Annotated in this window: 50 protein-coding genes (1 of these 50 running past the window's edge); 30 read left to right on the top strand and 20 right to left on the bottom strand. The window is 61.9% G+C overall.

The genetic code is table 11. The features are described from left to right. Positions 1-300: 300 nt before the first annotated feature. The 5 genes from AC1D1Z_RS10320 (at position 301) to AC1D1Z_RS10340 (ending at position 6,063) form a co-directional block, all read left to right on the top strand. The gene (locus tag AC1D1Z_RS10320; protein WP_018446931.1) at positions 301-1,038 is read left to right on the top strand and encodes a Crp/Fnr family transcriptional regulator; all 738 of its coding nucleotides are present in this window, start codon (positions 301-303) and stop codon (positions 1,036-1,038) included. Further along, entirely contained in the window at positions 1,035-2,384 is a 1,350-nt protein-coding gene (locus tag AC1D1Z_RS10325) for a glycosyltransferase family 4 protein (protein ID WP_182565937.1), read from the top strand. The genes AC1D1Z_RS10320 and AC1D1Z_RS10325 overlap by 4 nt, the downstream gene beginning before the upstream one ends. Beyond that, positions 2,381-3,625: a glycosyltransferase family 4 protein gene (locus tag AC1D1Z_RS10330; RefSeq protein ID WP_026230751.1), complete on the top strand. Its 1,245-nt coding sequence runs from the start codon at positions 2,381-2,383 to the stop codon at positions 3,623-3,625. Before AC1D1Z_RS10325 ends, AC1D1Z_RS10330 begins: the two co-directional genes overlap by 4 nt. A 78-nt stretch (positions 3,626-3,703) precedes the next feature. Continuing rightward, entirely contained in the window at positions 3,704-5,185 is a 1,482-nt protein-coding gene (locus tag AC1D1Z_RS10335; protein WP_018446928.1) for a lipopolysaccharide biosynthesis protein, read from the top strand. Positions 5,186-5,235: 50 nt separating this feature from the next. Next, positions 5,236-6,063, top strand: coding sequence for a glycoside hydrolase family 16 protein (locus tag AC1D1Z_RS10340; RefSeq protein WP_026188509.1), 828 nt, complete (start codon positions 5,236-5,238; stop codon positions 6,061-6,063). A gap of 25 nt (positions 6,064-6,088) precedes the next feature. Here the strand turns inward: AC1D1Z_RS10340 and AC1D1Z_RS10345 are convergent, their stop codons facing one another. From AC1D1Z_RS10345 to AC1D1Z_RS10370, 6 genes are all read right to left on the bottom strand, one after another. Next, positions 6,089-7,162, bottom strand: a complete 1,074-nt coding sequence (locus AC1D1Z_RS10345; RefSeq protein WP_018446926.1) for an ABC transporter ATP-binding protein — start codon at positions 7,160-7,162, stop codon at positions 6,089-6,091. Then, positions 7,159-8,088, bottom strand: coding sequence for a PfkB family carbohydrate kinase (locus AC1D1Z_RS10350; protein ID WP_477850410.1), 930 nt, complete (start codon positions 8,086-8,088; stop codon positions 7,159-7,161). Before AC1D1Z_RS10350 ends, AC1D1Z_RS10345 begins: the two co-directional genes overlap by 4 nt. Next, entirely contained in the window at positions 8,089-9,111 is a 1,023-nt protein-coding gene (locus AC1D1Z_RS10355) for an SIS domain-containing protein (RefSeq protein WP_477850412.1), read from the bottom strand. It abuts the gene before it with no gap. Further along, positions 9,108-9,953 carry a carbohydrate ABC transporter permease gene (locus tag AC1D1Z_RS10360; RefSeq protein ID WP_130652964.1) on the bottom strand — a complete coding sequence of 282 codons (846 nt, stop codon included), beginning with the start codon at positions 9,951-9,953 and terminating at the stop codon, positions 9,108-9,110. The genes AC1D1Z_RS10355 and AC1D1Z_RS10360 overlap by 4 nt, the downstream gene beginning before the upstream one ends. After that, entirely contained in the window at positions 9,953-10,837 is an 885-nt protein-coding gene (locus AC1D1Z_RS10365) for a carbohydrate ABC transporter permease (RefSeq protein ID WP_018073658.1), read from the bottom strand. Before AC1D1Z_RS10365 ends, AC1D1Z_RS10360 begins: the two co-directional genes overlap by 1 nt. An 80-nt stretch (positions 10,838-10,917) precedes the next feature. Beyond that, a complete protein-coding gene (locus AC1D1Z_RS10370) occupies positions 10,918-12,156 on the bottom strand; it encodes an extracellular solute-binding protein (protein ID WP_018243352.1) in 1,239 nt (412 codons plus the stop codon). 221 nt (positions 12,157-12,377) lie between these two features. Between AC1D1Z_RS10370 and AC1D1Z_RS10375 the strand changes: the two genes are divergently transcribed. The 5 genes from AC1D1Z_RS10375 (at position 12,378) to AC1D1Z_RS10395 (ending at position 18,445) form a co-directional block, all read left to right on the top strand. Continuing rightward, positions 12,378-13,589, top strand: coding sequence for an ROK family transcriptional regulator (locus AC1D1Z_RS10375; RefSeq protein ID WP_018446923.1), 1,212 nt, complete (start codon positions 12,378-12,380; stop codon positions 13,587-13,589). A 357-nt stretch (positions 13,590-13,946) separates the two neighbouring features. Then, positions 13,947-15,302, top strand: a complete 1,356-nt coding sequence (locus tag AC1D1Z_RS10380) for an extracellular solute-binding protein (protein WP_065276082.1) — start codon at positions 13,947-13,949, stop codon at positions 15,300-15,302. Between the two features lie 211 nt (positions 15,303-15,513). Continuing rightward, positions 15,514-16,398 (top strand): carbohydrate ABC transporter permease, encoded by an 885-nt coding sequence (locus AC1D1Z_RS10385; protein WP_018446921.1) that lies wholly within the window; start codon positions 15,514-15,516, stop codon positions 16,396-16,398. 10 nt (positions 16,399-16,408) lie between these two features. Beyond that, positions 16,409-17,323 carry an ABC transporter permease subunit gene (locus AC1D1Z_RS10390; protein WP_130652963.1) on the top strand — a complete coding sequence of 305 codons (915 nt, stop codon included), beginning with the start codon at positions 16,409-16,411 and terminating at the stop codon, positions 17,321-17,323. Between the two features lie 12 nt (positions 17,324-17,335). Next, the gene (locus AC1D1Z_RS10395; protein ID WP_018446919.1) at positions 17,336-18,445 is read left to right on the top strand and encodes a sn-glycerol-3-phosphate import ATP-binding protein UgpC; all 1,110 of its coding nucleotides are present in this window, start codon (positions 17,336-17,338) and stop codon (positions 18,443-18,445) included. 72 nt (positions 18,446-18,517) lie between these two features. Here AC1D1Z_RS10395 and AC1D1Z_RS10400 read toward each other — a convergent pair whose 3' ends face one another. Then, complete coding sequence (locus tag AC1D1Z_RS10400) at positions 18,518-18,991, bottom strand: cupin domain-containing protein (RefSeq protein ID WP_018446918.1); 474 nt, start codon at positions 18,989-18,991, stop codon at positions 18,518-18,520. Positions 18,992-19,123: 132 nt separating this feature from the next. Here AC1D1Z_RS10400 and AC1D1Z_RS10405 point away from each other — a divergent pair, with 132 nt between their 5' ends. Beyond that, positions 19,124-19,660 carry a carboxymuconolactone decarboxylase family protein gene (locus AC1D1Z_RS10405; RefSeq protein WP_018446917.1) on the top strand — a complete coding sequence of 179 codons (537 nt, stop codon included), beginning with the start codon at positions 19,124-19,126 and terminating at the stop codon, positions 19,658-19,660. Here the strand turns inward: AC1D1Z_RS10405 and AC1D1Z_RS10410 are convergent. Then, complete coding sequence (locus AC1D1Z_RS10410) at positions 19,657-20,427, bottom strand: TIM barrel protein (protein ID WP_018446916.1); 771 nt, start codon at positions 20,425-20,427, stop codon at positions 19,657-19,659. The two genes, AC1D1Z_RS10405 and AC1D1Z_RS10410, sit on opposite strands and share 4 nt — an antisense overlap. 143 nt (positions 20,428-20,570) lie before the next feature. Here AC1D1Z_RS10410 and AC1D1Z_RS10415 point away from each other — a divergent pair, with 143 nt between their 5' ends. Both AC1D1Z_RS10415 and AC1D1Z_RS10420 read left to right on the top strand, forming a co-directional pair. Next, on the top strand, positions 20,571-21,359 hold the full coding sequence (locus AC1D1Z_RS10415; protein ID WP_018446915.1) for an SDR family NAD(P)-dependent oxidoreductase: 789 nt from the start codon (positions 20,571-20,573) through the stop codon (positions 21,357-21,359). Between the two features lie 176 nt (positions 21,360-21,535). Continuing rightward, positions 21,536-22,000 carry an RrF2 family transcriptional regulator gene (locus tag AC1D1Z_RS10420; RefSeq protein ID WP_026188508.1) on the top strand — a complete coding sequence of 155 codons (465 nt, stop codon included), beginning with the start codon at positions 21,536-21,538 and terminating at the stop codon, positions 21,998-22,000. Here the strand turns inward: AC1D1Z_RS10420 and AC1D1Z_RS10425 are convergent, their stop codons facing one another. Then, the gene (locus AC1D1Z_RS10425; RefSeq protein WP_130652962.1) at positions 22,001-23,128 is read right to left on the bottom strand and encodes a monooxygenase; all 1,128 of its coding nucleotides are present in this window, start codon (positions 23,126-23,128) and stop codon (positions 22,001-22,003) included. A gap of 164 nt (positions 23,129-23,292) precedes the next feature. Here AC1D1Z_RS10425 and AC1D1Z_RS10430 point away from each other — a divergent pair, with 164 nt between their 5' ends. After that, positions 23,293-24,069: a metallophosphoesterase family protein gene (locus AC1D1Z_RS10430; protein WP_197728263.1), complete on the top strand. Its 777-nt coding sequence runs from the start codon at positions 23,293-23,295 to the stop codon at positions 24,067-24,069. A gap of 30 nt (positions 24,070-24,099) precedes the next feature. Here the strand turns inward: AC1D1Z_RS10430 and AC1D1Z_RS10435 are convergent, their stop codons facing one another. Next, entirely contained in the window at positions 24,100-27,288 is a 3,189-nt protein-coding gene (locus AC1D1Z_RS10435) for an efflux RND transporter permease subunit (RefSeq protein WP_130652961.1), read from the bottom strand. Then, on the bottom strand, positions 27,285-28,454 hold the full coding sequence (locus tag AC1D1Z_RS10440; protein WP_447011000.1) for an efflux RND transporter periplasmic adaptor subunit: 1,170 nt from the start codon (positions 28,452-28,454) through the stop codon (positions 27,285-27,287). Before AC1D1Z_RS10440 ends, AC1D1Z_RS10435 begins: the two co-directional genes overlap by 4 nt. Positions 28,455-28,976: 522 nt before the next feature. Between AC1D1Z_RS10440 and AC1D1Z_RS10445 the strand changes: the two genes are divergently transcribed. From AC1D1Z_RS10445 to AC1D1Z_RS10455, 3 genes are read left to right on the top strand one after another with little or no spacing between them, the layout of a single operon-like run. Further along, a complete protein-coding gene (locus AC1D1Z_RS10445; protein ID WP_003542422.1) occupies positions 28,977-29,441 on the top strand; it encodes a MarR family winged helix-turn-helix transcriptional regulator in 465 nt (154 codons plus the stop codon). Next, the gene (locus AC1D1Z_RS10450) at positions 29,434-30,657 is read left to right on the top strand and encodes an HlyD family secretion protein (RefSeq protein ID WP_130652960.1); all 1,224 of its coding nucleotides are present in this window, start codon (positions 29,434-29,436) and stop codon (positions 30,655-30,657) included. Before AC1D1Z_RS10445 ends, AC1D1Z_RS10450 begins: the two co-directional genes overlap by 8 nt. After that, complete coding sequence (locus tag AC1D1Z_RS10455; protein WP_018243336.1) at positions 30,650-32,191, top strand: DHA2 family efflux MFS transporter permease subunit; 1,542 nt, start codon at positions 30,650-30,652, stop codon at positions 32,189-32,191. The genes AC1D1Z_RS10450 and AC1D1Z_RS10455 overlap by 8 nt, the downstream gene beginning before the upstream one ends. Before the next feature lie 60 nt (positions 32,192-32,251). Here AC1D1Z_RS10455 and AC1D1Z_RS10460 read toward each other — a convergent pair whose 3' ends face one another. The 3 genes from AC1D1Z_RS10460 to AC1D1Z_RS10470 are packed head-to-tail and all read right to left on the bottom strand — an operon-like array spanning position 32,252 to position 34,185. After that, positions 32,252-32,869 (bottom strand): DNA-3-methyladenine glycosylase, encoded by a 618-nt coding sequence (locus tag AC1D1Z_RS10460; protein ID WP_130652959.1) that lies wholly within the window; start codon positions 32,867-32,869, stop codon positions 32,252-32,254. 53 nt (positions 32,870-32,922) lie between these two features. Continuing rightward, the gene (locus tag AC1D1Z_RS10465) at positions 32,923-33,237 is read right to left on the bottom strand and encodes a hypothetical protein (RefSeq protein WP_012758722.1); all 315 of its coding nucleotides are present in this window, start codon (positions 33,235-33,237) and stop codon (positions 32,923-32,925) included. 39 nt (positions 33,238-33,276) lie between these two features. Next, entirely contained in the window at positions 33,277-34,185 is a 909-nt protein-coding gene (locus AC1D1Z_RS10470; RefSeq protein WP_130652958.1) for a LysR family transcriptional regulator, read from the bottom strand. Positions 34,186-34,304: 119 nt separating this feature from the next. On the opposite strand from AC1D1Z_RS10470, the gene AC1D1Z_RS10475 reads away from it, so the two are divergent. Together AC1D1Z_RS10475 and AC1D1Z_RS10480 are read left to right on the top strand one after the other, a co-directional pair. Then, entirely contained in the window at positions 34,305-35,048 is a 744-nt protein-coding gene (locus tag AC1D1Z_RS10475; RefSeq protein ID WP_477850425.1) for an SDR family oxidoreductase, read from the top strand. An 87-nt stretch (positions 35,049-35,135) separates the two neighbouring features. Then, the gene (locus AC1D1Z_RS10480; protein ID WP_130652956.1) at positions 35,136-36,038 is read left to right on the top strand and encodes an SDR family oxidoreductase; all 903 of its coding nucleotides are present in this window, start codon (positions 35,136-35,138) and stop codon (positions 36,036-36,038) included. A gap of 265 nt (positions 36,039-36,303) precedes the next feature. Here the strand turns inward: AC1D1Z_RS10480 and AC1D1Z_RS10485 are convergent, their stop codons facing one another. Beyond that, positions 36,304-37,215, bottom strand: coding sequence for a LysR family transcriptional regulator (locus AC1D1Z_RS10485; RefSeq protein WP_018243330.1), 912 nt, complete (start codon positions 37,213-37,215; stop codon positions 36,304-36,306). A gap of 164 nt (positions 37,216-37,379) precedes the next feature. On the opposite strand from AC1D1Z_RS10485, the gene AC1D1Z_RS10490 reads away from it, so the two are divergent. From AC1D1Z_RS10490 to AC1D1Z_RS10515, 6 genes are all read left to right on the top strand, one after another. Beyond that, on the top strand, positions 37,380-38,192 hold the full coding sequence (locus AC1D1Z_RS10490) for an alpha/beta hydrolase fold domain-containing protein (RefSeq protein WP_130652955.1): 813 nt from the start codon (positions 37,380-37,382) through the stop codon (positions 38,190-38,192). A gap of 46 nt (positions 38,193-38,238) precedes the next feature. After that, complete coding sequence (locus AC1D1Z_RS10495) at positions 38,239-39,429, top strand: efflux RND transporter periplasmic adaptor subunit (protein ID WP_018446904.1); 1,191 nt, start codon at positions 38,239-38,241, stop codon at positions 39,427-39,429. A gap of 118 nt (positions 39,430-39,547) precedes the next feature. Beyond that, entirely contained in the window at positions 39,548-42,748 is a 3,201-nt protein-coding gene (locus tag AC1D1Z_RS10500; RefSeq protein WP_018446903.1) for an efflux RND transporter permease subunit, read from the top strand. A gap of 215 nt (positions 42,749-42,963) precedes the next feature. Next, a complete protein-coding gene (locus AC1D1Z_RS10505; RefSeq protein WP_130652954.1) occupies positions 42,964-43,875 on the top strand; it encodes an NAD(P)-dependent oxidoreductase in 912 nt (303 codons plus the stop codon). Further along, entirely contained in the window at positions 43,872-45,656 is a 1,785-nt protein-coding gene (locus AC1D1Z_RS10510) for an IlvD/Edd family dehydratase (protein ID WP_477850430.1), read from the top strand. Before AC1D1Z_RS10505 ends, AC1D1Z_RS10510 begins: the two co-directional genes overlap by 4 nt. 129 nt (positions 45,657-45,785) lie before the next feature. After that, positions 45,786-47,603: a putative bifunctional diguanylate cyclase/phosphodiesterase gene (locus AC1D1Z_RS10515; protein ID WP_130652952.1), complete on the top strand. Its 1,818-nt coding sequence runs from the start codon at positions 45,786-45,788 to the stop codon at positions 47,601-47,603. Here AC1D1Z_RS10515 and AC1D1Z_RS10520 read toward each other — a convergent pair. Further along, the gene (locus AC1D1Z_RS10520; protein ID WP_446951132.1) at positions 47,553-47,828 is read right to left on the bottom strand and encodes a hypothetical protein; all 276 of its coding nucleotides are present in this window, start codon (positions 47,826-47,828) and stop codon (positions 47,553-47,555) included. The genes AC1D1Z_RS10515 and AC1D1Z_RS10520 overlap by 51 nt on opposite strands. Before the next feature lie 144 nt (positions 47,829-47,972). Here AC1D1Z_RS10520 and AC1D1Z_RS10525 point away from each other — a divergent pair, with 144 nt between their 5' ends. After that, a complete protein-coding gene (locus tag AC1D1Z_RS10525; RefSeq protein ID WP_477850433.1) occupies positions 47,973-48,821 on the top strand; it encodes a GNAT family N-acetyltransferase in 849 nt (282 codons plus the stop codon). A 3-nt stretch (positions 48,822-48,824) separates the two neighbouring features. Here AC1D1Z_RS10525 and AC1D1Z_RS10530 read toward each other — a convergent pair whose 3' ends face one another. Beyond that, a complete protein-coding gene (locus AC1D1Z_RS10530) occupies positions 48,825-49,742 on the bottom strand; it encodes a DMT family transporter (protein WP_018243321.1) in 918 nt (305 codons plus the stop codon). A 191-nt stretch (positions 49,743-49,933) separates the two neighbouring features. On the opposite strand from AC1D1Z_RS10530, the gene AC1D1Z_RS10535 reads away from it, so the two are divergent. After that, positions 49,934-51,232, top strand: coding sequence for an adenylosuccinate synthase (locus tag AC1D1Z_RS10535; protein WP_018243320.1), 1,299 nt, complete (start codon positions 49,934-49,936; stop codon positions 51,230-51,232). A gap of 60 nt (positions 51,233-51,292) precedes the next feature. After that, entirely contained in the window at positions 51,293-53,800 is a 2,508-nt protein-coding gene (locus tag AC1D1Z_RS10540; RefSeq protein ID WP_130652949.1) for a hypothetical protein, read from the top strand. Positions 53,801-53,928: 128 nt separating this feature from the next. Here the strand turns inward: AC1D1Z_RS10540 and rpoH are convergent, their stop codons facing one another. After that, entirely contained in the window at positions 53,929-54,837 is a 909-nt protein-coding gene (gene rpoH, locus AC1D1Z_RS10545) for an RNA polymerase sigma factor RpoH (RefSeq protein WP_018243318.1), read from the bottom strand. A 188-nt stretch (positions 54,838-55,025) separates the two neighbouring features. Next, complete coding sequence (locus AC1D1Z_RS10550) at positions 55,026-56,051, bottom strand: RluA family pseudouridine synthase (protein WP_018446896.1); 1,026 nt, start codon at positions 56,049-56,051, stop codon at positions 55,026-55,028. Between the two features lie 42 nt (positions 56,052-56,093). Between AC1D1Z_RS10550 and AC1D1Z_RS10555 the strand changes: the two genes are divergently transcribed. Continuing rightward, entirely contained in the window at positions 56,094-56,480 is a 387-nt protein-coding gene (locus tag AC1D1Z_RS10555) for a hypothetical protein (protein WP_018243316.1), read from the top strand. 7 nt (positions 56,481-56,487) lie between these two features. Then, entirely contained in the window at positions 56,488-57,312 is an 825-nt protein-coding gene (locus AC1D1Z_RS10560; protein WP_130652948.1) for a TrmH family RNA methyltransferase, read from the top strand. A 100-nt stretch (positions 57,313-57,412) separates the two neighbouring features. Here AC1D1Z_RS10560 and AC1D1Z_RS10565 read toward each other — a convergent pair whose 3' ends face one another. Beyond that, a protein-coding gene (locus tag AC1D1Z_RS10565; protein ID WP_130652947.1) for a coiled-coil domain-containing protein crosses the window boundary here: on the bottom strand, positions 57,413-57,671 show its 3' portion. Its footprint extends 902 nt past the window's final position; the window shows 259 of its 1,161 coding nt (coding positions 903-1,161); its start codon lies beyond the right edge, outside the window; its stop codon occupies positions 57,413-57,415.

Raw genomic sequence — 57,671 nt, forward strand, 5'->3', positions numbered from 1 at the left:
ACCTACTTCGAGGTGACAATCCGCAGGTATTCATTTATATTTTTGATATCCACAATTCTATTATTGCTTATTTTTAACTCATTAAGACTGCTTAATAAGCACCTGTCTTCAATCGTACAATCTATGTTCGATTCCGTCGAGATTTTGATTTCGATTGCTGATGTATTTTTGTTTTCAACTAAATGTAGACTTGATCTTTACGCTATCTCTCTGGGATGTTATTTGACACCCACATTAAGACAATATAAATGATGCAGTGCAGCATTTCCTATGGTTATTCGAGTACTCGGAGTTATGCTCATGGATGGGGCGACACACGCATCAGCTCGCAGGGCCGGCATCGGCAAGACGGCGATATCGGCTAACGGCAGCATTCATCTCAACAGCCGCATCGTCATCGACGACGAATTTCTTTCCTGCCGGTCGAGCGTCCGGCGTTTCCGGCGCGGCGAGGTCATCGCCGGGGCCGGCGTCCTCGTCGATACCTTCGCTCGCGTGCATTCGGGGGTGGTCAGCGCCAGCACGATGCTGCCCGACGGCAGGGAATTCATCGTCGAGATCATTCCGAAATCCGGCCTCATCGGCGAGCTCGAGGTTCTGCGCAGGCAGACGTTGAGTCTCGAATACCGAGCCGGTTCCAACTGCGAACTGCATTTCTTCGAAGGCCGGCTGCTGCGCGACATGTACGCCAGCGATCCCTGCTTTCGCGAAAAGGTCTTCTCCAGGGCGCTGGCGCGTATTTCAGAGCTCGAACTCCGGATCATTGCAAATGCGGCGTCGAGCCTGCAATCGAGGCTGGCCAGCACGCTGCTGCGGCTTTCGGCTGTTTACGGAAAAGATGCGGCAAACAGCGGGGACGAACTGATCATCTCGCAAAATGACCTGGCCGCAACGCTGCCGGCGTCTCGCGAGAAGGTCAATCAATGCCTGCGGCGCCTGCGGGAAAGCAAGATCATCGACGGGGGGCAGGGCAAGATCCGCATTCTCAACCGCAAGGCGTTGGAGGCCTGTGCCAACGGCGCGGTTTCGGTGAAGTGATGCGCCCATCGCTTCCCGGGGTTCTCCGATCTGCCACAAGCGTCGGCCGCTTTCCCGGCCCCGGCACGACAAAGATCGATCGCGTGGTCATCATCGACGACTATTCGGTGGCCAGAGGCGGTGCGACGGCGCTGGCGGTGCTGTCCGCCAAGCTTTTTCGGGGGCTCGACATCCCCGTGACCTATATTTGCGGGGATGACGCCGCCAATGCGGAGCTTGTCGCCCTCGGAGTCTCAATGGTCGGGCTGAACAGCCGCGACCTGCTCAGCGCCGAGCGTGCGAAGGCTTTCGTGACCGGCATTCACAATGGCGCCGCCGTTCGTATGGTCGCGAACTGGATTGCTGCAAAGGACACCGCCAATACCGTCTACCATGTCCATGGCTGGCACCAGATCCTGTCTCCCGCGATTTTCAAGGCGCTGGTGCCGGTCGCCAGACGATGCGTGGTTCACGCGCATGATTTCTTCACGGCCTGCCCCAACGGCGCCTTCTTCGACTATCAGGCGCAGGAAATCTGCCTTCGACGCCCGCTCGGCGGAAGCTGCATTGCGACGGCCTGCGACAAGAGAAGTTATTCGCACAAATTGTGGCGGGTTGCCCGTGGCTCCAATATCCTCCGGCTGCTGAAGGATCAGGCCGATTTCGGCCGGATCGTCCTTCTGCACGAGAAGATGGCCGGCTTTCTCGTCGGCGCCGGATATCGGCCCGAACGGCTGACGACGATCCGCAATCCCGTCGCTCCGCTATCCATCAAACGCATCGAGGCGGAGGCTAATGAGGAGTTCGTCTTCATCGGGCGGTTGGATGAGGAGAAGGGCATTGAGGACGCCGTGGCCGCCACGCGCAAAGCCGGCGTCAAGCTCTGCGTGATCGGGGACGGGCCGCTGATGCCGCTGGTCGCAGCTTCGGGAGATCACGTCAGGGCCGTGGGCTGGCAGTCGCATGCGGAGATCGGCCCGACCATCCGCAAGGCGCGCGCCCTGTTGATGCCGTCGCGCTATCCCGAGCCGTTCGGCCTCGTCGCTATCGAAGCGGCCAGGAGCGGTCTGCCCGTCATCATGTCGCGCAGCGCCTTTCTCGCCGAAGAAATGCAAAGAGCCGGCATGGCGCTTGCCTGCGATACGGCTGACGAAAGCGCCTTTGCCGATACTTTGACGAGATTTAGCCAAATGCCGGGGCATGAGGTCCGCGCTATGAGCGAGCGAGCTTTCCGGCTGTCGCCGGATCTCGCCTCGACACACGAGGAATGGCGCGACGCGCTTCTTGCCGAATACCAAAGCCTGATTTCGACGAATGCGGTTCCCGAGCTGACAGACGGTGTGGCGATACAAGGAGTATTGAGTTGACTCTTAAAGCAACTACCTCTCTTCCCGACGCGAGAGCATTTCTGGGCGATGCGCCGGTGATGGCGAAAAGACGTGTCACTGAGGCTGGAGGCGTGAGCGATACCAAGCAGCTTCGTGTCGCCATCGTGCATTATTGGCTGGTTTCGATGCGCGGCGGCGAGAAAGTMGTCGAAGAGCTGTGCCGCATGTTTCCGCAGGCCGACATCTTCACCCTCGTCTGCAACCGGGATCGCATCAGCGATTTTCTGAAGACGCGGAACATCCGCACGTCCTTCCTGCAGAAGATCCCCGGCGCGCAACGGCATTATACCAAGATGCTGCCGCTGATGCCCTTCGCGCTCGAGCAGTTCGATCTGCAGGACTACGATCTCGTGCTGTCGAGCGAATCCGGACCCGCCAAGGGCATCATCACGCGCGCCGACGCCCTGCATGTCTGCTACTGCCACTCGCCGATGCGCTATATCTGGGATCAGTTCCATGTCTACCGTCATGGCCTGCCCTGGGTGGGTCGCGCCATGATGTCGATCACGGCACCCATGCTGCGCGCCTGGGACGTGACGACGTCCTCGCGGGTCGATGTGTTCGTCGCCAATTCCGATTATGTCGCAAGCCGCATCCGCCGCTTCTACGATCGGGAATCCATCGTCATCCATCCGCCCGTTGCGACTGACGATTTTGCAGTGGGGAAGGGAAAAGGCGAATTCTATCTCTATGCGGGACAGCTGACCACTTACAAGCGGCCGGATATTGCCGTTCGCGCCTGCACCGAGGCCGGGCGGAAGCTGGTCGTGATCGGCGAGGGAGAGCAATTGGCTTATCTGAAGTCGATCGCCGGACCGACCGTTGAGTTTCTCGGCCATCAGCCCTTCAACGTTCTGCGCGACCACCTGTCTCGATGCCGCGCCCTGTTGTTTCCGGGCACGGAGGATTTCGGCATCCTACCGGTGGAAGCCATGGCGTCAGGGCGGCCGGTCCTGGCTTTCGACGCCGGCGGCGCCAGAGAAACCGTTTCCTCGCCGCAGGTCGGGTTTCGCTTCGGGCAGCAGACCACGGAAGCTCTGTTGGAAACGATGGCGGCGTTCGAAGAGGTGGAGGACGATATCGATCCGCATGCAATCCGTGCGCACTCGCTGAAATTTTCTTCCGCCGTGTTCCGCGACCGTCTGTCCGGTCTCATTGAGCAACAACTGTCCACCCATGGCGACCGATCCGCCGACGTCTTCAGAAGACGGCCGGGCTGATGGGAAGGACGAAGCTGCCTGTCTTGCCGCTGCGACCGAAACCGTCTCAATCCGCCGACGAGGAATAGAAGATAGATCATGTCAAGCGTATCTCAGAGGACGGCGACGGCGAGTATCTGGACCATCAGCGGAAAATTCCTGGCGCGACTGCTCGATTTCGTCAGCCTCCTGATCCTCGCAAGGCTTTTGAGCCCAGCGGATTTCGGCCTGGTCGCCATCGCGACCTCGGTTCTGGTCATCGTCGAGACAATCCTGGACCTGCCGCTGACGCAGGCCCTGATGCGCCAGCCGTCGCCTTCGGACGATATGTTTGCCACGGCCCTTACCCTCAGCCTGCTTCGAGGCGTGGCCATCAGCACGCTGATGATGATCATCTCCTGGCCGATGGCTTTGATCTATGACGATTCCCGGCTTTTCTCTCTTGTCGCCGTGCTCTCCATCGCGCCTGCCATGCGCAGTGTGATCAGCCCGCGCATGGTTCTCTTCATGCAGCGGTTCGATTTCAAACGCGAGTTCGCACTCGATCTCATCACCAAGGGATCGACGCTGCTATTCGGTGTCGGGGTGGCGGTCGCGACCGGCAGCTATTGGGGGCTGGCGATCGGCGCGGTTGCGGGCCCGACCGCTGCGGCGGTCACCTCCTATGTCTTTGCGCCGATGCGACCGAGGTTCAGCCTTTCCGAGTGGAAGCACTTTCAGGACATGATCAGCTGGAACACCGTCTCGCAGGTGCTGAGTTCGATCAACTGGCAACTGGACCGGCTGCTTTTGCCGCGCTTTACCGGCTTGTCGACGTTCGGCGCCTTCAGCGTCGCCGACAATATCGCCGGTATTCCGTACCAGACCTTCGTCGGGCCATTGTTGCGTCCGCTGATGGCGGCATTTTCGACCGTCGATGACCGTCGTAATCTGATCGCTGCCTATCTGAAGGCGACGAACGCGATCACCTTCGTGGCGGCGCCCATCCTCATCGCGCTCGCCCTGCTTGCCGAGCCGGCCGTGCGGATCATCGTCGGCGAGAAATGGGCATCTGCGGCGCCGATTCTGCAATGGCTGTGCATCGTCAGTTTGCTCGGTCTTCCCACGAACATGATGCCGCCATTGGCTATGGTCCTGAACAAAACCCGCTATCTCGCTCTCCGGATGTTTGCCGAGTTCGCTGTCAGGGTTCCGGTCACCATCCTGGGCATTGCCTATTTTCAGGTGGCGGGAGCACTGGGCGCGCGGATCGTGGCGGTGCTTGTCGCCTATGCCGCATCGCTCATCATCACGCGACGGCTGATCGGCGCGACGGTTGCCGCTCAGTTGCACGCCTTTTTACGGCCTCTGGCCGCAAGCTTGCCGATGATCGCTTTCCTGCTGTGGATCGAGCCGATGCTCTCCGCCATGCCTGTCGGCCTCAACCTTGTCGTCAGCCTGGCGCTTTGCGGCGGGGCGGCAGTAGCGATCTTCTGGGCCTTCGCGTTGCTGCTGTGGCAGATTCTGGGAAGGCCCGACGGCATCGAGACCATTGTCGTCCAAAGGCTCATGCCGCGACGAAACGGGGTTCTCACCTTTTGATCGAGACAAGTGTAGTCCAACGATTGGTTTGGCGTTTTCGGAGGAGCAGAATGCGTTACGGAATATCTTCTAAGGCTCTGGGTTTGCTCATCGTTCTCGGTCTGGGGGCGTTGCCCGGCCAGCCCAGCGTGGCTCAGCAACCACTCAATATCAATGCGTATCAGCTAACGTTCGAGGAGAGTTTCGACAGTCTCGACGTCTCGGCCTGGGGAGAGAGAAGCTCCCGCTGGATCGCCCATACGCCCTGGAACGGCGATTTCGGTGACGCCCGTTTCACTGATCCAGCCCCCGGCTTTCCGTTTACCACCGATCAGGGAATTCTGAAGATCGAAGCGCGCAAGGAGGCCGATGGAACCTGGCGCTCGGGCCTGTTGTCGTCGGTGAACCCGAAAGGCGAAGGATTCTCGCAGCAATTCGGTTATTTCGAAGCCCGGATGAAGCTGCCGCCGGGCAAGGGCGTCTGGCCAGCCTTCTGGCTCATCGGGCTCGACCGGTCGAAATACACCTCCGAGATCGACGTGCTGGAATATTATGGGCGCGCGCCCTACGAATTCAGCATGGGCTTCCATATCTGGCGTCAGAGCCAGGGCGGCCAGAACAGCACCGGTGGCCATTGGCAAACCGTCCAGGACGGAATTCTGAACAGCGAATATCACACCTACGGCGTCGATATCCAAGCTGACAAGACGAGCTTTTATCTCGACCGTCAGTTCATCTGGAGCTTCGACACGCCGAAGGAGTTCCACATGCCGTTCTATCCGCTGGTGAACCTGGCACTCGGCTCGGGTTGGCCGATCGATGAAACGCCGAATCCTTCCATTCTGCTTGTCGACTATATTCACGTCTACCAGCGCAAGCCCACCGACGCGGCAAATTGAACAGCCGGGGATAGCCGTTCCGTCGCTAACGGCCGCAGCTGAGGCCGGTTTGCGGGTCGAAGAGATGCATTGCTTCCTCGTCGAAAAAGAGGGTGAGCTTTTCGTTGTCGCGGATTGGCGTGCGGGGCGGCAGGCAGGCCATCAGGCGCTGATTTCCGGCCAGGGCGGTGACGACGAGTTCCGGGCCGGTCAGCTCTGCGACTTCAAGGGTTGCCTCGATCGACGGGCCGGTGCCGTCTGTGCGAAGCGCCTCGGGACGAATGCCGAGGATAAGGTCGCGGCCATTGCCGGCCGTCTCGCGGAAGCGGGCGGGCAGGGGCAGGCTGGCATCGGAGCCTGAAAGCGCCAGGCGGCCGTCACGCACCGTTGCCTTCAGCAGGTTCATCGGCGGCGCGCCGACGAAGGTCGCGACATAGAGCGTTGCCGGATGGTTGTAGATCTCCTCCGGCGTGCCCAGCTGCTCGATGCGGCCGTCGCGCATGACGGCGATGCGGCTTGCAAGCGTCATGGCCTCGATCTGGTCATGGGTGACATAGACGACCGTGGTCTTCAGCATCTGATGCAGCCGCTTGATCTCGGTGCGCATCTCCATGCGCAGCTTGGCGTCAAGGTTGGAGAGCGGCTCGTCGAAGAGGAATACCTCAGGCTTGCGCACCAGCGCACGGCCGATCGCGACGCGCTGGCGCTGGCCGCCGGAAAGCTGGCTCGGCTTGCGGTCGAGGAGGTTTTCGATCTGCAGGAGCCTTGCGGCATCGCGCACGGCATTGTCGCGCTCCGGCGCCGGCACCTTGCGCATTTCCAGGCCGAAGCCGATATTCCGGTGCACCGTCAGATTGGGATAGAGCGCGTAGGATTGAAAGACCATGGCGATATCGCGGTCCTTTGGATGCACGCTGAGCACCGAGCGGCCGCCGATCCTGACATCGCCGCTCGTGGCCTCGGCAAGGCCGGCGATGATGTTCAGGAGGGTGGACTTGCCGCAGCCGGAGGAGCCGAGCAGCACCAGGAACTCGCCGCTTTCCAACGAGATGTCGATACCTTTCAGCGTGTCGACATCGCCATAGGTCTTGCGGATGTTCTGAATTTCGAGCGCGCTCATCGCACAGGCTCCTCGGGAGATGATGGGCCGCCATAGTTGCGGGGAAGGGTGGATATGGCGCGCGAGGCGACTGCGGTTCCCGCCTGCAGGCAAGAAATCAGCGGCTCATCGCTTGCGAGCGCGGCGAGAAAGGCGGCGTTGAAGACATCGCYGGCGCCGATCGTATCGACGACCTCGACAACGGGTGCAGCCACCGAAACCAGCAGGCCGTCCGGCCCGATCGCGAGAGCGCCGTCCGGGCCGCGCTTGACGACGATGATCGCACCCTCCGGCATATGCGACCTGATGTGACGGGCCGCCTCGACCGGATCGGCAATGTCGGCAAGTGTCGTCGATTCGACCTCGTTCAGAAGCGCGATACCGCTGCGAGAGAGCCATGCGCGTGTCGCTGCGCAATTCTCGTCTGTCCAGCCGTCGAGCGGCCAGCCGGTATCGAGCGCGACGGTGATGCCATGGCTGTCGGCCCAGTCGAAGAAGGCGTCATAATCCGCTGTCAGGTCATCGGTCAGGAACGAGCCGCAGAGAAGGGCGTAGCCGCCCTGCAGCCTRGCGCCGTCGATGACCGCGAAGACATCCGCCAGGCTGAAGCGCGGCAGGTGGCCTTTTGTCGTGAAGAAGGTGCGTTCGCCGTCCGGATGGGTGATGCCGACGGAGAGCGTCGTTTTCTCAGGATGTACCGGCCACTTGTCGGAACGGTGGCCGAAGGCTTCGCTCAGCCAGCGGCCAAACTGGTCACTGCCGATATTGGCGGCGATCTCGAATTCGACGCCAAGCGCTTGCCAGGCGAGCGCGCTGTTGCCGGCGGCGCCGCCGACCCGTAATTCATCATGATCGACGATGATTTCCGTCCCGGCCTTTGGCCAGGGGGCGACCGGTCCAAGGATCAGGTCGATGTTGACGTTGCCGATGACTGYAAGCGGCCGCATTCATTCGCTCCGGGTGATCTTGGTGGAGCGGACCGGCGTTCCGGCATTCTCCACGCGGGCGTCGGCAAAGGCGACCATCAGCCGCTGGGCGACCGACAGCATGGCGAAGATCGCAGCAAGACCGGTTGCCCGGGCGAATCGGATCGTCACCGCGCCGGCGACCGACGCTTCGCCCGAGGCGTCGAAAAGGATGACGGGGGCGCCGGTCTCGACAGCGGATGTCGCCATTGCCGTCACCAGGCCGGCCGTCTCGTCGAAGCCGCGAAACAGCACGACGCCGATCTCCGGCCCCAGCATCTCCATCGGTCCGTGGCGCAGCTGGCCGCCTTCGAGCGAGAAGCAGGGACGACGCGACAGTTCCGTCAATCCGAGCGCCAGCGCCTCGGCGATACCCTGCAGCCGGCGGCCTGACGTGACGATGGTCGCGACATTTTCGAGCGCGGTGAGCGCGGCGGCGATGTCATGGTCTTCCGGCGCCTTGAGGGCGGCAATCGCGGCGTCTGGATCTTCGCCGAGGGCGGCGAGGATTGCCAGATGCAGGGCGAAGGTCACCGTCAGGCTCCGGGTCGCGGCAAAGGCAAGCTCGGTGCCGCCGGYGCCAATGAGTGACGGGGCGGTTCTTGCGAGGAAGGAGTTGCCTTCGAGCGTCAGGCCGAAGGTCTCCTCGGTGCCGCCGGTTTCGTTAAACCATCGCAGAACCTCGGCGCTTTCGCCGGATTGCGAGGTGACGAAGATCGTCCTGCCGGCGATCGGCAACGGCTGGCCGAGCTGCTCGGACAGCGGCAAGGCGAGGGCATCGATGCCGCATGCACGATAGAGCGGCTCGACGGCGCGGTTGACGGCATGCGAACCGCCCATGCCGATGAGCAGCAGCCTGCCGGTCTTCTTCAGCGAGGTGGCGGCCTTCGCCGCCATCGGCTGGGCCGCTTCATAGGAAGCGATCGCATCGGCATGTTGGCGGGCCATTTCGCGATCAATCGCGGCAAGCCCGGCCGGCCGGGTTCTTTCTGCTGTCATGTTCATCCCTTGACGCCGCCGCTGGTGAGCCCCGAAATCAGGGCGCGTTGCATGACGAGACCGATCAGCACCGGGGGCAGGGCGGCGAGCACGCCTGCCGTCGCGATCAGTCCATAATCGGAAACGCGGCCGCCGGCGAGATCGGCGATGGCGACGGTCAGCGTTTTGGCGCGCTGGTCCGAGGTGAAGAGCAGCGCATAGAAGAATTCATCCCAGGCAAGCAGGAAGGCAAAGAGGCTTGACGTCGCCATCACGGGGGCGGCGAGCGGCAGCGTGATGATCCGCAGCGTCTGGAACAGGCCGGCGCCGTCGATCATCGCGGCAGATTCGATCTCGCGCGGGATGGAATCGAAACCCGATTTCATCAGCCAGGTGGTAAAGGGCGCGAGAATTGTCAGATAGACGAGGGCGAGGCCGAAGACGTTGTTCAGCATGCCGAGATGGGAGAGGCCCATATAGAGCGGCACGGCGAGCGCGACCGGCGGCAACATGTAGGTGGCGATCACCATCGACAGCGACCAGCCGACCGAAGGTGTGCGCGACACAGCCCAGCCGGCCGGAATGGCGAGCGCGATGGCGGCGATCGTCGCCATGCCCGCCACTTCGATGCTGTTGCGCAGCGACGAGGTGAAGGCGGCGCCGGCGCTGTTTTCGATCGTCGAAAGCAGTACGCTGTAGCGAGAGAAATCCACCGTCTGCGGCCACCAGCGCAGCGGCTTTGCGGCAAGGTCGGCGGCCGGCGAGATGCTCATGATGAACAGCCACAGGATCGGCGCCAGGATGACGGCGGCAAGCAGCAGCGCACAGAGATGAATGAAAACAGAAAAGAGTGGGCTCTGGCGTTCCATCAGGCCGCACTCCCGGCGGTCTTGCGCACCAGAGCGGCGTAGCCGGCAGCAAGCAGCGTGACCAGCAGCGTGACGATCAATGCCAGTGATGCCCCCGAGCCTGCCCGCTGGAAGGAGAAGGCTTCCTGGTAGACCAGGATCGACAGCGTGCGCGTGCTGTTGGCCGGGCCACCGCGGGTCATGACCCAGATGATATCGAAGACCTTGAAGGCTTCGATCGTGCGCAGCACCAGGGCCACCATCAGCGGGCCGGCGAGATAGGGCAGGATGACGAAGCGGAAGCGGGCGAAAGCGCCGGCGCCGTCGACCAGCGAGGCGGCGGTGATGTCGCGCGGCACGGCCTGGAGTGCGGCCAGTGCGATCAGCGCCACCAGCGGAAAATTCTTCCAGCAGTCGGCGACGATGAGGGCCGCCAGCGCCGTGCCCGGTTCTCCGAGCCAGGARCGGTAGGCCTCCAGCAGGCCGAGTTGGGTCAGCGCGGCGTTCAGTGCGCCGTATTCCGGATTGTAGATCAATCGCCAGAGCGTGGCGTTGACGACGGTCGGCAGTGCCCAGGGTAGGATCATCAGGGCGCGCAGCGCGGTGCGGCCGCGAAACTGCTGGTTCAGCAGCAGGGCAGCAAGCACGCCGATCACCATTTCGGCGGCGACCGAGACGATCGCGAACCATGCGGTGGTGATCAGGGTGCGCTGGAAATTCGAGCCTGAGATCATCTTCGCGTAATTGTCGATGCCGACGAAGTTTCCTTCCGTGCCGACGAGCTTGGCGTCGGTGAAGGAGAGGCCGACGGTATCGATCAGAGGCCAGCCGATGACTGATATCATGACCACGAGAAGCGGCAGCATCAAAAGCCACGCGCGGGTTGTCAGCCAAGTGCCCGACATCAAGGCGACCCTTCTTCATTCACAGGTTATCGAGATCGAACCGGGCGACGGCGGGCGCCGCCCGGGGTTTCGTGCTTTGCTCAGAGGCCGCTATTGTCGGCGGCTGACTTCAGCGCATCCTCGGGAGAGGACTGGCCGAGCAGCGATTCCTGGATCGCCTGCTGCAGCGCGGTCGAGAGCTCCTGATATTTCGGCGTCGTCGGACGCGGATACATGGCCGCAAGGCCGATCTTGGCGGCGGAGATCAGCTCTTCCTGGCCCTTGGTGACCGCCGGGTCCTCATAGGAGGACGCCCAGATCGGCAGGCTGAGCTTGGCATAGGCATTCTGCGTCGCCTGCGACGTCATGAAGGTGATGTATTTCCAGGCCTCATCCGGATGCTTGCTGGCCGAGGTGATGCCGAGGCCCATCGAGCCGTTGACGGCCGAAGCCTCGCTCTTGCCGGCAACACCCGGCGCCGGCACGACGCCGACCTTGCCTGCGACCTTGCTGTCTTTCGGATCGTTGGCCATGTTGTACATGTAGGTCCAGTTCAGCGCGAAGGCGGCATCGCCGTTTTCGAAGACCTTGCGGACGTCCTCTTCCAGGAATTCCTTGGAATTCGGATTGGTGAGGCCCGAGGAATAGCTGGAGACCATGTATTTCAACGCATCGAGGCCGCCGCCGGTCTGGAAGGCCGGCTTGCCGTCCTTCAGGAAATCGCCGCCAAAGGCGCTGACGAGCGTGGTGTAGTCGCAGATCGCGGCTTCGGCTTGCGACCAGCTCCAGGCGATCGGCGTGGCGAGCAGGCCCTTGTCCTTGATCGTCTTTGCCTGTTCGGTCAGTTCGTCCCAGGTCTTGGGCGGGGTCTTGATGCCGGCCTTTTCGAGGATTTCCTTGTTGTAGAACAGGTATTTGGTGTCGAGGATCCACGGCATGCCGTAATATTTGCTATCATATTGCACTGTGGTCCAGGCGCCCGGCAGCACGCCTTTCTTCATCTCGTCGGTGACGCGCGAGGAGACGTCGACCAGCACCTTGTTGGTGGCGTATTCGGCCGGCCAGATGACGTCGAAAAGGACGACGTCGTAGCCGCCGCCGGAACCTTGCGCCAGCACCGTCTTGTCGTGCAGGCCTTCATAGGGAACGAATTCGAGATTGACCTTGATGTCGGGGTTCGCCTTGGCGAAGGCGTCGGTCATGGCGCGCACATCGGCCTCGCTATAGGCGGCCTGCGCCATGAAAAGCGCGTTCAGCGTGGTTTCGGCGAAAGCGTGCGGCGCAAGGGATGCGCCGATCAAGGCCGCACCCAGAAGCGTCTTGTTAAAGGATTTCAGCATTGCAGCCTCCAGTTTTTGACATTTACGCATTGCCGAGGGCGGTCCTCCRCCATCGGTGTTCGAGAAGGCACGCGCGAAACGTGCCGGTTCGTCGTCTCGGAGCGTCGTCGGAGCGCCTTGCGGGCTCCTGCGTTCCCTGGAACTCTCCGGTTCCTTATTAAGTCAAGTGTCTTGACTTATTACTTCTTCAACATTCTATTGGAGTCAAGAGGGAATTGCACATGAATGACAGCCGCCCGATCCGGGCCAAGAGCGGCACCAATCACGAAGGCACCAGCGCGCATAATCGGCGCGTGATGATCGATGCCCTGAGGATCAACGGTGCGCTTTCACGCGCCGATCTGGCGCGGGCGACGCGGCTGACCAAACAGACGGTGTCGAATATCATCGAGGAACTCGAGCGCGACGGTCTGGTCAGTTCGCAGGAGGCGGTGAGAAGGGGCAGGGGCCAGCCGTCGACACCCTACGGCCTGGTGCCCGAGGGCGCCTTTGCGATCGGCCTGCAGATCGACCGGCATGTGACGCGGGCGGTCGCCGTCGATCTTGTCGGCAGCGTTCTCGTGCGTGATGAGGCCGGCCTCCCACCAGGCGGTCCGTCGAACGGGACGAAGGTCATCCTCGATCTCGTCGCCAGCGTGCGGTCAAAACTTGCCGGGATCGTCCAGCAGTCGGAAAAGCGGCTGGTCGGTCTCGGCGCCGCCATGCCAGGGCCCTTCGGGGTCGCCGGCAGCGGCGACGATCCGTGGATGATGGAGACCTGGCAGAAATTTCCGTTGTTGGAAACGCTGACTGCCGGCACCGGGCTTGATGTCGGCCTGCAAAATGATGCGGCGGCGGCGGCGACCGCCGAGCGCATGGTGGGAGCCGCCCATGGCCTCGACCATGCCGTCTGCCTTTTCGTCGGTTATGGCATCGGCGCCGGCCTCATTCTGAACGGCGAGCTCTACCGCGGCACCAACGGCAATGCCGGCGAGATCGGCATGGCACTGCTGTTTGCCGACGGAAAATCGACGCCGCTCGAACATCGCGCCTCGCTCGCCTCGCTCTACCAGCATCTGTCGATCGATCCCGCCGATCCGGGCCTTTATGCACGGATCAACGATCTCGCCTTGAGGGGCGATCAAAGCATCCACGCCTGGGTCGAGGCGGCAGCAGTGGATCTGCGCTGGAGCATCCATCTCCTTGAGACGCTGTTCGATCCGCAGACGGTGATCCTCTGCGGCAGCGCGCCGGAAGCGTTGGTGAACAGGTTGATTGCGGCAATCGGCCCGTTGCTGCCCTCGATCGCCGAGCGTCGCGGCCGGACGCTGCCGCGCCTGCAGCCGGGCATGGCCGATCCTTGGTCGGTGGCGCTTGGTGCTGCCGCCGGACCGATCAGCCGTGCATTCGATCCCCGTTTTGCGGCGATCCTGAAGGATTCCCTTCAATCCTGAGGTCTATATCCTGAGGTTGCACACCAGTGCAACAGCAAAAATGTCAGCGTTTTGCAAGTTTCGTTGCGGTGGAGCAGGTGAATAACGGCACTCCGGCGTAATATAAATAAATATTAAATATCCCATAAGAATCCATTGTTTCGAATATAAGTGTAATTTATTGACTGCATGTTGAAGCAATCGGCGAAATTTCTCTAAATATTTCCCCGAGATCGGCGAATAACGACTGTATGAAGGTTTTGTGACAACTGGATTTCGATCACTTCATGTCATGTAATATTCATTGGCCGCGGCAATTTGAACCAGCTAATAGGGCGTGCGCTGAAAGCGCGCGTCCCTTTTACGTTCGAGGTTCTCATGCAAGCCAAGCTTCTCGGCGCCGTTGGCGCCCTTCTCGCTACAGCGTTTCTTGCTGGTCCCGCTGCCGCCGCCGATAAGACCAAGATTGACTTCTGGTTCGGTAATTCCGGTGACATTGCAAAGCGTGTCCAGGAGCAGTGCGATCGCTTCAACCAGTCGCAGGCCGACTACGAAGTCGTCTGCACCAGCCAGGGCAGCTACGACGCGTCCCTGCAGAACACCATCGCTGCCTTCCGCGCCGGCAAGCAGCCGACCATCGCCCAGGTCTCCGACGCCGGCACGCTCGACATCATGCTCTCCGGCGCCTACTACCCGGCCAACAAGCTGATGGCCGACATGGGCTACACGGTCGACTGGAATGACTATTTCTCCGGTATCTCCGGTTACTACGCGACCTCGAAGGGCGAGATGTACTCCTTCCCCTTCAACTCCTCGACCGCTCTGCTCTACTGGAACAAGGACGCCTTCGCCAAGATCGGCAAGGATCATGCTCCGGCAACCTGGAAGGAAGCAGGCGAAGACCTCAAGGCTCTGAAGGATGCAGGCTATGCTTGCCCGCTCGGCTTTGACATCTCCAACAACGAAGTCTGGCAGTATATCGAGCAGTTCGAAGCCGTAAACGGCGAAGCGATCGCCACGAAGAAGAACGGCTTTGAAGGTCTCGACGGCGAGCTGGTGTTCAACAAGAACCCGCTTCTCGTCAGCTACGTCAAGGACCTCAAGTCCTGGTACGACAACAAGCTTGCCGTCATCAAGAACAAGGCTGTCGGCCAGACCTTCGTCGAAGCTTTTGCCGCTGGCGATTGCCAGGTCATCCTGACCTCGGTCGGCGACCACGGTAATGTTGGCCGCACCGCCAAGCAGGGCATGAACTGGGGCGTTGCTATGCTCCCGACCTACGGCGACGCAACCCGCCACAGCTCTTATGTCGGCGGCGCTTCGCTCTGGGTTCTGAAGGGTCACTCGGACGCCGAATACAAGGCTGCCGCTGCCTTCTTCAACTTCATCGCAAAGCCGGAAGAAGCTCTTACCTGGTCGACCGTTACCGGCTACATCCCGGTTCGTAACTCCGGCTTCGAATATCTGAAGAAGCAGGGCTTCTACGACAAGGCTCCTTATGCCGGCCGCGAACTCGCCATTCAGAGCCTGACCGCTTCCCCGGCTGGCGACGCGGCTCCGCACGGCATCCGTCTCGGTGGCCTGCTGCAGGTCCGCACCGAAATCGCCAATGGTCTGCAGGCAATCTTCGTCAACAATGCCGATGTCCAGGCTTCGCTCGACGGCGCTGCCGAACGCGGCAATACGCTGCTGCGTCGCTTCCAGCAGACCTACAAGAACGTTCAGCTCCCCTGATCGCTTGATATGAGCCGCACCCGGCCCGCGTTTCGCGCGCCGGGTGCGTCTTTGTAAGTTCTAGTCGGCCGCGGATGCGAACTCCCCGCCCGCGCCTAAAGCGCGCCGCTCGCGCTTTAGATCATTATTTCGACGCATGTCGTTACCGCAAAACCGCTGCACACTTTTGCTCGACATGCTTTAAACCAAACCAGGACGAAAACGACCACTCATGGAAAAGCGCGTCACTTTCTCCTCAACGACGATCGGACTGCTCTTTGCATTTCCGATGCTGTTGCTGATCTTCGTCTTCTTCTATTGGCCGAGCGCACAGGCGCTCTATTGGGCGTTCACGCTCGAGCAGCCATGGGGCGGCGGCAATGCCTGGGTCGGTTTCGACAATTTTAGACAGCTGCTCACCGATCCGATCTATTGGGACTCGATCACCCGCAGCATGATCTTTGGCTTCAGCTCGACGGCCATTGCCATGGGGCTGGCGCTCATCCTGGCGCTTTTGACAGATCGTGAACTGCGCGGCCACAAGGTCTACCGGTCCGTCTTCATCTGGCCTTACGCAATTGCCGCTCCCGCTCTTGGCCTCGCCTTCCGCTTCATCCTGGCTCCGGAAGCCGGCCTTCTGTCGGTTATCAACCACGTCTGGCCCGGCCTCTGGAACCCCGCACTCGACGGCAAGGATGCGATGATCGCCGTCATCGTCGCCTTCTCCTGGAAATATATCGGCTACAACTTCATCTTCTTCCTCTCGGCGCTGCAAGGCATTCCGCGCTCGCTGATCGAGGCCGCCGCAATGGATGGTTCGGGGCCGATGCGCCGGATCTGGGATATCCAGCTGCCCCTGCTGACGCCGACGCTGTTCTTCCTGCTCGTCATCAACATCACCGAGAGTTTCCAGGATTCCTTCGGTATCGTCGACGTCATGACGCAGGGCGGCCCGGCGCGCGCCACCGAGCTCATGGTCTACAAGATCTATTTCGACGGCTTCAGAGGTCTCGACTATTCGGGCGCCGCAGCGCAATCCATCATCCTGATGGTGCTCGTTGTCCTTCTCACCATCTTCCAGTTCCGCTTCATCGAGCGGCGCGTGCACTACAAGTGAGGTCGCGGACATGATCGAACGCACGCCGATATTCAACTTCATCTGCTATACGCTTCTCGCGCTCGGCATGGTGATCGCGCTTCTGCCTTTCGCCATCGTCATCATCGCGTCGACGCTGGATCTGGAGACGGTCAATCGCGTGCCGCTGCCGCTCTCTCCGGGCTCGCATTTCTGGGAAAACGCTGAGACGGCCTGGGTTCGCGCCGATCTCGGCAACAAGCTGTTCCACAGCATCATCTTCGCCGCAACGGTCGGCGCCGGCAAAGTCATGCTGTCTTCCATGGCAGCCTTCTCCATCGTCTACTTCCGCTTCCGTGGCCGGTACGTGATTTTCTGGATCATCTTCATCACGCTGATGCTGCCGCTGGAAGTCCGCATCGTGCCGACCTATTCGATTGCGGCCAACGCGCTGCAGCCTTTCCAGACGATCCTCGACTTTACCGGCATAAGCTGGCTCGTTGCACAGATCACCGGCTTCCAGATCAAGCTCGAGTGGGGCCTGCTGAATTCCTATCCCGGTCTCGTTCTGCCGCTGGTCGCGACCGCGACCGGCACCTTCCTTTACCGGCAGTTCTACCTGACGGTTCCCGACGAACTTGCTGAGGCCTCGAAGATGGACGGATCGGGCCCGGTCCGGTTCTTTTGGGATATTCTGCTGCCGCTTTCGCGGCCAAACATGATCGCGCTCTTCACCATCATGTTCGTCTGGGCCTGGAACCAGTATCTCTGGCCGCTGCTGATCACCACCGATCCGAAATTCGGCATCGCCGTGACGCAGCTCAAGACCCTCATCCCGTCCGAATTCGGTCTGCCCGACTGGAACGTCGCCATGGCCGGAACCCTGATCATCATGTCGCCGCCATTGATCCTCGTCATTCTGATGCAGCGCTGGTTCGTACGCGGCCTTATCTCCACCGAGAAGTGAAGGAGTATTCCCTTGGCACCGATCTCCATTCGTGGCGTGAAGAAAAACTACGGCAAGAATCCCGTCGTTCACGGCGTCGATCTCGACATCCAGTCCGGCGAGTTCATCGTCATCCTCGGCCCGTCCGGCTGCGGCAAGTCCACCCTGCTGCGCATGATCGCCGGCCTCGAGGAAATCACTGGTGGTGAAATCGCCATTGACGGCCGCGTCGTCAACCAGCTGGAACCGCGCGAGCGCGGCTGCGCCATGGTGTTCCAGAACTATGCGCTCTATCCGCATATGAGCGTTGCCGAGAATATCGGCTACGCATTGAAGGTGGCCGGCGTCTCGAAGGCGGAGCGGAGCCGGCGCATCGGCGAGGTCGCCAAGGCGCTCAGCCTCGAACCCTTCCTCGAACGCCGGCCGGCCGCTCTTTCCGGCGGTCAGCGCCAGCGCGTCGCCATGGGCCGCGCGATGATCCGCGAACCGAAGGTGTTTCTTTTCGACGAACCGCTGTCGAACCTCGACGCCAAGCTGCGCATCGCCATGCGCGCCGAAATCCGCCGCTTGCACCGTCGTCTCGGCGCCACTTCGATCTTCGTCACGCATGACCAGACCGAAGCGATGACGCTGGCCGACCGGCTGGTGGTGATGAACGGCGGCAGGGTGGAGCAGGTCGGCACGCCGGAAGAGGTCTATCATCATCCGGTCTCGCGCTTCGTCGCGGGCTTCGTCGGCACGCCGGCGATGAACCTGCTCGAGGGCACGATCAATGACGAGGGCGTCTTCGTCTACGATCAGAGCCGCAAGGTCGTACTGCCGCGCGAACGCGCTGCACCGCTGAAAGGCAAACGCGTCGTACTCGGCATGCGCGCCGAAGCCGCCCGGCTGGTGGCCCCGGATGCGCCCGGCGCCCTCACCGCAACGGCCGATTTCATCGAAGAGCTCGGCGCGAGCCGCGTCGTGCACGCCGATTTCGACGGGCTGCCCTTTGCCGTGGCGCTGACCGAGGCCGTGAAGGTGAGGTCGGGCGATCCGATCGGCATCGCGATCGATTACGACCAGATCCACCTCTATGCCGCCGATACCGGCCGGATCATCGAGAACCCTGTTATGAAAGGCGCAGGCGCCGTCCCCGCCTAAAGCGGTCTGAGATGATCCTTGCAGAGCGTTCGGCGGCTGAGGATGTCAGCCGCTTGCTCGAACGTGAATTGCCTATCGGTGGATTGGGTCGATCCACGCGACGTCTTCCGGCTTTTCGACCGGCTCGATGTCGAGATTGACGACGACCGGTTCCTGGCCTGAGCGGACGAGCACGCATTCCAGCGTCTCGTCGCGGCTGGCGTTGATCTCCTGATGCGGCACAAAGGGCGGAACGTAGATGAAGTCGCCGGGGCCGGCCTCGGCAGTATATTCCAGATGCTCGCCCCAGCGCATGCGGGCCTTGCCCTTGACCACGTAGATGATGCTTTCGAGATCGCCGTGGTGATGGGCGCCGGTCTTGGCATTGGCATGGATCGTCACCGTTCCCGCCCAGATCTTCTCGGCGCCGGCGCGCGCATTGTTGATCGCCGTCGCGCGGTTCATGCCCGGCGTCTGTGCGGTGTTCGGATCGAGCGAATTGCCGGGAATGACCTTGACGCCATGTTCCCGCCAGTCGACATGATGCTGCTCGTGGTCGTCGCTCATGCCTTGCCTCCAGCTTCGATTTGGTCAGTCTAGGCCGGCGCCGGGCGGCGGCCAAGCAGATTTGCCGCTGGGCTGTCGCACAATATCTCGGCGCCCCGATAGCTTCTATGCACAAAGGAAAGAACGGACCCGATGAGCCATCTCCCGCAGATCGATTACGACACCGCTTCGGAAGAGGTTCGTGCGGCGCATGACGAGGAAATCGGGCTGCGCGGACGGATGACCAACATGAAGCGCACGCTGCTGCATTCGCCGGCCGCCCATCGCATCTATGCCGAATGGTTCACACTACGGGCCGAACTCGACCCCGCGATTAACGACCGGGCGATCTGGATTTTCTCGCATGCGATCTCGAAGGCGGCGCAATCGAAGATCGCCATCACCTTCTTTCGCCGGGCGCTGATCAACAAGGGTTTCAATCCCGACGCGCTGGAGCTTTCCGACGAAGAGGCGCTGCTCGACGCCTTCGGCAAGGCGATCGTCGCCGATTCCAACGCCGTTCCCGCTGAACTCTGGGTAAAGCTGAAAGAGCGCTACGAGACCAAAGTGCTCGTCGATCTCGTCGCCTTCGCCGGCATCATGCTGGCCACCGCCGTCTTCAACAATGTCGTCGAGGTCGATTTCGATCCCGAGCTTGAAGCCTTCGCCGAAGGTGCCAGCTCAGCCTAACCGCCGAGCGAAGCAATCGCGGACTTGACTGCGCCCACACCGGGCCTGGTCGGCCGGTATTCCAAACCGACGGCGCCGTCATAGCCGTTGGCGAAGATCCAGCCGAGGCGCGGAGCAAGGTCGATGCCGCCGGAACCCGGTTCGTTGCGGCCTGGGTGATCGGCGACATGGACGTGGATGATACGGTCGAGGCGGCCGTTCAGCACCTCTTCGGTACGTTCGTCCATCACTGCGGAATGGTAGATGTCGTAGACGATGCCAATCTCGGGGCGGGCGACGTCATCGATGATGTCGAGGCCTTCTCGGGTCGAATCGAGGAAGTAGCCGACATGGTCGATGCGGATATTGAGCGGCTCGACGCCGAGGCGGACACCGCTGCCTTTGAGGATATCGGCGCCGGCTCTCAGCGTTTCGGTGACTGCCCGGCGCTGTTCTTCGCGAGTCAAGCCCGGGAGATCGTCACCCGCCTGGGCGATCAGCACCGGCGCGCCGAGACGTTTCGCGACAGTGACGGATTCAGCCAGGCCTTTCAGCCAGGCCTGCCGGTTGGCGGCGTCGGTCAGCGCGATCATCGGTTCGGCGACGAGGCTGGTGACGGCAAGGCCGGTTTCCGTCAGCGCTGCCTCGATCGCGTCCAGATCCTTGTCGGTCCAGCGCCAGAATTCGATCGCCGTCAGCCCGGCCGCATGGGCGTGGCGGATGCGATCGGGAAAGCTGTCGCCTTCTTCGGCAAACAGCCACTCTATGCAGGCCGAATAACGTCGCATGAAAACTCCTCCCAAGTGTTGATGCAGGCATGCGACAGATCGGCGCCTGCCGCAAGAGGTGTTCGGGGCGCTTGACGCCGGGATTCATTGGCGGAACACTCAGCCCATCAGGCCGGAATCTCCGGCCGTTTGCGGAGGAAGACATGGACCTCGGATTGAAGGGAAAAACTGCCGTCATAACAGGTGCATCGGTCGGCATCGGGCTGGCGATCGCCGAGGGGCTGGCGGCTGAGGGCGCCAACCTCGTGCTGGCAGCGCGCGGCGGCGAACGGCTCGAGGCGGAAGCCGCCCGTATCGCCGAGACATACGGGGTCAGCGCCGCCGCTGTTGTCGCCGATGTGGCGACGGTTGCGGGAACCGAGGCGATCATAGCGGCGGCGGCCGAAAAAGGCGGCGCCGATATCCTCATCAACAATGCCGGCACCGGATCGAACGAGACGGTGATGGAGGCACCCGACGAGAAGTGGCAGACCTATTGGGACTTGCATGTGATGGCCGCCGTGCGGCTGGCGCGCGGCATCGCCCCGCAGATGAAGGAGCGCGGCGGCGGTGTGATCCTGCACAACGCCTCGATCTGTGCCGTTCAGCCGCTCTGGTACGAGCCGATCTACAATGTCAGCAAGTCGGCGCTGATGATGTTTTCGAAGACGCTCTCGACCGAACTCATCAAGGACAATATCCGTGTCAACTGCGTCAATGCCGGCCTGATCCTGACGCCCGACTGGATCAAGACCGCCAAGCAATTGACGGCCGAAACCGGCGGGAACTGGGAAGGCTACCTGCAGAGCGTCGCCAACGAGCACGCCGCCTCCAAACGCTTCGGCACACCGCAGGAGCTGGCAAATGTCTTCGTCTTCCTGAGTTCGGAGCGCGCGAGCTATTGCATCGGCTCGACCTATTTCGTCGATGGCGGCATGCTGAAGACGATCTGACCGAGACTGCCGGCTGGGCGCGCGGCGCCCGGTCTTTCTCAAGGCTGCCGGGCGTTTCTGTGGACGTTGCCGATACAAGCTATAAATAATAGCTATTTTGTTGTATGTTCACGCTTTTGACGCTATTTGCCTGCTATTGGCAGGATAAATACTGCGATTTCTACAAGGCGACGACGATGCTGACGAAAAAGGGAAAATACGGGCTGAAGGCGCTGGTCGACCTGGCGCGGCTGGCGCCGGGCGAGACTGCCTTCATCAATGACATCGCCGCCCGCAACAATATCCCGAAGAAGTTTCTCGATACCATCCTGCTCGAACTGCGCAATGTCGGCATCCTGCGCTCGAAGAAGGGACCGGGCGGCGGCTATTCTTTGTCACGGCCGGCCTCCGAAATCCGAATCGGCCATGTCATCCGCACGCTCGACGGGCCGTTGGCGCCGATCCGCTGCGCCAGCCGTACGGCTTACGAGGCCTGCGACGACTGTGCCGATCCCGAGACCTGTCAGGTGCGGCGCTCGATGACCGATGTTCGTGACGCGATCGCCGCCATTCTCGACAATATGACCCTCGAGCAGTTCGTCGCCGACGGCGGCCGCATCGAAGGCGCCAAAGAACAATTCCCGATCTCCGCCGCCAGCTGATTAGGCGCCGCAGGCCTTCGATATATATTCGCCTGCGGTGTGCATCAACTTATCCCGCGGCAGCGATAGCGCGTGAATGCGGGCATTGCGCCAATGGCGGTCGAGATTGAGGCCGATGCCGGCCGATGTTTCTCCTGCAAGTTCAAACAGCGCGTTTGCGGTGTCGAGCGCCGTTTCCCCGGCAAGGATTGCGGCGGCCGAGGCGGAAAAATGCGCGTCCGCCATCGCTGCCTCCATAGGATTGACCTGGGCAATGTCGAGTTTGCGGCCAGCCCGTTCTAAGGCTGCCGCCGTCGCTTCGATGCGGATGGCGCGCTCGCCGATCCGGGGGAGGATGGTCGCGCTGCGATCGCCAATCGCGGCCATCAGGTCGCTCCATGTGGCCCGCGCGATGCCCAGGCTGACGCCGGCCTTGAGCAGCAGGCCGAGCGAGATGCCGGTCGAATATCCGGAGGAGGGGGCAGGGGCAATCGCATCTGCATTGACGTGAAGCGTGCCGACGATCGCGGTCGCTGATCCATTGGTGCGCTGGCCGAAGCCGTCCCAATCGTCGACCACCTGCACGCCTTCATCATCGCGTGCGAGATAGAGCGTCACCGGGCGGCTGGGCGGGGCGGTGGCAGCAGCGGCGATCCAGTCGGCGAATAGAATACCGGGCGCCTGCCGCGTGCGCCCACTCAGGCGGTAGCCCGGACCTTCGGCGGTAAGCTCGGCCCCATCGGTGAAGGTGGCGGCCGAAAAGCGGTCGCCTAGCAGCACACGGGCAAACAGCGATGCCTTCAAATCCTCGGCAGCCTGGGTGCGGAGCGTTTCCAGTACGCAAAAGTGATTTTCCAGCGCCTCGCCGATCGAGGCATCGCCCTCGGCGATGATTGCAACGATTTCGGCGAGCAGGGCGTTCGACACGTCGAGCCCTTCATGGTCAGGCGGTACGGCGATTGCCGTCAGCCCGGATACCGACAGCGCATCAAGCTCGGCAAAGGGCAGGATGCGGTTGATATCGCGCTCGCTCGCCTGACGCCGGAATGCGGCGGCGAGATCGCGGGCCGTGGATATTGCCTCTTCTTCGCTTTCGATGCGATGCGCGGGAGGCCTCAGGCTCTCATGAAACTGCGATACCGTTCCCATCGGTCACTCTTTTCTCTATGGATATAGGAGTGAGGGATTGCCCCTCGAATGATAAGGCCGGTTTTTCTACAAAACCCGTGTGCTTTGAATTTTCTTACCAGCTTGATTGCCCTGTTCTCCACGCTACTTACGGTGAAGTGGGGCTTCCTTAATCGAGAAATATGATGAGCGACTCTCGTGCTCGCAACAGCGAGGTTTCGAAAATGGCGCGCCAGCCGAGACCGCGTCTGACGCTGGATATTGCCGGTATCCCAACCTATGCGATCGGCGATATTCACGGTCGCTACGATCTGCTTGTGAAAGCCGAGGCGGCGATCCTGCGCGATGGCGGGCAGTTGCCCGGGCGTAAGCTGATCGTCACGCTCGGCGACTATATCGACCGCGGCCCGGAATCGTCACAGGTCATCGACCATCTCATGGAGCCACCGCCGGATGGATTCGACCGCATCTGCCTTGCCGGCAATCACGAAGTCGCCATGCTCGACTATATCGACGGCTGGATCTCCTATGACGATTGGATGCAGATGGGGTCAGCGGAGCTGCTCAAATCCTATGGCCTCGATCCGGAGCACCTGCCGCTGGTCTTCCCCACTGGCGCGAAGCTCGATGCCTTCATACGGCAGTCGCTGCCGCGTACGCATATCGATTTCATGCGGGCGATGCCTGTCCTGCTGGAAACCCCAAGCGTGATTTTCGTGCATGCCGGCATCAATCCGAAACTGCCGCTCGACAGGCAGACGGACGAGGATCTGGTCCTCATCCGCCAGCGGTTTCTCGAAAGCCGGGTGCCGCTACCAAAACTCGTCGTTCACGGCCATACGCCGAACGACGAACCCGATATACGGCCGAGGCGGCTCAATATCGATACGCGCGCCTATCGCAGCGGCAGACTCACCGTCGCCCGCTTCTGGCAGGGCAAGGTGCATCTGTTTTCGACCTGACTTCCGTTTCCTCAGCCGGGTGGAATCGTCTCAGACGACCCCTTCCTTGACCGGCTCTGTCTTCGCTGGCTCTACAGTGGCCGGCCGCTTGCGGCGCCAGCCGCGCAGCACGACGTAGAAGACTGGCGTCAGGAACAGGCCGAAGATCGTCACACCGAGCATGCCCGAAAAGACGGCGGTACCGAGCGACTGGCGCATTTCGGCGCCGGGGCCGGTGGCGATGGCAAGCGGCAGAACACCGAAGATGAAGGCGAATGCCGTCATCAGGATCGGGCGCAGGCGAAGATGGCTGGCCTCGATAGCCGCCTCCACCGGCGACTTCCCCTCGTCTTCCGCTTGCCTGGCGAACTCGACGATCAGAATGGCGTTCTTGGCCGCAAGGCCGATCAAGACGATCAGGCCGATCTGCGTCAGGACATTGTTGTCCATTCCCCTCAGAGAGACCCCGATTAATGCCGCGAGCACCGCAAGCGGGACGATGAGAATGATCGCCAGGGGCAGAACCCAGCTTTCATATTGCGCCGCCAGCGCCAGGAAGACGAAGACGACGGACAGGGCAAAGATATAAATGGCGGTGTTGCCGGTGTGGGTCTCCTGATAGGCGAGTTCCGTCCATTCGAAGGTGGTCCCCTGCGGCAGGATCTTCGCCGCCAGCGCTTCCATCTTGGCGATGGCATCGCCTGTCGACGTGCCCGGCGTCGGATTGCCCTGAAGCGGCACCGAGACGTACATGTTGTAGCGCTGGACAAGCGCCGGGCCGCTGGCATCCTGGATGTCCATCAAGGTTCCAAGCGGAACCAGCGCGCCGGTCGCCGACCGGACTTTCAGAGCAAGGATGTCTTCCCGGTCCATGCGGTATTGCCGGTCGGCCTGGGCGCGAACCTGGTAGACGCGGCCGAACGCATTGAAATCGTTCACATAGGCGACGCCGAGATTGATGGAAAGGGCGTTGAAGATATTGGGGATCGGCACATTCAGGAAACGCGCCTTGTCGCGGTCGATCGCCAGGAAATATTGCGGGCTTGCATCGGAGAATGTCGTAAAGACGCCGGTCAGCCCTTCGGTCGTTGCCGCCGCACCCATCATCTGCCGGGCGAGGCCGAGCACGCGCGTCATGTCGGCGTTCTCGAGATCGGAAATCTGCATCTTGAAGCCGCCGGAATTGCCGACGCCACGCACGGATGGCGGCGGGATGGCAATGATGAAGGCTTCCTGGATGCTTTGCAGCTTTCCGTAAAGCTCGCCGATGATCTTGTTGGCATTCTCCCCGCCTTCTTCACGTTCGGCAAAGGATTTGAACGGGACGAAGACGACGCCGGCATTCGAGGCATTGGTGAACGTCGCCCCGCTGAAGCCGGCAAATTGCACGGCATTGCCGACGCCGGGCACTGTGCGGGCGATATCGCCCACCTGTTTGACGACGGCATCGGTTCGTGCGAGCGAGGCGCCGTCCGGTAGCTGTATGACGATGATGGCGTAACCCTGGTCCATGGTCGGGATAAAGCCCGCGGGAACTTTCGTGCCAATGTACCAGGTCGCTCCGAGCAGGCAGGCGAAGGTGACCATTGCGCCTGTCAACCCAATCCAGCTGCTGACCAGATGCCGAACGGTCCATGAATAGCCGGAACTCAGCCGATCGAATCCATGGTTGAAGCCGTTTGCAAGCCCCCTTCCCACACGGGATGCGACATTCATGCGCTTGGTTTCATGGTCATGGGTTTTCAGCAATATGCCTGCGAGCGCGGGCGACAGTGTGAGCGAATTCAATGCGGAAATTGCAGTGGTGACGGAGATCGTGACCGCGAACTGCCTGTAGAACTGGCCAGAGATGCCTGGAATGAAGGCTGTCGGCACGAACACGGCGATCAGCACCAGCGAGATGGCGACGACGGCGGTTCCGACTTCGTCCATTGTGACGTGAGACGCCTGCTTCGGCGTCATGCCGCGTGCCAGATTGCGCTCGACGTTTTCCACCACCACGATCGCGTCATCGACTACGATACCGATCGCCAGTACGAGACCGAACAGGGTGAGCATGTTGAGCGAGAAGCCAAAGGCGAGCAGGACGGCGAAGGTGCCGATCAGCGATACCGGGATGGCAATGATCGGAATGATCGCGGTTCGCCAGGATTGCAGGAAGACAAGAACGACGATTGCCACCAGGATGGCCGCTTCTGCAATGGTTCTATAGACCTCGGTGATCGAATCCGAGATGAATTCGGTCGTGTCGTAGACGATACGATATTCCAGACCCGGCGGGAAATTCTGGGATATGTCCTTCATGAGCGTCTGGACTTGATGGGCCGTGTCCAGGGCGTTGGTTCCCGGCCGGGCGAAGATGCCGAGAGCAACTGCGGGATCGTTGTTGAGATAACTGTTGGTGACGTAATCCTGTGCGCCGAGTTCGATCCGGGCGACATCCTGCAACTGCACGAGCCGCCCCGATGTCGTCGATTTCACAATGACATATCGGAACTCGCGCACGTCGGAGAAGCGGCCATCCGTTCGCACCGTATATTCGAATGCATTCTTGCCGGTGACGGGTGGGGCACCGATCTTGCCGCCTGATACCTGGACGTTCTGATCTCTCAACGCGGAGACGACGTCATCGGATGTCATCCCGTAAGCGGAGAGCTTTTCCGGATCCAGCCAGATTCGCATCGAATACTGGCGCTCGCCAAAGATCTGCACGTCGCCGACGCCGTCAAGGCGCACGAGAACGTCGCGGATGCGGTTGCGGGCGTAGTTCGAGACGTAAAGCTGGTCATAGCGGTGCGATGGCGAAAGCAGGTGCACCACCATCATCAGATCCGGCGAGCTTTTGTCGGTGGTCACGCCAAGCCGCTGGACTTCCTCGGGAAGACGGGGAAGGGCGATGGAAACGCGGTTCTGGACGAGCACCTGGACCTTGTCGAGATCGGTGCCGAGCTTGAAGGTGATCGTCAGCGACATCGCGCCGTCGGCGCTGGAGTAAGAAGACATGTAAAGCATGTCTTCGACGCCGTTGATCTGTTGTTCGAGCGGCGTCGAAACGGTATCGGCGATCGTCTGCGGGTCGGCACCCGGATAAGAGGTGCGCACGACGATGGTCGGCGGCGCTATCTCCGGATACTGCGATACCGGCAATTGCGTATAGGCAATGCCGCCGACGACGAGAAGAAGGATCGAGATCACGGCCGCAAAGATCGGCCGGTCCACGAAAAAATGAGCAAATCTCATTGTCCGCTCTCCGCGCCGGCGGTTTCGGGCGCAGTGTCCTGCCGCTCCTGCGGCAGTTCGGTCATCTGAGGCGTGATCTTTGCACCCGGCCGGGCGCGCATAAGGCCATTGACGATGATCGTCTCGGTGCCGTCAAGGCCCTCGCGTATGACACGGTAGCCGTAGAGCCGCGGTCCGGGTCTCACCGGCTTGGTCGAAACCGTGCCGTCTGTCCCGACGACATAAACGACGCGCTCATTCTGGTCCGAGCCGATGGCCTCGTCGGGGACGAGAATGGCCTGGTAGGTGTTGGAGGCTTCGACCTGTATGCGACCGAAGAGGCCGGGCTGAAGGACGAGATCGGGGTTGGGGAAGCGGGCACGGAGACGAATGGTGCCACTCTCATTGTCGACTCGGTTCTCGGCGAAATCGAGCTTTCCCTTGAATGGTTTGGCACTGGGATCCGAGATCGTCACGGACACATCCAGTCCGCCGCCGCCCTGCTGGAGATCCTTGCCCAGTTTGCGCGCCGTGTCGGCGAAATTCAGCAGGCGGCGCTCATCGACGTCGAAATAGAAATCGATCGGGTCGAGCGAAACGATCGTCGTCAACACAGTCTGGTCGGTCTGCACGAGGTTGCCGGCCGAGATCAGCCGGCGGTCGATGCGGCCGCTGAGCGGCGCCTTGATCTCGGTATATTCCATGTCGAGAGAGGCGCGATCGGCTGCGGCCTGCGCGCCGCGGACATTGGCCTCGGCCGAATCGAATTCCCGGCGGCGATCATCCAGCGTCTGGGCCGACTGGCTGCCGCTCGCAGCAAGCGATTGCGCGCGTTTATATTGCGCATCGGCAAAGACCAGGGCGGATTGCGACGATTCGAGTGTCGCTTTTGCCTGATTGAGCGCGGTTACGAACGGTCGCTGATCGATAACGAAGAGCAGGTCGCCCTGCTTGACCAATGCGCCGTCCTGGAAATGGATTTCCTGCAGGTAACCACCGACGCGCGAGCGAACGGAGACTTCGTCGACCGGCTCGAAACGGCCGATGAATTCGTCGCTGTCGACGACATCGCGAACGACCGGCTTGGCGACGGTGACGGGCGGGGGGGCGCTCTGGGCCAGCGCGGGGAGAGGCATGAATGCGGCAATATAGCCAAGCACCACCATCTGCCGAAGCGCGTAAGTCATACCGGTCCTCCAATCTCGACGGCCGATTCACTGCCGCCAACCTCAAGATGAAGTGATGCTGTTCAGGTCTTGCTGCTTTGAACGAGGGCCTCTGCCCCCATGATTCCCCCGGCGTTCAATCCCTTGGAAAAGGAAGGCCGGCACGCAATGCACATCAGAAAAATTGTAACCCTATGGAATTGGACTATAAACGGCAGCGGCGAAAAATTGCAAATGCCAATTGGTAACGATTCCGCAATCCATCAAAACGTTACGGGGGCATCAGCTCTCGACGATCTCGTCTCTGCCGGGTGGGAGAGCGGCGAGTTCGGCCCAGTCGAGCTCCTGAGAAATTGAAAAATATCGATCTCTTCGGCGCGGCGCATCGGACGGCGAAAGGGAGGAGCCACAGGATATGTTTGACCGGTCTGCGGCATTTTAGCCGCTGCCGTTGAATCTGCCGTCCATGCCCTTGCGCGACACGCATGCTCAATATATCTACCGATATTATAAGTATGCTTATAAATAACGGCACAGGTTTTCATGAACGCCACTCCCACCCTCGGTTTCCTTCTCCACGACGTCGCACGGCTGCTGCGCAAGCGGTTCGAGCAGCGCGCGAAGTGCCTTGGGCTGACCCGGTCGCAATGGCAGACGCTTGCCTATCTCTCGAATAACGAAGGCATCCATCAAGGTGGCCTTGCCGAAATCCTCGAAGTCGAGCCGATCACGCTGGTGCGCATTCTCGACAAGCTCGCCGAACGCGGGCTGATCGAGCGCCGCCAGCACCCGACCGACCGACGCATCTGGCTTCTCTACATGCGCGACGAGGCGCACCCGCTGCTCGCCGAAATGCGCGAGCTCGGCGACACCACCCGTGCGGAAGCGTTGCAAGGCGTCTCGGCCGAGCAGCGCGAGCAGCTTTTCCACATCCTATCCGTAATGAAGACGAACCTGGTTCAGGCATGCCGGAGCCCGGTTGACGAGAATGAGACGAACGATGGCTGATCAATCCCCCCTCCGCGTCGTTGCCGACGCCAGTGCCAAGAACCCTGTCGAAGAAAACCAAGAGAAACAGCAGGAAACGGTAGCCGAAGCGCCTTCATCCAATTCAGCGCCGGCTGCCGCCGTGGCTGCGCCTGGCGGCAACAAGGTCCGCCGCCGGCGCAGTCTCACGCGGCCGATCCTGTTTGCCTTGCTGCCGGTGGCGCTCGTCGTCGGCGGTTATTATTACGTCAATGGCGGCCAGGTGATGTCGACGGACAACGCCTATATCCAGGCCGACATGGTCGGGCTTACCACCGATGTCTCGGGTATCGTCGACCAGATCAACGTGCATGAGAACGAGGCCGTCAAGGCGGGGCAGGTGCTCTTCAGCCTGCGGTCGGATTCTTTCAAGATTGCGCTCGATGGCGCCAAGGCGCAGCTCGGCGCGCAGCGCAACCAGATCATGAATCTCAAGGCCAGCTATCAGCAGTCGCTTGCCGAGATCACCCAGGCGCAAGCCGACCTGCCCTATTATCAGGATCAGTTTGACCGGCAGCAAAACCTCGTCAACAACGGCAGCGCGACGCAGTCGGCCTATGACGAAGCCAAGCACAATCTGGAAGCCGCGCAGCAAAAGGTTGCCGTCGCCAAGGCGGAAGCCGCAACGACACTCGCCCAGCTCGGCGGCAATGCCGACCAGCCGGTCGAGGAAAACCCGCTCTACCTGCAGGCCAAGTCGCAGGTCGACAATGCCCAGCGCGAACTCGACCACAGCGTCGTCAAGGCGCCATTCGACGGCATCGTCACCAATGTCAACGCGCTGCAGGTCGGTTCCTACCTGCAGGCTTCGCAGCAGGCCTTCTCACTTGTTGCCACCGACCATCTGTGGATCGCCGCCAGCCCGAAGGAAACCGAACTCACCTACGTCAAGCCCGGCCAGACGGCCGAGATCTATATCGACACCTATCCTGGCGTGACATGGAAAGGCAAGGTTGAGAGCATCAGCCCGGCCTCCGGCTCCAGCTTCTCGCTGCTGCCGGCGCAAAACACTACGGGCAACTGGGTGAAGGTCGTCCAGCGCATTCCGATGCGCGTCAGCATCGAGGACACCGAAGGCAAGCCGCCGCTGCGCGTCGGCATGAGCACGGTGGTCGATGTCGAGACCGGCCATGCCCGCGGCCTGCCTGATTTCGTCAACAAGCTTCTGGGTTGGCCTCAGGGCAAGGATCATGAGTAACGCTTCCGCTTCTCCGGCGACGCCGATTGCCAATCGCGGTGCGATCACGGCTTGCGTCATTCTCGCCGTCATCATGCAGGCGCTGGACACGACGATCGCCAACGTCGCGCTGCCCTATATCCAGGGCAGCGTGTCGGCCTCTGCCGACCAGATCAACTGGGTGCTGACTTCCTATATCGTCGCGGCGGCAATCATGACGCCGCCGTCGGGCTTCCTCGCCGCCAAGTTCGGCCGCAAACGCGTGCTGCTCGTCGCCATCGCCGGCTTTGTGGCGGCCTCCGTTCTCTGCGGCCTGGCGCAATCGCTGAACCAGATCGTCGCCTTTCGCCTGCTGCAAGGCCTGTTCGGGGCATCGCTGGTGCCGCTTTCCCAGGGCATCCTCCTCGACATCTATACTGTCGAGGAGCGCGGCTCGGCCATGGCCCTTTTCGGCGTCTCGGTCATGGTCGGGCCGGTGCTTGGGCCCGTCATCGGCGGCTGGCTGACCGACAATATCAGCTGGCGCTGGGTATTTTATATCAACGTGCCGATCGGCGCGCTCGCCTTCATGGGCATCGTCGTCTTCGTCACCGAGACCAAGAGGGATCTGCTCGCCAAACTGGACTGGTTCGGCTTCGGGATGATGAGCCTCGGTATTGCCGCGCTGCAGCTCTTTCTCGACCGCGGCGAGCAGCTCGACTGGTTCTCCTCGGGCGAGATCGTCGTCGAGGCGCTGATTTGCGCTGCCGCCTTCTATCTGCTGGTCGTGCACACGCTGACGGCGGAGAAATCCTTCGTGAACCCGAAGCTGTTCCTCGACCAGAACTTCTCGATCAGCATGATCTTCATCTTTGTGATCGGCATTACCTATCTCGCCTCACTGGCGCTGATGACGCCCTATCTGCAGACGCTGATGGGCTATCCCGTCATCACCGCCGGCATCGTCATGGGGCCGCGCGGGCTCGGCACCATGCTCTGCATGTTCATCGTCGGGCGGCTGGTCGGCAAGGTCGATACGCGCGCGTTGCTGGCGCTCGGCTTGGGGCTCACCGCATGGGCGATGTATGACATGACCGGCTGGACACCCGACGTCTCGCAATGGACGATCGTTTCGGTCGGCTTCATCCAGGGCGCCGGTCTCGGCTTTCTGTTCGTGCCGCTGACTACGATCGCTTTTTCCACGCTGCCCGCCCATATGCGCGGCGACGGCACAGGTCTCTACAACTTGTCGCGAAACATCGGCTCGGCGGTCGGCATCTCGATCGTCTCGGCGCTGATCGTCGAGAACACGCAGAGCAATCATGAATCGATCGCGGCCTATGTGACGCCGTTCAATCACGCTTTCAATGCGGTGGCTGCGCAGGGGCTCAGCCCGGTGACTGCGGCCGGCCGCGCCTCGCTCAACGAGGTCATCACGCTGCAAGCGACGATCATTGCCTATATGGACGATTTCAAGCTGCTGATGCTGATGTCGCTTGCAGTCATCCCGCTGGTGCTATTGCTACGCAAACCGAAGGCAGCACCTGCCGTCGACCACAGCGCCGTGATGGAATGAACTCCAGGCGTTGCCGCAATTCCGGACGGAAAACTGCGTCGCGCTTTTCGGCATCATGCTCTAGCGGAACGGCTTGCTGAGATAACGCGATCCCGGAATGCCGAAGCGCCATAGTGCTTCGGCATTTTTGGTGATGCCGATGCGTTTGCCCGAGACGATCGGCACCGGTGCGGACGGCGTGATCGCATAGGGCGGGCGATCGAGCAGCCTGTCATTGATCTCGATATCGATGCCGAGTGCCTGGCAGAGCTTGCCGGGACCACTGCAGAGCGACGTCAGTATATCGGTGCCGCGCCGCTCGATCATCACAGGAATTCCCGTTTCCGGCTCCAGGGCGCGGATGAGTGCAGCCGAGCCCGGATGGCAGACGAAATTCAGGCACCAGTACATGCCGTAGATGCGGTAGATATAGACGTTGCCCGGCTTGCCGTACATGGCGCCGTTGCGCTTGGTCGGGCCGCGGAAGCTGTGCGAAGCCTCGTCATCGGGGAAATAAGCTTCGGTCTCGGTGATGCGTCCGCCGACGCCGTCCACGGTCAGATGGCAGCCGAGCAGGTCGCGAGAGACGGTGATCGCATCGCGCTCGAAAAACTTCCTGAGGCTTTCGCCGGTGAGCGTGCCGGTGCCGATCGCACCTGATATCGTTCCACCATCGGTCATATCAGACGCAGATAACATTCAACGCGCTTATCGTCATCCCAAAACCGTTTCATCCGTTTGCGCGACAGGGATCAGCGGCCGGCGTTCGGATCGCGCATCGGGATCGAGGATGATGTCACCGAGACCGGGTCGCTCGCCGGGAAGGAGTCTTCCAGACCCTCCTCCAGCTCTTCCTCGAGCAAAGCGGGGTCCTTGCTGCGCGCGCCGTCGCCATGGGCAGGTTCGATCGCTGCGGCAAGCAGGGCCTTGGCACGCAAGACGGCGTTTTCCGACGTCAGCTCAGGCGTGCTGCGCAGCGTCACGGCAATGCTGTCTTCGCCTTCGCCGCCGAATTCGACGACGAAGCCGTCTTCCGTCTGGTAGACGGTGATATCGTTGAGTGCCATGGCCGTTCTCCGTGGGCGCTCATATTAGCAAGGCGCATTTTAGTGAAGCGCGTTTTCGGAATTTTGTCGAGCGAAGACCTTTACCAGCCAGTCGATGAAGACGCGCACGCGCGGCGAAAGCTGGCGGTTACGGGGGTAGAGCAGGGAAACCGGCGTCGGGGTCAGCGGAAAATCCTGCAGCACGCGGACCAGCGTGCCCGCGGCAAGGTCCTTTTCGGCGTGATAGCGCGGAATCTGGATCATGCCGAGGCCCATCCTCGCCGCTGAAATATAGCTTTCGGCGGCGTTGACCGCGACGGTGGCGGGAATGGAGATGTCACGCACCCTGCCGTCGACGATGAATTCGAGCGGCAACAGGCTGCCGGTGCTGCTGGAGCGGAAGCCAACCATGCGATGGCCGTCAAGCCGGTCAGGGTGCTGCGGCAGGCCATGGGTGGCGATATAGTCAGGAGAGGCGAGTGTCACCTCATCGAGCATGGCAACGCGCCGGGCGACCATGTCGCTGTCTTGCGGCGTGCCGACGCGCAGCACGCAATCGATGCCTTCGCGCACCAGATCGACCAGCCGGTCGCCCTCGCTCATGTAGAATTCGATCTCGGGATAGGTCTCTAGAAAAGACGGCAGGCTCGGCAGCACGAAATGCCGGGCGAGCGTGCCGTGCACATCGACGCGCAGCAGGCCCTTCGGCTTGGCGCCGGCGAAAGCGCCTTCGGCATCTTCGATATCGGCAAGGATCGACAGGCAGCGCTGGTAATAGGCTTCGCCGTCGAGCGTCGGGCTGACATGGCGTGTCGTGCGCTGGAGCAGACGCACGCCGAGGCGGGCTTCGAGCTGCTTTATCGCATCGGTGACGGTCGAGCGCGGCAGGCCGGTGTCTTCGGCGGCAAGCGTGAAGCTGCGGCGTTCCACGACGCGGCAAAACACGCGCATGGCATCAAATCTGTCCATCTAGTTGTTCGTAATTCCCGGATAGTGATGCGGGATAATGCCTGATTATCCGCAGAATGAACAGGTGCATCTTCTCCTCATTGAAAACGCGCTGCGGCGCATGATGAAGGAGAAGGACAATGGCTTCCAAAGAAAACGGCAAGGTGGCACTGGTCACCGGTGCTTCCCGCGGCATTGGAGCGGCAGTCGCCCGACGCCTCGCCAAGGACGGTTTCACCGTCGTCATCAACTATTCCGGCAATGCCGCTCCGGCCGAGGAATTGGTCCAGGAGATCGAGCAAGCCGGCGGCAAGGCGCTGACGGCGAAAGCCGATGTCAGCGACGCCGAAGCCGTCCGCCGCATGTTCGATGCCGCGGAAGCCGCTTTCGGCGGCGTCGATGTGCTTATCAACAATGCCGGCATCATGATGCTCTCTTCGCTTGCCGAGGCCGATGACGCCAATTTCGATCGGCAGATCGGCGTCAATCTGAAGGGCACCTTCAATACGCTGCGAGAAGCCGCCAAGCGGCTGCGTGACGGCGGCCGGGTCRTCAACTTCTCGACGTCGGTCGTCGGCCTGAAGCTCGAAACCTATGGCGTTTACGCTGCCACCAAGGCTGCCGTGGAAACATTGACGGCGATCATGGCCAAGGAGATGCGGGGCCGCAACATCACGGTCAACGCCATCGCACCTGGCGCTGTGGCCACCGACCTCTTCCTCAACGGCAAGTCGGACGAACTGATCGCCCGCATGGCGAAGATGAACCCGCTGGAACGCCTCGGCACACCGGAAGACATCGCCACTGCGGTTGCCTTTCTTGCCGGTCCGGACGGCGGCTGGATCAACGGCCAGACGCTGCGCGCCAATGGCGGCGTGATCTGATGAAGGGCTGGCGGCTGTCTCGATGCCGCCGCCAATCTCAAGCTTCCACTTCAACCAACCCCAATCGAACCCAGAAGGAATAGGATCATGAGCAAGCAAGTCATTATCATCACCGGCGCTTCCAGCGGTTTCGGCGCTCTTACCGCCCGCGCCCTCGCCAAGGCCGGCCATACCGTCTATGCCGGCATGCGCGCAACGGAAGGCCGCAACGCTCCGGCCGTCGCCGATGCGGCTGAATTCGCCAGGGACAATAACGTCGATCTGCGCTCGGTCGAACTCGATGTCGCCTCCGACGCCTCGGTTGTATCCGGTATCGCCCGGATTATCGCCGATGAGGGCCGCCTCGATGTCATCATCCACAATGCTGGCCATATGTCCTTCGGCCCGGCCGAAGCCTTCACGCCGGAACAGTTCGCCGAGCTCTTCGACATCAACGTGCTTTCCACCCAGCGCGTCAACCGCGCGGCACTCCCCTATCTGCGCAAGCAGGGCAAGGGTCTGCTGGTCTGGGTATCGTCGTCGAGCAGCCGCGGCGGCACGCCTCCCTACCTCTCGCCCTATTTCGCCGCCAAAGCGGCGATGGATTCACTTGCCGTCTCCTATGCCAGCGAGCTTACCCGCTGGGGCATCGAGACCTCGATCATCGTGCCCGGCGCCTTCACCAAGGGCACCAACCACTTCGCCCATTCCGGTTCGCCGGATGATACCGCCCGCGCCGCCGAATATAATGAAGGACCCTACAAGGGTGTGCCGGAACAGGCGCTGCAGGGCCTGGCAGCACTCGAACCTGCTGACGCCGATGCCGGCACGGTAGCCGTCGCCATCGTCGATGTCGTCGGCAAGCCGTTCGGTACGAGGCCGTTCCGCGTCCATATCGATCCATCCGCGGACGGCGCGGAGATCGTCAACGGCGTCGCCGACCGTGTCCGGGCGGAATTGTTCCGCCGCATCGGCCTCGAGGACCTGCTGAAGCCGGCTGCCAGGAATTGAAATCCCGCCCGCCGCTGGCGCGGGAACATGGGAGCCGACCCGTTATCGCAATTATGTGAACGTGATTGCGGAATTTATCCTTACAATCCTGCGGGGAGTGCGTATATCTGTTTTATCGCGAGAGAGTGGAATTCCCTGCCGCTCTCTTCCGACCTCCAAAGCCTGCCGCGCCCTTGCTATGGTGCGACAGGCTTGATGTTCAAAGTTGTACATTGCGGCCCGTCGAAGGTTTCCCCTGCCTTCCGGGCCGTATTTGTCTTGGCGCTCAGACGTCGTTCAATCTCGCCTCGACCAGAAGCTTCACCAGCCAGTCGACGAAGACGCGCACCTTGTTGCTGAGATGGCGGTTCGGGGGGTAGACGACGTAAAGCGGTAGCGGATCGCGACGCCAATCTGGCAGCACGCGGACGAGTTCGCCCCTTGCCATCGGCTCGCGCGCCATGAAGATCGGCACCTGCGCGATGCCGAGGCCCGTCAGCGCAGCTGTCAGATAGGTGCGGCTATCGTTGACCGAGGCGATGTAACGCGGACTGGTTTCGATCACCTCGTTGTGCCGGCGAAATTCGAAGGGCAGAGTCCGGTTGTTCTGGGCGCGGAAATAGTTGACGGAGTAATGATCAGCCTCCAGATCCTCGGGCCGCTCGGGCATGCCGAATTTCTGGATGTAGCTCGGCGCAGCACAGGTGATCATCTCGACTTCGGAGACGCGCCGCGCAATCAGCGACTGGTCGGCCGGCGTGCCGGCCCGTAGCGCGCAATCGACATTTTCCGCAAGATAATCGACCGTGCGGTCGCCGACACCGAGGTCGATACGGATGTCGGGATAACGCTGATAGAAATCGCAAAGAGCCGGAACGACGATCCAATCGGCGAAAGCGCCGGCCATCTCCACACGCAGCCGCCCGCTCGGCAGGCTCTGCGAATTGGAGAGGCTGCCATCAAGCTCTTCCAGTTCAGAAATAATCTGGGCGGCGCGTTCGTAATAAAGCGCACCGTCCGTGGTCACCATCACCCGGCGCGTGGTACGGTTCAAAAGCTTGGTGCGCAGATGCGCCTCCAGACCCTGGATGAGATTGGTCACCGTCGCCTTGGGCATGGCGAGCATGTCGGCGGCGCGGGTGAAATTGCCCGTCTCCACGACGCGAATGAAGACGCGCATTGCCGAGAGCTGATCCATCGGTTTCAAATCCGCAGTTTGCGTTGCACCATTGTTCGAAATCTGGAACAGTGTTATCGCGATATAGCTTCTTATTCCTTGGTTGGAATAACAATATCTTTTTTGTAGAAAATGCAAGCGGCAGGCGTTGTCTGCTTGTGGCCGATGCAAAAGAGACCGGAAGCATGACGGTGGAATGGAAAGATATGAGGCTGGACAAGGTGGCCATCGGCCCCGTTTCCGCACGCATCTACCAGGGCGCCGATTACGGCAAGGGTCCGCCGATCGTGCTTTACCTGCATGGCGGCGCATTTCTGGACAGCGACAAGAATGTCGACCGGCCGGTAGCGATGAGTCTCGCCAAGGCCGGCGCGATCGTCGTTGCTGCCGATTACAGCAGCCTGTCCGGCAACATATTCCCGCAAGCGTTGGAAGTCTCCTTCTCCGTTTTCACCTATCTCGCCAACAAACGCGCCGGTCTTGGCGACCGCAAGTCGCTGCTTTTCGTCGCCGGCGAAGAAGCAGGCGGCAATGTTGCCGCCGGCGTGGCGCTGAAGGCGCGCGACCAGATGCCGGACGCGCTCGACGGCCAGGTCCTGATTTCGCCGCTGCTCGATCCCTTCATGGGCACGTCCTCGATCCGCAAGGCCGAAGCCATCGGCATGCGCCAACGCTGGACGGAGGGCTGGAGCCACTATCTGAGCGGCGGCGGTTGCCACCCTTATGCGGCGCCTTGCCTCTGTTCGCGTATTTCGGGCGTCGCGCCGGCGCTGATATTCACTGCGGAGGACGATCCTCTGCACGACGAGACAATTGGTTACGGTGCCCGCCTGAAACAGGCCGGCGTCGGTGTGCGTCAGCATGTCCTTCCCGCCGGGACGGGCTGGCCCTCGATTTATGGTGGGAAATCCGACGGAGCGCCGGACTGGCAGGAAAACGTCAGCCGCCATTTCGGAAGCTTCCTTCGGGACGTAAGCGTTCAACCGCAATTGCATTGAAGAAGACCTGATATTTCGGCGGCCTTGAGCCGCAAGGAGAGTACCGATGACGTCCAGAAAGAAGCGCTGGGCCCTTGTGGGCGCCGGCATAGGCCTTGTTGCGTCCGTTTCCGGCGCCGCATTGTTTTTCGAACTGCCGATGAGCACGACCGCCACGGCCGCCTCCGCCCCTGCACAGGCTCCCGCTGTGCCGGTGACGGTTGCCGTCGTTGCGGCGCGCGATGTGACGGCCTGGGAGAATTTCTCCGGCCGTCTGGAAGCCGTCGACCGTGTGCAGGTGCGTTCCCGTGTTGCCGGCGCCATCCTGTCGGTGGCTTTCCGCGAAGGGGCGTTGGTGAAGCAGGGCGACCTGCTCTTCACCATCGACCCGGCCCCCTACCAGGCGAGCGTGGCGCAGGCGCAAGGCCAGGTCGCTTCGGCCGAAGCCAAGGTCAGCCTGGCGCAGACCGAACTCGACCGCGGCCGCAGGCTTTCCGACAACCGCACCATCTCCCAGAGCGATCTCGATCAGCGCCAGAGTTCGCTGGCCGAGGCTCAGGCGGGGCTGCGTTCGGCGCAAGCTGCCCTGCAGTCGGCCCAGCTCGATCTCGATTATACTGAAGTGCGGGCTCCGGTTTCCGGCCGCATCGGCAAGATCGAGGTGACCGCCGGTAACCTCGTCGCGGCCGGTTCGACCTCGCCGGCGCTGACGACGCTCGTTTCTGTCGATCCGATCTATGCGAGCTTCAATGCCAGCGAAGAGATGGTGACGCGCGCGCTTGCCCAGCTTCCGCAGACGGATAGCGCCCTGCCTGCCGTCGAGCAGATCCCGGTCGAGGTCGGCACGCTGACCGACAGCGGCACGCCGATCAAGGGCAGGCTGCAACTGATCGACAACGAGGTCGATGCATCAAGCGGCACGATCGGCGTGCGCGCCGTCTTCGATAATCCGGGCGGGCGTCTCATCCCCGGCCAGTTCGTGCGGGTGCGCATGGGCCAGCCGAAGGCCGAGAACAAGATCGTCATCAGCGACCGTGCCGTCGGCACGGACCAGGACAAGAAGTTCGTCTTCGTCGTCGATGGTGAGAACAAGGTCGCCTATCGGCAGGTCCAGCTCGGCACGCTGGCCGACGGCCAGCGTGTAGTCGAAAGCGGCCTGAACGTCGGCGAAAAGATCGTCGTCAACGGTCTRCAGCGCATCCGTCCAGGTGCAGTCGTCGCACCTCAGATGGAAGAGAAGGTCGCGACCGCGCAGTAAAGACTTTGCCTTCCCCTCCGGGGGAAGGCCAATACCCGAAATGATATGACCCGCCGGCGGCTCCCAAACCGCCGGAGAGGGACGTTGCATCCATGTTCACCCCGGAGAGGGCTTTGATATGAACATCTCCAGATTCTTTGTCGACCGCCCGGTCTTTGCCGGCGTTCTTTCGGTCCTCATCCTGGTTGCCGGCCTGATCGGCCTGCGCGCGCTGCCGATTTCCGAATATCCGGAGGTCGTGCCGCCGTCGATCGTCGTGCGCGCCACCTATCCCGGCGCCAACCCGTCGGTCATCGCCGAAACGGTGGCAACGCCGCTCGAAGAGCAGATCAACGGCGTCGAAGGCATGCTCTACATGGCCAGCCAGGCGACATCGGACGGGGTGCTCAACGTCACCGTCACCTTCAAGCTCGGCACCGACCCTGACAAGGCACAGCAGCTCGTGCAGAACCGCGTTTCGCAGGCCGAACCGCGCCTGCCGGCGGAAGTCCGCGCGCTCGGCATCACGACAGTCAAGAGTTCACCCAACTTCATCATGGTGGTCAACCTCGTCTCCGACGGGGACAATCACGACATCACCTATCTTCGCAACTACGCGACCTTGAACGTCAAGGATCGTCTCGCCCGCATTGCAGGCGTCGGTCAGGTACAGGTCTTCGGCGCCGGCGACTATTCCATGCGTGTCTGGATCGACCCGCAGAAGGCCGCCGAGCACAATCTTGCCGCCAGCGACATCAGCAGTGCGATCAGCTCCCAGAACATTCAGGCCGCCGCCGGTATCATCGGCGCGTCGCCGAGCCAGCCGGGCGTGGATCTGCAGCTCAACGTGAATGCCCAGGGCCGCCTGCGCACGCCTGAGGAATTTGGCAACATCATTGTCAAGACGGGCGCCAGTGGCGAGATCACCCGCCTTCGCGATGTCGCCCGCATCGAGCTCGGTGCTGCGGATTACACCCTGCGTTCGCTGCTCGACGGCAAGCCGGCCGTCGCCGTTGCTGTCCTGCAGGCGCCGGGTTCGAACGCGATCGAGATCGCGGACAATGTGAATGCGACCATGGATCAGCTGCAGCTCGCCATGCCTGAGGGCGTCAAGTACGAGATCGTCTACGATACGACGAAATTCGTGCGGGCCTCGATCGAGAAGGTCATCGACACGCTGCTCGAAGCCATCGCGCTCGTCGTCCTCGTCGTCATCCTTTTCCTGCAGACGTGGCGCGCCTCGATCATCCCGCTGATCGCGGTTCCGGTATCGATTATCGGCACCTTCGCAGTCATGTATGTCTTCGGCTTCTCGATCAACGCGCTCAGTCTGTTCGGCCTGGTGCTCGCGATCGGTATCGTCGTTGACGACGCGATCGTGGTGGTCGAAAACGTCGAGCGTAATATCGAACATGGCCTGTCGCCACGGGCTGCCACCTACAAGGCGATGAAGGAAGTCTCCGGTCCGATCGTCGCGATCGCGCTGGTCCTCGTCGCGGTCTTCGTGCCGCTCGCTTTCATCTCCGGCCTGTCGGGTCAGTTTTATCGCCAGTTCGCGCTGACGATCGCAATCTCGACCGTCATCTCGGCCTTCAACTCGCTCACCCTGTCTCCGGCGTTGGCAGCCCTTCTCCTGAAGGGCCATGATCAGCCGAAGGACTGGCTGACGCGGTTCATGGACGCCATCTTCGGTTGGTTCTTCCGCGGCTTCAACCGTGTCTTCGGTGCGGGCTCGAATGCCTACGGCAAGGGCGTGGGTGGTCTCTTGTCGCGCAAGAGCATTGTCATGGTAATCTATCTGGCACTGGTCGGTGCGACCTACAGTCTGTTCAGCTCGGTTCCCGGCGGCTTCGTGCCGTCGCAGGACAAGCAGTATCTGATCGGCTTCGCCCAGTTGCCGGATGCCGCAAGCCTCGACCGCACGGAAGACGTCATCAAGCGCATGACCGACATCGCGCTGGCGCAGCCGGGTGTTGCCAATGCGATCGCCTTTCCGGGCCTGTCGATCAACGGCTTCACCAACTCCTCGAATGCCGGCATCGTCTTTGTGACGCTGAAGGACTTCGAGGAGCGGAAGACGCCTGATCTCTCAGGCGGCGCAATCGCCATGGCGCTGAACCAGAAGTTCGGCGTCATCCAGGATGCCTTCATCGCCATGTTCCCGCCGCCGCCGGTCAATGGTCTCGGCACGACGGGGGGCTTCAAGCTGCAGATCGAGGATCGTGCGGGCCTCGGCAACCAGGCGCTCGACGAGGCAACCAAGGCAGTGCTTGCAAAGGCTTACCAGACGCCTGAACTCGCCGGGCTGTTCTCCAGCTTCCAGATCAACGTGCCGCAGCTCTATGCCGATCTCGACCGTGCCAAGGCCGAGCAGCTTGGGGTTTCCGTCACCGACGTCTTCCAGACGCTGCAGATCTACCTCGGTTCGCTCTATGTGAACGACTTCAACGCTTTCGGCCGCACCTACAGCGTCCGCGTGCAGGCCGATGCGAAATTCCGCGCCCAGCCGGAAGATATCGGCCAGTTGAAGGTCCGCTCGGCATCGGGTGAGATGATCCCGCTTTCGGCCCTCCTGAAGGTGGAGCCGAGCACCGGTCCGGAGCGTGCGAACCGCTACAACGGCTTCCTCGCTGCCGACATCAACGGCGGTCCGGCACCGGGCTTCTCGTCCGGCCAGGCGCAGGCGGCAATCGAGAAGATTCTTCACGAGACCTTGCCTGCCGGCATCGACTTCGAATGGACGGATCTGACCTATCAGCAAATTCTCGCCGGCAATTCGAGCATCGTGGTCTTCCCCCTGGCGCTGCTGCTGGTCTTCCTGGTGCTGGCCGCCCAGTATGAAAGCCTGACGCTGCCGCTTGCGATCATCATGATCGTGCCGATGGGCGTGCTGGCCGCGCTGACCGGCGTCTGGCTCACCGGTGGAGACAACAACATCTTCACCCAGATCGGTCTCGTGGTGCTTGTCGGTCTATCAGCGAAGAACGCGATCCTTATCGTGGAATTCGCCCGCGAACTGGAGTTCGAGGGAAGAACACCGCGGGAGGCCGCGATCGAGGCCAGCCGCCTTCGCCTTCGCCCGATCCTCATGACCTCGCTCGCCTTCATCATGGGTGTCGTGCCGCTCGTCGTCTCTACAGGCGCCGGCGCGGAGATGCGCGCGGCCATGGGTGTCGCGGTCTTCTCCGGCATGATCGGCGTGACCTTCTTCGGCATCTTCATGACGCCTGTCTTCTACGTGCTGCTGCGGCGGCTGACGGGCAACCGTCCGCTCGTCCAGCACAAGCCGGACGAACACAAGGAAGAAGAGGCGGAGGTCATCCGGCTCGCGGCGGAATAAACGGAATTCAACCTTCCTTTGTCGAGTAAATCGGGCGGGAACTTCGGTTCTCGCCCGTATCGTTTTCAGAGCATGATGCCGAATGCTGTGCGCGGTTTTGGGACGACATCATCCGCATCTAAGGACACACCACAAAAATGCGTTACGTCCGTCAAAACGGTTTGCAACTGTGGGCGAGGGGACTATCAAAGACGGACAACAGTTGGGAGGACTGAATGACAGGTTCGAGAAAAGGTGATGAGGGCAGGCGGATCGCCTTTCTCGGCACCGGCCTGATGGGAGCGCCGATGGCTCGCCGGCTGCTCGGCGCGGGTTTTGCAGTCACCGTCTGGAATCGCGATCCCGGCAAGGCCGAGGCGCTTGCGGGAGATGGCGCGGTTCGCGCGGAAACACCGGCGGATGCCGTTGCAGGCGCCGATGTCGTCATCACCATGCTGACCAACGCCGAGGCAGTGAAGGACGTGTTGTTCGACCGCGGAGCGGCCGATGCGATGACGCCTGGCGTTACCGTCATCGACATGAGTTCGATTGCCCCGCATTTTGCCCGCGATCATTCGGCGAGGCTTGCCGACCGCAGCGTCGATCACGTCGATGCGCCGGTATCGGGCGGCGTCGTCGGGGCGGAGGCCGGTACGCTGGCGATTATGGCGGGCGGCGACGAAGGCGTGATCGACCGGCTTGCGGATGTCTTTGCCCCGATGGGGCGGGTGACCCGCGTCGGTCCAAGCGGGGCAGGCCAGCTCGCCAAGCTCGCCAACCAGCAGATCGTCGCGGTGACGATCGGCGCCGTCGCCGAAGCGATGATGCTGATCGAAGCGGGCGGCGGCTCGCCGGCGGCCTTCCGAGACGCCATTCGCGGCGGCTTTGCCGAGAGCCGTATCCTGGAGCTGCACGGCAAGCGCATGGTCGAACGGCAGTTTACTCCAGGCGGTTCGTCCAGCAATCAGCTGAAGGATCTGAACGCCGCCATGGAGGCGGCCAAGACCCTGTCGCTGACGCTGCCGCTGACGGCGGCGGTGCACGCCGAATTCAGCGAATTCGTCGCCAATGGCAATGGCGAAAAGGATCACAGCGCCCTGCTCCTGCATCTCGAAGAGAAGAATGCCCGGCCGGGAGGAAAGAAGTGACGGACAGCCATTCGCCGAAGCGGCGCCTGCGTTCGCAGGACTGGTTTGACAATCCCGATCATATCGACATGGCAGCGCTCTATCTCGAGCGCTTCATGAATTACGGCATCACGCCGGAAGAGCTGCGCTCCGGCAAGCCGGTCATCGGGATTGCCCAGAGCGGCAGCGATCTCACGCCCTGCAACAGGGTGCATGTCGAGCTTGCCAAGCGCGTGCGCGACGGCATTCGCGATGCCGGCGGCATTCCGATCGAGTTTCCGACGCATCCGATCTTCGAGAACTGCAAGCGCCCGACCGCCGCACTGGACCGCAATCTAGCCTATCTCGGCCTCGTCGAAATCCTCTACGGTTATCCGCTCGACGGTGTCGTGCTGACCACCGGCTGCGACAAGACCACGCCTTCGGCGATCATGGCTGCTTCGACGGTCGATATTCCGGCGATCGTGCTCTCCGGTGGGCCGATGCTTGACGGCTGGCATGAGGGAGAGCTGGCGGGCTCCGGCACGGTGATCTGGCGGATGCGGCGGAAATATGCGGCAGGCGAGATCGATCGGGAAGAGTTTCTTCAGGCGGCGCTCGATTCTGCGCCTTCCGTCGGTCACTGCAATACGATGGGTACAGCTTCAACGATGAATGCGCTGGCCGAGGCGCTCGGCCTTTCGTTGACCGGCTGCGGCGCCATTCCGGCCGCTTACCGCGAACGCGGCCAGATGGCCTACCGTACCGGGCGGCGCGCCGTCGAAATCGTGTTCGAGGATCTGAAGCCGTCGGATATCCTGACGCGCGAGGCTTTCCTGAATGCGATCCGCGCCAATTCGGCGATCGGCGGCTCGACCAACGCGYAGCCGCATCTGGCCGCGATGGCGAAGCACGCCGGCGTCGAACTCCATCCCGACGACTGGCAGGTGCATGGTTTCGATATCCCGCTGCTGGCCAATGTCCAGCCGGCCGGCGCCTATCTCGGCGAGCGCTTCCATCGCGCCGGCGGTACGCCGGCGATCATGTGGGAACTGCTGCAGGCCGGAAAGCTCGATGGCAACTGTCGTACGGTGACGGGCAGGACGATAGCCGAGAACCTACAGGGCAAGGAAGCGCGCGACCGCGAGGTCATCAAGCCGTTCGCTGAGCCGCTGAAGGAGCGGGCGGGCTTCCTCGTGCTCAAAGGCAATCTCTTCGATTTCGCGATCATGAAGATGAGTGTGGTCTCGGAGGATTTCCGCCGGCGATACCTTGAAGAACCCGGGCACGAGGGCGTCTTCAAGGGCAAAGCGGTGGTTTTCGACGGTTCCGAGGACTATCACAAGCGCATCAACGATCCCGAACTCGGCATCGACGAAAACACCATCCTCGTTATCCGGGGCGCCGGGCCGATCGGCTGGCCTGGTTCGGCTGAGGTGGTCAATATGCAGCCGCCGGATCATCTCCTGAAGCGCGGCATCCGCAGCCTGCCGACGATCGGCGACGGCCGCCAATCGGGCACGGCCGACAGTCCCTCGATCCTCAACGCCTCACCGGAAAGTGCCGCCGGCGGCGGCCTCGCCTGGCTTCGTAGCGGGGATATCATCCGCATCGACTTCAACCACGGGCGCTGCGACATGCTGGTCGATGACGCAGAGATCGAACGGCGCAAGAGCGACGGCATCCCGCCGGTGCCGGCGGATGCGACGCCGTGGCAGCAGATCTATCGCCGCTCGGTGACGCAATTGTCGGACGGCGCGGTGCTGGAGGGGGCGACGGAATTTCGTCGGATTGCGAAAAACCCGCCGCGGCACAATCATTGAACTTGAGTTGCTAAAGACTGCGAGCCCCTTGATCCAAAAGGGGAAGTCGTAACGAACAGTTCACCTAGTCACTAGTTCGGTCACTAGGACAAGGCTTCATTAATGCCGGCTTGAGACCATATTGCCGTTATACAAGCTTCTAAGGCTGGGACCGCGTTGCCAGAGAACAAAGCCACACGATCCGAACGAGAGTTTCAGGATCTTCTGCGTCGGCTCGAACTCGCTCTCGACGCATCCCAGATTGGTGTCTGGGAGCATAGCATCGAGCAGGACGGGATCTTGTGGGATGCGCAAATGCATCGTCTCTATGAGACCGGCGAGACGTATCGTCTTGTGCCGGCTTCGCTTTGGTCGAATGCCATCCATCCGGATGATCGTGAGCGGGCCGAAAGCGACTTCGAGCAGGCAATCGCGACGCGCGGCGCCTATAACTCACAATTCCGTATCGTGCTGCCGAGCGGCGAAATCCGTCATTTGCGTTCGCGCGCGCATTTCTATGTCGATGCGGAAGGTCTGCCCTCCTTCATTGGCGCCGAATGGGATGTGACTGCCGACGTAATGCTCAACGCGGAACTGGCGCGGCAGAAGGTGGTGGCCGAGGCGAGGGCGCTGGCGCTTGAGGAAAGCAATGCCCGCATCGAGCATGTCGCCGATCACGACTATCTCACCGGCTTGCCGAACCGGCGCCTTCTCGACAAGCGGCTGGCGGAGCTGCCGGCCGACAAGAGCATCACGACGCTCGCGGTGCTGCATCTCGACCTCGACCAGTTCAAGCAGATCAACGACAGCCACGGTCATGCGGCAGGCGACGCAGTGCTCAGGGCAGCAGCCCTTCGAATCACCGCTGCCATTCCTGCAAATGGCATGGTCGCCCGCGTCGGCGGCGATGAATTCGTCATCGTGCTGGTCAATTTTACCGATCTCACTGAGCTGAGGCTGATCACCGAGGATGTCCAGCGACGGCTGCGGAAGAAAATCCGTTTCGGCCAGGAGATGCTGCAATCCGGCGCCTCGATCGGCGTTTCCTGGAGCGGTGATCGGCGGGCGCGCAACCTGCTGGCCGAATCCGACCTGGCGCTCTACCAGGCCAAGAAGCTCGGACGGAACCGCGTCGAATTTTTCACGCGGCAATTGCAGGAGGATCTGCGCTCCAAGCGTCGCCTCGCCGAAGAGCTGAAGCTCGGGCTGGAGCGCGGCGAGATCCTTCCCTATTATCAGGTGCAGCTCGACGCCCGGACGCGGGAAGTCATCGGCTTCGAGGCGTTGGCGCGCTGGAAACATCCCGAGAAGGGCGTGCTCGCCCCAGGGGTATTCCTGAAAATCGCCGACGAGCACGGACTTGCGGCGGAGATCGACGCGGCGATCCTCAAAAGCGCTCTCGAAGACCGGCTATTCTGGCTGTTGCGCGGCCTTGCGGTTCCGCGCATCGCTGTCAATATTTCCGCCTCGCGGCTTGCCGATCCGGCGTTGCTCGACAAGCTGAGGAAACTCGACATCCCGCCTGGCGTGATCGTCTTCGAACTGGTTGAGACGATTTTCCTCGACGACAGCGACGAAAAACTGCTCGATCATATCGGCGATATCAAACAGATGGGCATCGACATCGAGATCGACGACTTCGGATCGGGCCATGCCTCGCTCATCGGTCTCGTCAAGCTGCGGCCGAAGAGGCTGAAGATCGACCGGCAGCTCGTCACCGAGGTCGTCAACTCGGCCGAGCAGCGGCGCGTGGTGGGTTCGATCGTGGAAATCGCCAAGGCGCTTGATGTCGAGGTGATCGCCGAGGGCATCGAGACCGAGGCGCATGCCGTCGTGCTGGCGCAGCTCGGCTGCGACGGCCTGCAGGGTTATGCGTTCGGTTATCCCGCACCGGCGGCAGATACAGACCGTCTTTTCTCATCGATGGCGAGCGGGATCGAAAAGCAGAAGACCGCGATGGGCGGCTGAACGGTCGGTGATCCGTTCGCGGGCGACCGTGGTGGCCGCCGTTTTCAACGGCGCCTTGAGGAGATTTCGGCCGAAATGCTGTCCTCGCCATTCAACTTGGCAGGTGATATCTTTTCGGAGCGGCGTTTTATTTGCATCGGCAGGAAGATAATTGGCGCACAAGTAATTTTCTTGAGCTTGCAACGGCATTGTTTCATGGTAATTCGGAAACGAAGATTTCTGCATTGCATCGAAAAATGATTATACGCGTCGTCAAGTCCATGAGCGCGGCTCTCCATCATTCGCAGGTGCAATCGGGGAACTGGGACCTGACAATTGCTTTGCCTTTGCCGGGATGGACTTGCGGGACATTCAATCTAGGAAAGTCGCATGAATTCGGAATTTGCCGTTCGTTCGATGCGGCCCGGCGAACTGGAACTCGTGCTCGAATGGGCGCGTCAGGAGGGCTGGAACCCGGGCCTTGACGATTCGCTTGCGTTCCTCGAGGCCGATCCGTCAGGATTTTTCGTCGRCTCGATCGGTGAAGTCCCCGTCGGTTCGATCTCGGTCGTCAAATATGGCGAGAGTTTCGCCTTCCTGGGCCTCTACATCGTCCATCCCGATTTCCGCGGCAAGGGTTACGGCAAGGCGATCTGGGAGGCGGGCATCGCCAGCGCGGGAGACCGCACGATCGGTCTCGACGGTGTCGCCGCACAGCAGGACAACTACCGCAAGGCCGGCTTCGAACCCGCCTATTCCACCATTCGCTACGGCGGGGTCGCCAGCTCCCTGCCAGTCTCGACGCTTGTCGCGCAGTCGGCACTGGATTCACGTCTCGAAGGCCTGCAGCGCTATGATTCGACGATCTTTCCGCAGCCGCGGGATGCCTTCCTCACCTCCTGGTGCACCGGCCGCAAGGGCCGCCGTTCGGCGGTGGTGCGCAAGAGCGGTAAGATCCGCGGCTACGGCACGATCCGCCGCTGTTACGAGGGCTACAAGATCGGCCCGCTCTTTGCCAATGATGCCGATAGCGCCGCGGCGTTGCTTGCCGAATTGATCCCGGAGGCGAAGGGGGCCGCGGTCTTCATCGACATTCCCACGGCGAACCACGAGGCAGTCGCGCTTGCCGAAGGCCTCGGCCTTCAACCGGTGTTCGAGACGACGCGCATGTATCGCGGGCCGGCGCCGGCCATCCCGCTGAAGCACGTCTTCGGCGTGACAACGTTGGAACTCGGTTAGGCTCTAATCCATAGGTGAGGCGGGCACGGTCTGTGCCGACGCTTTCGGACGGCCCTTTTCGGCGATCGCGATGCCGCCCAAGGTGAGCACCAGCGCGATCACATGGAAGGACTGCAGCCTCTCCCCGATCAGGGCGACGGAGAGCAGCGTTCCGAACACCGGCACGAGATTGATGAAGAGGCCGGCCCGGTTGGCGCCGATTGCGACGACGCCCTTGATATACAGGATCTGCGCAACCAGCGACGGGAAGATCGCCGTGTAGAGAGTGATGACCCAGCCGGCCTGGTCCGGCCACTGCGCAGCGCCGCGGCCGACCTCCCAGAGGAGCAGCGGCAGCGAGGTCAGCATCGCGCCGAGCGCCGGGACCGCCATTAGAGTGCGCCAGTCGAGCGGCGGCTTCCAGCGCAGGAAGATCGTGTAGACCGAATAGGCGGCAATGGCGATCAGCATCAGCCCGTCGCCGCGGTTGAGGCCTAGTTGCAGCAGCGTTGAGAGGTCACCATGCGCGGCGGTCAAAGCGACGCCGATCAGCGTCATGCCGAAGCCGAGACATTGCGCCAGCGAGATGCCGGTGCGGAAGAACATGAAATTCAGCAGGAAGATCAGCATCGGGATGCCGGCCTGCTCAATGGCAACGTTGATCGCCGTCGTGTATTGCACGGCCGAATATAGCATGGCGTTGAAAAGGGTGTAGCCGATGACGCCGTAGAAGAGGAGCAGCGGCAGGTTCTTCCTGACCACCGGCCAGTCCTTCCGCAATTGCGGTACTGAAATCACAGCGATCACCGCCACGGCGAGGAACCAGCGCAGGAAGGTCAGCATCATCGGGCTGATATGCCCAAGCGCGAGTTTGCCGGCGACGGAGTTGCCGCCCCAGCAAAGGGTGGCGATAACGAGGCAGATATAGGCCGTGGCTTGCAAGAGCGTTCTTCCCGTCTTTCCGCGATCGCCGTGCGGCGTTTTGTGAGGGGAAATAGCCTGTCGGCTGCTGATTTGTCACGTAAAAAGCCCAATCTACTGTGACAACAGGGTCGCTTTCCAAAAAACAAAGCTTTATAGATGCGCGGGTTTGAGCAGGTGCGCGGTTCCGCGCCGGTAACAGGAAGAGTTGGATGACGAACGTAGTCGTGGTCGGTTCGCAATGGGGTGACGAAGGCAAGGGCAAGATTGTCGACTGGCTTTCGGAGCGTGCAGATATTGTCGTGCGCTTTCAGGGCGGACACAATGCCGGCCACACGCTCGTCATCGACGGCACCAGCTACAAGCTCTCGCTGCTGCCGTCCGGCGTCGTGCGTCCCGGCAAGATGGCGGTGATCGGCAACGGCGTCGTCGTCGATCCGCATGCGCTGATCGCCGAGATCGAAAAGCTCGCCGGTCAGGGTGTGACGATCACGCCCGAAAATCTGCGTATCGCCGACAATGCGACGCTCATCCTGTCGCTGCACCGCGAGCTCGACGCGATGCGCGAGGATGCGGCATCGAACAGCGGCACCAAGATCGGCACGACGCGCCGCGGCATCGGCCCGGCCTATGAAGACAAGGTCGGCCGTCGCGCCATCCGCGTCATGGATCTTGCCGATCTCGATAGTCTTTCCGGCAAGGTCGACCGTATTCTGACGCATCACAACGCGCTTCGCCGCGGCCTCGGTGTCGCCGAAGTCAGCCACCAGGCGATCATGGACGAACTGACCTCGATCGCTGATCGGGTACTGCCTTTCCGTGATACGGTCTGGCTTTTCCTCGACAAGGAGCGTCGCAAGGGCTCCCGCATCCTCTTCGAAGGCGCGCAGGGCAGCCTGCTCGACATCGATCACGGCACCTATCCCTTCGTCACCTCATCGAACACGGTGGCCGGTCAGGCCGCCGCCGGTTCAGGCATGGGGCCCGGCTCGCTCGGCTATATCCTCGGCATCACCAAGGCCTATACGACACGCGTCGGCGAAGGCCCGTTCCCGACCGAGCTGAAGGACGCGATCGGTGAGTTCCTTGGCGAAAAAGGTCATGAGTTCGGCGTGGTGACCGGACGCAAGCGGCGCTGCGGCTGGTTCGACGCTGCTCTCGTGCGCCAATCGATTGCCACCAATGGCATCACGGGCATCGCGCTCACCAAGCTCGACGTGCTCGACGGTCTCGAGGAATTGAAGATCTGCGTTGGCTATATGCTCGACGGCGAACAGATTGATCATCTTCCGGCAAGCCAGGGAGCGCAAGCTAGGGTCGAACCGATCTACATCACGCTGGAAGGCTGGAAGGAATCGACCGTCGGCGCCCGCAGTTGGGCGGATCTGCCGGCACAGGCGATCAAGTATGTTCGTCAGGTCGAAGAGCTGATCGGGGCGCCTGTCGCGCTCCTGTCAACCAGCCCGGAGCGGGATGATACGATACTTGTGACCGATCCGTTTGAGGATTAAGCTCACGGGTCACTGTGGAGGATGGTTCGGTAGGGTACCGGACTTCTTGAGAAAGTACTGATGGCGGATTTTATTGCAGTCATTCGGCGGGCCGTTGACGGCTTGGCTGAAAATACCCCCGAGATGCGGGTGAAAGTCTACGAACGTGCCCGCGGCGCAGTGCAGCGGCAGCTCGAGAATATGAAGCCGCGTCCGCCGGAAGCCATGCTGCAACGCCAGCTCGAAAAGCTCGAGGCCGCCATCCGCGAGGTGGAAGGCGAACACTCCGAGGCGCTGCCGCTCGATGAGCCGGTCGCCGCTGTCGCCGCGCTGGAATCCGCGGAAGAGCAAACTCTTCACGACGAAAGCGAACCGGCGCCTGCGCCGGAGACTGCTGTCGAGGAGCCGGTTGACGAAGCCTATCCGGAACCGCAGGCGGCCGAGGCCGCCGACGAGCCCGATCACGTGGAAGCCGCCGCGCCAGAGGACGCTGAGGAAGAGGTCGCTGCCCAGGAGCCCCTTTCCGCGGAAGAACCTGTTCCCGCCGAAATCCCTGTTGCCGCCGAGACAGCGGTTTCGCCGGAGACATCCGGTCCCGCCGAGACATATTGGCATCCCTCGCATGAAGAGGAAGCGCCAGCCGAGGAATGGCATGCTAGCGAGGCGCGCGACGTCGCTGCCGAAGACGTGTCGGCCGAACATGACGGCTGGGAGCCGCCTGCCGCGCATCGCAGCGAGCAAGCCGACGAAGACCGTGCCGACGAGCAGCATCCCCTGGAAGCCGACGAGATCGCGGCCGAGCCGGTGGCGGTGGACAACGAGGAGCCGGAGGCCGAGGAGGCTTACGAGCCCGTCGAGCCGTTGCCGCCGACCACCCGCGGCATAGACCATGCATCCAACCGGCTGGTGGAGCCGGTCGCCGATTTCGATCGTCAGCAGGAATTCGTCGAGCACAGCCGCGAGGAGCCGTTGCAGGCGGATGCTGCGGCGCATTTCGACCCGGTCTGGGCCGAGCCCGTTGCCCAAACGCCGGCTCCGCCGCCCAAGGATGCGGAGACCGAATGGGCGGAAGAGGAACTCAGGCAATATTCGCAGGCGGCGCCGGTCACCGCGGATGCCTCGGCGCGCGCCTTCGAAGAGGTGATATCAAGCCTCGAAAATGCGGCCCCCGCGGCCGTCATGCCGGCCGCCAAGGAAAGTTTCTCCTGGGAGACAGCCGCCTTCGACGATCTGCCGCCGATCGAGGCCGGCAGCAATAAGAAGGCGCCGGTTGCCTCTCATTTCGACGATGTCGATATCTTCGCGGAAGTGCACAACGGTAAGCCCGCGGCTGCTAGCGGCGCGCCGAGCGAGGACTGGCGCGAGGCGAAGGCGCTACGCGGCTACGACCGCCGCGGCTCGGTCGCCGCTGATGACGATGACGCCAATCCGTCGATGGATATCGATCAGATCGTTGCCTCCAAGCTGCAGGGCAAGAGTTTCCGTATGGAGCCGAAGCGTCGCCGCTTCGGCATCGGTACCGTGATCACGCTCATCTTCGCACTCATCCTGATTGGTGGCGGCGCCTATGCCGGCTGGATGAACAGAGAGGCGCTGGTGGCGATGGTCGACGGGCTCGTCAGCTCGGCACCGTCGCAGGCGACCAAGAACGAGGCGGCAACACCGCCGGCTAGCTCGGCGACGCCTGCCCAGCCGGGCGCGGTGACGCCAGCCCAGCCGACCACACCAGGAGCGCAGAATACCCCAGCGACGCCGGCGCAGCCGAACCCGCAGGTAGCGTCAATGAACAATGACGGCGCTGCGGCCAATTCGAAATTCACCCAACGGCTGCTGACCGATGGGACCGAGGTCGACAGTGGACCGGCGACTGTGCCGGGAACACCGACCGCGGAAGGAAAATCGGTCGCCGAACAGAATGTCGCGGCAGCAGATACGCCGCCTGCCAGCGCGCAGGGCGATGTGGCACCTGCCGAAACGCCGACGCCAAACGGCCCGGTGGCATCGCCGCAGCAGACCCCACCCGTCGGTTCGTCGGAAAAGATGTTCCTTTATGAGGAGCGTATCGGCCAGAGTTCGCCGACGGCGATCGAGGGATCGGTCGTCTGGACCGTGCAGCACGAGGCCGGCCAGGACGGCCGGCAGGAGGCGACGGTACAGGGCAACGTCACCGTTCCCGAACGCAATCTTTCGGCTCTCGTCACCTTCAAGCGCAATTCCGATCCGTCGCTGCCGGCAAGCCATCTCGTGGAGATCGTATTCTCGGTGCCGCCGAATTTCGAAGGCGGCAGCATCGACAGCGTCCAGCGCATCTCGATGAAGCGCACGGAGCAGGACCGCGGCGACGCGCTGATCGCGGTTCCGGCCAAGATCACCGACGATTTCCATATGATCGCGCTCAACGATTACCCTGATGCGCGCAAGGCCAATCTCGACCTGATGTCGACCCGCAACTGGATCGATATTCCGATCACCTACCGCAACGGCCGCCGCGCGCTGCTGACGATGGAAAAGGGCGGTACGGGAACGGACGCCTTCAATACCGCGATCAAGGAATGGACCGCGCTCGGGGATGTGTCGACGAGTCAGTGAGGGTTTCTTCAGCAACGCCAGCATTCCGGACCTTTGGGGTGGCGCTGAGACTGCGGTACAAAAGTGAATGAAAATGAAAAGGCGGGCCGCAAGGGACCCGCCTTCTTCAATTGTATCGCGCGGCAGGCTTATGCCGTGGCTTCGACGACGCGGACGGCCTTGGCGCGTTCCAGGGCTTCCTTGCGGACCGCGTCCTGCACCTTTTCGAAGGCGCGGACCTCGATCTGGCGCACGCGTTCGCGGCTGATGTCGAATTCGGTCGAAAGGTCTTCCAGGGTCACTGGATCCTCGGCGAGACGGCGAGCCTCGAAGATGCGGCGTTCGCGCTCGTTCAGCACGCTCATCGCTTTCGCCAGCATGCGCCGGCGGGTGTCGAGCTCATCCTGTTCGATCAGCACGTCTTCCTGGCTGTCATGGTCGTCCACCAGCCAATCCTGCCATTGGCCGCTGTCACCTTCGGCTGCCTTGATCGGTGCGTTCAGCGAGGCGTCGCCGGAGAGGCGGCGGTTCATCGAAATGACCTCCTCCTCCGAGACGTTCAGCTTGGTGGCAATTTCCGAGACGTGCTCCGGCTTCAGGTCGCCGTCATCGATTGCCTGGATGCGGCCCTTCAGCCGGCGCAGGTTGAAGAACAGGCGCTTCTGGTTGGCGGTCGTGCCCATCTTCACCAGCGACCACGAGCGCAGGATATATTCCTGGATCGAGGCCTTGATCCACCACATGGCATAGGTGGCGAGGCGGAAGCCGCGCTCGGCATCGAATTTCTTGACGGCCTGCATCAGGCCGACATTGCCCTCGGAGACGACTTCGCCGATCGGCAGGCCGTAGCCGCGATAACCCATCGCGATCTTCGCGACGAGGCGAAGATGGCTGGTGACGAGCTTGTGGGCGGCGTCCCGGTCACCATGCTCGGCATAACGCTTGGCGAGCATGTATTCCTGCTGCGGCTCCAGCATCGGGAACTTGCGGATTTCGTCGAGGTAACGATTGAGACCGGCTTCACCGGCGGTAATGGACGGCAAGGTATTTCGGGCCATAGTGCACCCTCCTAAAGTGAATTCCGGTTCCCGATGGAAAACGCGTCCTCGCGTTAAAAAGGCAAACCGGGACGTGCGGCTCTCTCCGAGCCCGCACTAAGTCAATATACAGATAAGTGTGGCGAAACGGCGGTTCAAGGTGCCGCTCACGCAGCTGTGAGTTGGAAGGCCGGCATTCAGAGCCGCCTTTATCGCCGCAGCGCCTCGACCAATTCGACCATATCATCCGGCAGCGGCACCTCGAAATGCATGATTTCGCCGGTGCGGGGATGCTCGAATTGCAGCATGAAGGCATGCAGCGCCTGGCGGCCGAAACCATTGACAACCTTGCGGATCTCTTCGGGCAGAAGATTGGCCTTGGTCTTGAAGCCGGCGCCGTAAACCGTATCGCCGAGCAGCGGATGGCCGATATGGGCCATGTGGACACGGATCTGGTGGGTGCGGCCGGTTTCGAGGCGGCACTCGACCAGCGAGGCGAACGCGGTCGCGTCCGGCTTCTCATGGAAGCGCTCGATCACCTGGTAATGCGTGATCGCCTCGTCGGCGTCCTGACTGTCGGGGCGTTTGACGGCGCGGCGCGTGCGGTCGCCGGTGGCGCGGCCAAGCGGCGCGTCGACTGTGCCCGACAGCGTGCGGGGTCGGCCCCAGACGACTGCCTGGTAGGCCCGCTCCAGCGGCATGGTGCGGCCATGGTCGGCAAATTGCAGCGAGAGGTGGCGATGGGCAATGTCGTTCTTGGCGACGACCATGACGCCTGTCGTGTCCTTGTCGAGACGGTGGACGATGCCGGGGCGGCGCACACCGCCGATGCCTGAGAGCGTATCGCTGCAATGGTGGATCAGCGCGTTGACCAGCGTCCCCGTCCAGTTGCCGGGGCCGGGATGGACGACGAGGCCGGAAGGCTTGGAAATGACGATGACGTCGTCGTCCTCATGGAGGATATCAAGCGGGATGTCCTCGCCCTGCGGCGTCGGGTCTTCCGGCTCGGGCAGCGTGATCTCGAAACTATCGCCGGTGCGCACCTTGCGTTGCGGGTCGGTGACGGGTTGGCCGCGCAGAAAAACCTGGCCATCCTTGATCAGCGTCTTGATGCGGCTGCGCGAAAATTCCTCACCGACCTGCGCCGTCAGCCAGGCGTCGAGCCGGCCTTCGGCGCTTTCATCGGCGGTCAGGACTTTTCTATTGCCGGCGGCTTGTTTAAAGGGGTCGCTCAAGACGCTTCTTCTCCGACGTATTTTTTAGAACGGGACGCACAGATGACAGCAATCGAGCCAGACGACCAGGAAGAGAAGCCCCTTGATCCGGCGATGGAAAGTGTCCGGCGCAAGATGGTCCGCCTGCAGATCGTTTCCGGCGCCATCATGTTCGTGAGCCTTATGGCGGTCTTCGGCGCGGTTGTCTACAAGGCGATGCACAGCGAGCCGAAGGAGACGGCGTCCACTGTTGCCGCCTCCGGCGTGCCTTCGGATGCGCCGCTTGCGGCAACCGTTTCCCTGCCGCTTGGCTTCAAGGTGCAGTCCACATCGTTTTCGGCCGGGCAGATCCTGTTCTACGGCGAAACGGTCGAGGGCAAGAGTAAGGCGCTGGTCTACGATCTCAGGACCGGCCGCACCGTCGCCGACGTCACCGTCGCGGGCAATTGAGGCCGGCATGGCCGCCGTCCCGATCGACATCGACAGCGCCGACGATCCGCGCGTCGCCGAATTCCGCGAAATTCGCGAGCGCGACCTGACGGGCCGAGAGAAGCGCTTCATCGCCGAAGGCACCGTCGTGCTGCGCACGCTCGCCGAGGCACATGCGGCCGGCCGCGGCTTTATCGCCGAGAAGATCCTGCTGCTGCGCAACCGCGTCGAGGGCGTCCGGCCCATCCTGGAGCGGTTTCCGGCCGATGTGCCGGTCTATGTCGCCGGGGCTGATGTGCTCGACGGCGTCGTCGGTTTCCATCTGCATCGCGGCGTTCTCGCGCTCGGCCGGCGGGAGGATCGCGGGGAAGCTGCCCTTCTCGACGCGCTGCCGGAGCAGGCGCTGGTGCTCGTCGGTTGCGGCATTTCCAATCACGACAATGCCGGCTCGATGTTTCGCAATGCGGCTGCCTTCCGGGCCGATGCGGTGCTGCTCGACGAAACCTCCTGTGATCCACTCTACCGCAAGGCGCTGCGTGTCTCGGTCGGTTCGGTGCTGGGCGTTGCGCACCGTCGCGGCGGCAAGGCGCTGGATGTGCTTCTGGCGCTTGCCGAACGGGGCTTTGCCATCTGGACGCTTTCGCCGCACGGCAAGACCGATATCCGCGCCATTCCGGCCTCGACGCGTATGGCGCTCGTCGTCGGCACCGAAGGCGAGGGGTTGCCGGAGGCGCTGCTTGCGCGGTTCCAGAGCGCGCGCATTCCACAGTCGGAGGAACTCGACAGCCTCAACGCCGCGACGGCGACGGGGATCGCACTGTTTTCCATGGCCTCGGCGATGGGCCGGATCTAACGCATGCCTTCTCAAATCGAAATCGATTTTCAGGGTTCTGCGCCAATTCAAAAATGATGGCGCGCCATGCGTCCTATCGGACGCGCGCCGCGTTAAGGCGTCAGCGCGGGGGATCGGCGATGATCGCGGCCGCCCTGTCGGCAAGGCTGACGCGATCGTTCGGGTTCCTTTCCGCAGCATCCAACAGCAGTGTGCGGATCGGCGAGGAGGGACCTTCGTTGAGTGCGGTCAGCGCCACCATATTGGCGGCGATCGAGGCGATCTCCTCGCGGATCGCGCCATCGCGCCCGGTTGAGGCCTTTGCCTTTTGCAAGCGCTCAGCAAGGGCGACACTGCGGGTGCGGACATCTTCGCCGATC

The sequence above is a fragment of the Rhizobium sp. P1_E1 genome (assembly GCF_056406015.1).

What these genes read in the sequence shown, in the direction of transcription:
- AC1D1Z_RS10375 (WP_018446923.1), top strand. Translation starts at nt 12,378, where the DNA reads ATGAATGACAGCCGCCCGATCCGGGCCAAGAGCGGCACCAATCACGAA.
- rpoH (WP_018243318.1), bottom strand. Translation starts at nt 54,837, where the DNA reads ATGGCCCGAAATACCTTGCCGTCCATTACCGCCGGTGAAGCCGGTCTC.
- AC1D1Z_RS10470 (WP_130652958.1), bottom strand. Translation starts at nt 34,185, where the DNA reads ATGGACAGATTTGATGCCATGCGCGTGTTTTGCCGCGTCGTGGAACGC.
- AC1D1Z_RS10485 (WP_018243330.1), bottom strand. Translation starts at nt 37,215, where the DNA reads ATGGATCAGCTCTCGGCAATGCGCGTCTTCATTCGCGTCGTGGAGACG.
- AC1D1Z_RS10535 (WP_018243320.1), top strand. Translation starts at nt 49,934, where the DNA reads ATGACGAACGTAGTCGTGGTCGGTTCGCAATGGGGTGACGAAGGCAAG.
- AC1D1Z_RS10560 (WP_130652948.1), top strand. Translation starts at nt 56,488, where the DNA reads ATGGCCGCCGTCCCGATCGACATCGACAGCGCCGACGATCCGCGCGTC.
- AC1D1Z_RS10490 (WP_130652955.1), top strand. Translation starts at nt 37,380, where the DNA reads ATGACGGTGGAATGGAAAGATATGAGGCTGGACAAGGTGGCCATCGGC.
- AC1D1Z_RS10425 (WP_130652962.1), bottom strand. Translation starts at nt 23,128, where the DNA reads ATGGGAACGGTATCGCAGTTTCATGAGAGCCTGAGGCCTCCCGCGCAT.
- AC1D1Z_RS10405 (WP_018446917.1), top strand. Translation starts at nt 19,124, where the DNA reads ATGAGCCATCTCCCGCAGATCGATTACGACACCGCTTCGGAAGAGGTT.
- AC1D1Z_RS10465 (WP_012758722.1), bottom strand. Translation starts at nt 33,237, where the DNA reads ATGGCACTCAACGATATCACCGTCTACCAGACGGAAGACGGCTTCGTC.
- AC1D1Z_RS10430 (WP_197728263.1), top strand. Translation starts at nt 23,293, where the DNA reads ATGAGCGACTCTCGTGCTCGCAACAGCGAGGTTTCGAAAATGGCGCGC.
- AC1D1Z_RS10555 (WP_018243316.1), top strand. Translation starts at nt 56,094, where the DNA reads ATGACAGCAATCGAGCCAGACGACCAGGAAGAGAAGCCCCTTGATCCG.
- AC1D1Z_RS10450 (WP_130652960.1), top strand. Translation starts at nt 29,434, where the DNA reads ATGGCTGATCAATCCCCCCTCCGCGTCGTTGCCGACGCCAGTGCCAAG.
- AC1D1Z_RS10335 (WP_018446928.1), top strand. Translation starts at nt 3,704, where the DNA reads ATGTCAAGCGTATCTCAGAGGACGGCGACGGCGAGTATCTGGACCATC.
- AC1D1Z_RS10410 (WP_018446916.1), bottom strand. Translation starts at nt 20,427, where the DNA reads ATGCGACGTTATTCGGCCTGCATAGAGTGGCTGTTTGCCGAAGAAGGC.
- AC1D1Z_RS10500 (WP_018446903.1), top strand. Translation starts at nt 39,548, where the DNA reads ATGAACATCTCCAGATTCTTTGTCGACCGCCCGGTCTTTGCCGGCGTT.
- AC1D1Z_RS10400 (WP_018446918.1), bottom strand. Translation starts at nt 18,991, where the DNA reads ATGAGCGACGACCACGAGCAGCATCATGTCGACTGGCGGGAACATGGC.
- AC1D1Z_RS10385 (WP_018446921.1), top strand. Translation starts at nt 15,514, where the DNA reads ATGGAAAAGCGCGTCACTTTCTCCTCAACGACGATCGGACTGCTCTTT.
- AC1D1Z_RS10345 (WP_018446926.1), bottom strand. Translation starts at nt 7,162, where the DNA reads ATGAGCGCGCTCGAAATTCAGAACATCCGCAAGACCTATGGCGATGTC.
- AC1D1Z_RS10390 (WP_130652963.1), top strand. Translation starts at nt 16,409, where the DNA reads ATGATCGAACGCACGCCGATATTCAACTTCATCTGCTATACGCTTCTC.
- AC1D1Z_RS10440 (WP_447011000.1), bottom strand. Translation starts at nt 28,454, where the DNA reads ATGACTTACGCGCTTCGGCAGATGGTGGTGCTTGGCTATATTGCCGCA.
- AC1D1Z_RS10420 (WP_026188508.1), top strand. Translation starts at nt 21,536, where the DNA reads ATGCTGACGAAAAAGGGAAAATACGGGCTGAAGGCGCTGGTCGACCTG.
- AC1D1Z_RS10480 (WP_130652956.1), top strand. Translation starts at nt 35,136, where the DNA reads ATGAGCAAGCAAGTCATTATCATCACCGGCGCTTCCAGCGGTTTCGGC.
- AC1D1Z_RS10455 (WP_018243336.1), top strand. Translation starts at nt 30,650, where the DNA reads ATGAGTAACGCTTCCGCTTCTCCGGCGACGCCGATTGCCAATCGCGGT.
- AC1D1Z_RS10380 (WP_065276082.1), top strand. Translation starts at nt 13,947, where the DNA reads ATGCAAGCCAAGCTTCTCGGCGCCGTTGGCGCCCTTCTCGCTACAGCG.
- AC1D1Z_RS10445 (WP_003542422.1), top strand. Translation starts at nt 28,977, where the DNA reads ATGAACGCCACTCCCACCCTCGGTTTCCTTCTCCACGACGTCGCACGG.
- AC1D1Z_RS10505 (WP_130652954.1), top strand. Translation starts at nt 42,964, where the DNA reads ATGACAGGTTCGAGAAAAGGTGATGAGGGCAGGCGGATCGCCTTTCTC.
- AC1D1Z_RS10370 (WP_018243352.1), bottom strand. Translation starts at nt 12,156, where the DNA reads ATGCTGAAATCCTTTAACAAGACGCTTCTGGGTGCGGCCTTGATCGGC.
- AC1D1Z_RS10320 (WP_018446931.1), top strand. Translation starts at nt 301, where the DNA reads ATGGATGGGGCGACACACGCATCAGCTCGCAGGGCCGGCATCGGCAAG.
- AC1D1Z_RS10520 (WP_446951132.1), bottom strand. Translation starts at nt 47,828, where the DNA reads ATGCAGAAATCTTCGTTTCCGAATTACCATGAAACAATGCCGTTGCAA.
- AC1D1Z_RS10360 (WP_130652964.1), bottom strand. Translation starts at nt 9,953, where the DNA reads ATGGAACGCCAGAGCCCACTCTTTTCTGTTTTCATTCATCTCTGTGCG.
- AC1D1Z_RS10415 (WP_018446915.1), top strand. Translation starts at nt 20,571, where the DNA reads ATGGACCTCGGATTGAAGGGAAAAACTGCCGTCATAACAGGTGCATCG.
- AC1D1Z_RS10340 (WP_026188509.1), top strand. Translation starts at nt 5,236, where the DNA reads ATGCGTTACGGAATATCTTCTAAGGCTCTGGGTTTGCTCATCGTTCTC.
- AC1D1Z_RS10435 (WP_130652961.1), bottom strand. Translation starts at nt 27,288, where the DNA reads ATGAGATTTGCTCATTTTTTCGTGGACCGGCCGATCTTTGCGGCCGTG.
- AC1D1Z_RS10540 (WP_130652949.1), top strand. Translation starts at nt 51,293, where the DNA reads ATGGCGGATTTTATTGCAGTCATTCGGCGGGCCGTTGACGGCTTGGCT.
- AC1D1Z_RS10460 (WP_130652959.1), bottom strand. Translation starts at nt 32,869, where the DNA reads ATGTTATCTGCGTCTGATATGACCGATGGTGGAACGATATCAGGTGCG.